General features: G+C 68.3%; 50 protein-coding genes and 1 riboswitch (1 of these 51 running past the window's edge). Of the genes, 24 read left to right on the top strand and 26 right to left on the bottom strand.

The window, feature by feature from the left end:
* The 6 genes from yidC to ACH4TV_RS15755 all read left to right on the top strand — a co-directional run.
* Positions 1–679: the 3' portion of a membrane protein insertase YidC gene (gene yidC, locus ACH4TV_RS15780; RefSeq protein ID WP_398398273.1), read on the top strand. 605 nt of this gene lie to the left of the window's left edge; 679 of the gene's 1284 nt are visible here — the last part of the coding sequence; the start codon falls outside the window, past its left edge; its stop codon occupies positions 677–679.
* Positions 680–694: 15 nt separating this feature from the next.
* Positions 695–1210, top strand: coding sequence for a protein jag (locus ACH4TV_RS15775; RefSeq protein WP_398398271.1), 516 nt, complete (start codon positions 695–697; stop codon positions 1208–1210).
* Between the two features lie 115 nt (positions 1211–1325).
* A complete protein-coding gene (gene rsmG / locus ACH4TV_RS15770; protein ID WP_398398269.1) occupies positions 1326–2042 on the top strand; it encodes a 16S rRNA (guanine(527)-N(7))-methyltransferase RsmG in 717 nt (238 codons plus the stop codon).
* Positions 2043–2403: 361 nt separating this feature from the next.
* Positions 2404–3477, top strand: a complete 1074-nt coding sequence (locus tag ACH4TV_RS15765) for a ParA family protein (protein WP_398398821.1) — start codon at positions 2404–2406, stop codon at positions 3475–3477.
* Positions 3474–4571: a ParB/RepB/Spo0J family partition protein gene (locus ACH4TV_RS15760; RefSeq protein ID WP_398398267.1), complete on the top strand. Its 1098-nt coding sequence runs from the start codon at positions 3474–3476 to the stop codon at positions 4569–4571. The genes ACH4TV_RS15765 and ACH4TV_RS15760 overlap by 4 nt, the downstream gene beginning before the upstream one ends.
* A 328-nt stretch (positions 4572–4899) precedes the next feature.
* Positions 4900–5517, top strand: coding sequence for a GNAT family N-acetyltransferase (locus tag ACH4TV_RS15755; RefSeq protein WP_398398265.1), 618 nt, complete (start codon positions 4900–4902; stop codon positions 5515–5517).
* Positions 5518–5594: 77 nt separating this feature from the next.
* Here ACH4TV_RS15755 and trxA read toward each other — a convergent pair whose 3' ends face one another.
* The 7 genes from trxA to ACH4TV_RS15720 all read right to left on the bottom strand — a co-directional run bounded on the left by trxA (position 5595) and on the right by ACH4TV_RS15720 (position 15266).
* Positions 5595–5924: a thioredoxin gene (gene trxA / locus ACH4TV_RS15750; protein ID WP_398398263.1), complete on the bottom strand. Its 330-nt coding sequence runs from the start codon at positions 5922–5924 to the stop codon at positions 5595–5597.
* A 42-nt stretch (positions 5925–5966) separates the two neighbouring features.
* On the bottom strand, positions 5967–6938 hold the full coding sequence (gene trxB / locus ACH4TV_RS15745) for a thioredoxin-disulfide reductase (RefSeq protein WP_398398261.1): 972 nt from the start codon (positions 6936–6938) through the stop codon (positions 5967–5969).
* Positions 6939–7116: 178 nt separating this feature from the next.
* A complete protein-coding gene (locus tag ACH4TV_RS15740) occupies positions 7117–7995 on the bottom strand; it encodes a hypothetical protein (RefSeq protein ID WP_398398259.1) in 879 nt (292 codons plus the stop codon).
* Positions 7992–8702 (bottom strand): RNA polymerase sigma factor SigM, encoded by a 711-nt coding sequence (sigM, locus tag ACH4TV_RS15735; protein WP_398398257.1) that lies wholly within the window; start codon positions 8700–8702, stop codon positions 7992–7994. Before sigM ends, ACH4TV_RS15740 begins: the two co-directional genes overlap by 4 nt.
* Positions 8703–8727: 25 nt before the next feature.
* A complete protein-coding gene (locus tag ACH4TV_RS15730; RefSeq protein WP_398398255.1) occupies positions 8728–10446 on the bottom strand; it encodes a protein kinase family protein in 1719 nt (572 codons plus the stop codon).
* Positions 10447–10564: 118 nt separating this feature from the next.
* On the bottom strand, positions 10565–12847 hold the full coding sequence (gene murJ / locus ACH4TV_RS15725; protein WP_398398253.1) for a murein biosynthesis integral membrane protein MurJ: 2283 nt from the start codon (positions 12845–12847) through the stop codon (positions 10565–10567).
* A gap of 46 nt (positions 12848–12893) precedes the next feature.
* Entirely contained in the window at positions 12894–15266 is a 2373-nt protein-coding gene (locus ACH4TV_RS15720; protein ID WP_398398251.1) for a DUF6049 family protein, read from the bottom strand.
* Positions 15267–15484: 218 nt separating this feature from the next.
* Between ACH4TV_RS15720 and ACH4TV_RS15715 the strand changes: the two genes are divergently transcribed.
* Positions 15485–16933 (top strand): CCA tRNA nucleotidyltransferase, encoded by a 1449-nt coding sequence (locus tag ACH4TV_RS15715; RefSeq protein WP_398398249.1) that lies wholly within the window; start codon positions 15485–15487, stop codon positions 16931–16933.
* Between the two features lie 131 nt (positions 16934–17064).
* Here the strand turns inward: ACH4TV_RS15715 and ACH4TV_RS15710 are convergent, their stop codons facing one another.
* The 4 genes from ACH4TV_RS15710 to ACH4TV_RS15695 all read right to left on the bottom strand — a co-directional run bounded on the left by ACH4TV_RS15710 (position 17065) and on the right by ACH4TV_RS15695 (position 20809).
* Positions 17065–17514, bottom strand: a complete 450-nt coding sequence (locus ACH4TV_RS15710) for a hypothetical protein (protein ID WP_398398247.1) — start codon at positions 17512–17514, stop codon at positions 17065–17067.
* 115 nt (positions 17515–17629) lie between these two features.
* Positions 17630–18892: an MFS transporter gene (locus ACH4TV_RS15705; protein ID WP_398398245.1), complete on the bottom strand. Its 1263-nt coding sequence runs from the start codon at positions 18890–18892 to the stop codon at positions 17630–17632.
* A 104-nt stretch (positions 18893–18996) separates the two neighbouring features.
* Positions 18997–20079 (bottom strand): inositol-3-phosphate synthase, encoded by a 1083-nt coding sequence (locus tag ACH4TV_RS15700; protein WP_398398244.1) that lies wholly within the window; start codon positions 20077–20079, stop codon positions 18997–18999.
* A 43-nt stretch (positions 20080–20122) separates the two neighbouring features.
* Positions 20123–20809, bottom strand: a complete 687-nt coding sequence (locus tag ACH4TV_RS15695; protein WP_398398242.1) for a PadR family transcriptional regulator — start codon at positions 20807–20809, stop codon at positions 20123–20125.
* 384 nt (positions 20810–21193) lie between these two features.
* Here ACH4TV_RS15695 and ACH4TV_RS15690 point away from each other — a divergent pair, with 384 nt between their 5' ends.
* Positions 21194–23929, top strand: a complete 2736-nt coding sequence (locus tag ACH4TV_RS15690) for a transglycosylase domain-containing protein (protein ID WP_398398240.1) — start codon at positions 21194–21196, stop codon at positions 23927–23929.
* Between the two features lie 152 nt (positions 23930–24081).
* Complete coding sequence (locus tag ACH4TV_RS15685; protein WP_398398237.1) at positions 24082–25590, top strand: glycosyltransferase family 87 protein; 1509 nt, start codon at positions 24082–24084, stop codon at positions 25588–25590.
* 83 nt (positions 25591–25673) lie between these two features.
* Here the strand turns inward: ACH4TV_RS15685 and ACH4TV_RS15680 are convergent, their stop codons facing one another.
* From ACH4TV_RS15680 to ACH4TV_RS15670, 3 genes are all read right to left on the bottom strand, one after another.
* Positions 25674–26705 carry an alanine racemase gene (locus ACH4TV_RS15680; protein ID WP_398398235.1) on the bottom strand — a complete coding sequence of 344 codons (1032 nt, stop codon included), beginning with the start codon at positions 26703–26705 and terminating at the stop codon, positions 25674–25676.
* A gap of 66 nt (positions 26706–26771) precedes the next feature.
* Positions 26772–27893 carry a peptidoglycan bridge formation glycyltransferase FemX gene (gene femX / locus ACH4TV_RS15675; RefSeq protein ID WP_398398233.1) on the bottom strand — a complete coding sequence of 374 codons (1122 nt, stop codon included), beginning with the start codon at positions 27891–27893 and terminating at the stop codon, positions 26772–26774.
* Positions 27894–28045: 152 nt separating this feature from the next.
* The gene (locus tag ACH4TV_RS15670) at positions 28046–28360 is read right to left on the bottom strand and encodes a hypothetical protein (protein ID WP_369029120.1); all 315 of its coding nucleotides are present in this window, start codon (positions 28358–28360) and stop codon (positions 28046–28048) included.
* Positions 28361–28625: 265 nt separating this feature from the next.
* Between ACH4TV_RS15670 and rpsF the strand changes: the two genes are divergently transcribed.
* The 4 genes from rpsF (at position 28626) to rplI (ending at position 30373) form a co-directional block, all read left to right on the top strand.
* Positions 28626–28916, top strand: a complete 291-nt coding sequence (gene rpsF, locus ACH4TV_RS15665) for a 30S ribosomal protein S6 (protein WP_006381649.1) — start codon at positions 28626–28628, stop codon at positions 28914–28916.
* Positions 28917–28996: 80 nt separating this feature from the next.
* Positions 28997–29614 (top strand): single-stranded DNA-binding protein, encoded by a 618-nt coding sequence (locus ACH4TV_RS15660; RefSeq protein ID WP_398398231.1) that lies wholly within the window; start codon positions 28997–28999, stop codon positions 29612–29614.
* A 57-nt stretch (positions 29615–29671) separates the two neighbouring features.
* The gene (gene rpsR, locus ACH4TV_RS15655) at positions 29672–29908 is read left to right on the top strand and encodes a 30S ribosomal protein S18 (RefSeq protein WP_006381652.1); all 237 of its coding nucleotides are present in this window, start codon (positions 29672–29674) and stop codon (positions 29906–29908) included.
* An 18-nt stretch (positions 29909–29926) separates the two neighbouring features.
* Positions 29927–30373, top strand: a complete 447-nt coding sequence (gene rplI, locus ACH4TV_RS15650; protein WP_398398229.1) for a 50S ribosomal protein L9 — start codon at positions 29927–29929, stop codon at positions 30371–30373.
* A 237-nt stretch (positions 30374–30610) separates the two neighbouring features.
* Here the strand turns inward: rplI and ACH4TV_RS15645 are convergent, their stop codons facing one another.
* On the bottom strand, positions 30611–31948 hold the full coding sequence (locus tag ACH4TV_RS15645) for an MATE family efflux transporter (protein ID WP_398398227.1): 1338 nt from the start codon (positions 31946–31948) through the stop codon (positions 30611–30613).
* Positions 31949–32407: 459 nt separating this feature from the next.
* Here ACH4TV_RS15645 and dnaB point away from each other — a divergent pair, with 459 nt between their 5' ends.
* On the top strand, positions 32408–33883 hold the full coding sequence (dnaB, locus tag ACH4TV_RS15640; RefSeq protein ID WP_398398225.1) for a replicative DNA helicase: 1476 nt from the start codon (positions 32408–32410) through the stop codon (positions 33881–33883).
* Positions 33884–33969: 86 nt separating this feature from the next.
* A complete protein-coding gene (locus ACH4TV_RS15635; protein ID WP_398398223.1) occupies positions 33970–35355 on the top strand; it encodes a serine hydrolase domain-containing protein in 1386 nt (461 codons plus the stop codon).
* A 106-nt stretch (positions 35356–35461) separates the two neighbouring features.
* Here the strand turns inward: ACH4TV_RS15635 and ACH4TV_RS15630 are convergent, their stop codons facing one another.
* A complete protein-coding gene (locus ACH4TV_RS15630; protein ID WP_398398222.1) occupies positions 35462–35914 on the bottom strand; it encodes a GNAT family N-acetyltransferase in 453 nt (150 codons plus the stop codon).
* Positions 35915–36149: 235 nt separating this feature from the next.
* Entirely contained in the window at positions 36150–37016 is an 867-nt protein-coding gene (locus tag ACH4TV_RS15625) for a GNAT family N-acetyltransferase (RefSeq protein WP_398398220.1), read from the bottom strand.
* Between the two features lie 162 nt (positions 37017–37178).
* On the opposite strand from ACH4TV_RS15625, the gene ACH4TV_RS15620 reads away from it, so the two are divergent.
* Both ACH4TV_RS15620 and ACH4TV_RS15615 read left to right on the top strand, forming a co-directional pair.
* Positions 37179–37811 carry an HAD family hydrolase gene (locus tag ACH4TV_RS15620; protein ID WP_398398218.1) on the top strand — a complete coding sequence of 211 codons (633 nt, stop codon included), beginning with the start codon at positions 37179–37181 and terminating at the stop codon, positions 37809–37811.
* 412 nt (positions 37812–38223) lie between these two features.
* Positions 38224–39870: a globin domain-containing protein gene (locus tag ACH4TV_RS15615; protein ID WP_398398216.1), complete on the top strand. Its 1647-nt coding sequence runs from the start codon at positions 38224–38226 to the stop codon at positions 39868–39870.
* A gap of 16 nt (positions 39871–39886) precedes the next feature.
* On the opposite strand, the gene ACH4TV_RS15610 is transcribed toward ACH4TV_RS15615, so the two are convergent.
* The 5 genes from ACH4TV_RS15610 to ACH4TV_RS15590 all read right to left on the bottom strand — a co-directional run bounded on the left by ACH4TV_RS15610 (position 39887) and on the right by ACH4TV_RS15590 (position 43722).
* On the bottom strand, positions 39887–40369 hold the full coding sequence (locus ACH4TV_RS15610) for an NUDIX domain-containing protein (RefSeq protein WP_398398215.1): 483 nt from the start codon (positions 40367–40369) through the stop codon (positions 39887–39889).
* A 168-nt stretch (positions 40370–40537) separates the two neighbouring features.
* On the bottom strand, positions 40538–41443 hold the full coding sequence (locus ACH4TV_RS15605; protein WP_398398212.1) for a LysR family transcriptional regulator: 906 nt from the start codon (positions 41441–41443) through the stop codon (positions 40538–40540).
* Positions 41444–41671: 228 nt separating this feature from the next.
* Complete coding sequence (locus ACH4TV_RS15600; RefSeq protein ID WP_398398210.1) at positions 41672–42841, bottom strand: cystathionine gamma-lyase; 1170 nt, start codon at positions 42839–42841, stop codon at positions 41672–41674.
* A complete protein-coding gene (locus ACH4TV_RS15595; protein ID WP_398398208.1) occupies positions 42838–43335 on the bottom strand; it encodes a low molecular weight protein-tyrosine-phosphatase in 498 nt (165 codons plus the stop codon). Before ACH4TV_RS15595 ends, ACH4TV_RS15600 begins: the two co-directional genes overlap by 4 nt.
* Before the next feature lie 9 nt (positions 43336–43344).
* The gene (locus tag ACH4TV_RS15590; protein ID WP_398398206.1) at positions 43345–43722 is read right to left on the bottom strand and encodes a phage holin family protein; all 378 of its coding nucleotides are present in this window, start codon (positions 43720–43722) and stop codon (positions 43345–43347) included.
* A gap of 48 nt (positions 43723–43770) precedes the next feature.
* Between ACH4TV_RS15590 and ACH4TV_RS15585 the strand changes: the two genes are divergently transcribed.
* From ACH4TV_RS15585 to ACH4TV_RS15570, 4 genes are all read left to right on the top strand, one after another.
* A complete protein-coding gene (locus tag ACH4TV_RS15585) occupies positions 43771–44088 on the top strand; it encodes a cupin domain-containing protein (RefSeq protein WP_398398204.1) in 318 nt (105 codons plus the stop codon).
* A gap of 172 nt (positions 44089–44260) precedes the next feature.
* Positions 44261–44473, top strand: a complete 213-nt coding sequence (locus ACH4TV_RS15580) for a DUF5326 family protein (protein WP_398398202.1) — start codon at positions 44261–44263, stop codon at positions 44471–44473.
* Between the two features lie 234 nt (positions 44474–44707).
* A complete protein-coding gene (locus tag ACH4TV_RS15575; RefSeq protein WP_398398819.1) occupies positions 44708–45634 on the top strand; it encodes an IclR family transcriptional regulator C-terminal domain-containing protein in 927 nt (308 codons plus the stop codon).
* Positions 45635–45733: 99 nt separating this feature from the next.
* Complete coding sequence (locus tag ACH4TV_RS15570) at positions 45734–46171, top strand: SsgA family sporulation/cell division regulator (protein WP_398398201.1); 438 nt, start codon at positions 45734–45736, stop codon at positions 46169–46171.
* Positions 46172–46283: 112 nt separating this feature from the next.
* On the opposite strand, the gene ACH4TV_RS15565 is transcribed toward ACH4TV_RS15570, so the two are convergent.
* Positions 46284–48005: a YibE/F family protein gene (locus ACH4TV_RS15565; protein ID WP_398398817.1), complete on the bottom strand. Its 1722-nt coding sequence runs from the start codon at positions 48003–48005 to the stop codon at positions 46284–46286.
* Positions 48006–48313: 308 nt separating this feature from the next.
* Positions 48314–48500: riboswitch (TPP riboswitch) on the top strand.
* Here ACH4TV_RS15565 and thiC point away from each other — a divergent pair.
* Together thiC and ACH4TV_RS15555 are read left to right on the top strand one after the other, a co-directional pair.
* On the top strand, positions 48493–50295 hold the full coding sequence (thiC, locus tag ACH4TV_RS15560) for a phosphomethylpyrimidine synthase ThiC (RefSeq protein ID WP_398398199.1): 1803 nt from the start codon (positions 48493–48495) through the stop codon (positions 50293–50295). (Overlaps the previous riboswitch by 8 nt.)
* Before the next feature lie 209 nt (positions 50296–50504).
* The gene (locus tag ACH4TV_RS15555; protein ID WP_398398198.1) at positions 50505–51608 is read left to right on the top strand and encodes a hypothetical protein; all 1104 of its coding nucleotides are present in this window, start codon (positions 50505–50507) and stop codon (positions 51606–51608) included.
* A 59-nt stretch (positions 51609–51667) separates the two neighbouring features.
* Here ACH4TV_RS15555 and ACH4TV_RS15550 read toward each other — a convergent pair whose 3' ends face one another.
* The 3 genes from ACH4TV_RS15550 to ACH4TV_RS15540 all read right to left on the bottom strand — a co-directional run bounded on the left by ACH4TV_RS15550 (position 51668) and on the right by ACH4TV_RS15540 (position 55337).
* Positions 51668–52543: a hypothetical protein gene (locus tag ACH4TV_RS15550; protein ID WP_398398196.1), complete on the bottom strand. Its 876-nt coding sequence runs from the start codon at positions 52541–52543 to the stop codon at positions 51668–51670.
* 205 nt (positions 52544–52748) lie between these two features.
* The gene (locus ACH4TV_RS15545) at positions 52749–53849 is read right to left on the bottom strand and encodes a metallophosphoesterase (RefSeq protein WP_398398194.1); all 1101 of its coding nucleotides are present in this window, start codon (positions 53847–53849) and stop codon (positions 52749–52751) included.
* 375 nt (positions 53850–54224) lie between these two features.
* Positions 54225–55337 carry a LacI family DNA-binding transcriptional regulator gene (locus ACH4TV_RS15540; protein WP_398398193.1) on the bottom strand — a complete coding sequence of 371 codons (1113 nt, stop codon included), beginning with the start codon at positions 55335–55337 and terminating at the stop codon, positions 54225–54227.
* A gap of 472 nt (positions 55338–55809) precedes the next feature.
* Here ACH4TV_RS15540 and hisC point away from each other — a divergent pair, with 472 nt between their 5' ends.
* A complete protein-coding gene (gene hisC, locus ACH4TV_RS15535; protein ID WP_398398191.1) occupies positions 55810–56889 on the top strand; it encodes a histidinol-phosphate transaminase in 1080 nt (359 codons plus the stop codon).
* The last annotated feature ends 133 nt before the right edge of the window (positions 56890–57022 follow it).

Below are 57022 nucleotides of genomic sequence, written 5' to 3'. Positions count from 1 at the left end.
CGACACCACGGTGAAGACGCCGTTCATGCAGCAGCAGAAGATGCTGATGTACGTCTTCCCGATCATGTTCGCCGTGTTCGGCATCAACTTCCCGGTCGGTGTCCTCGTCTACTGGCTGACCACCAACGTGTGGACCATGGGCCAGCAGATGTACGTCATCCGCAACAACCCGACCCCGGGCAGCACGGCTCAGGCCGCCTACCTGGAGCGCCTGCACAAGCACGTCACGCACCACGGCAAGACCCGCAGCCGCGGTGAGCGCGCCATCGTGAAGGCCATCGTCGCCAAGGGCCGTGACCGCAACGAGTTCGAGCGCAAGTTCATCAACGGTCTGAACAAGGCGGGTCTGGCGGCCCAGCCCGACGGCACGGTGACGAAGGGCGTGAACCCGGAAGTCGCCGAGACCGAGGACGGTACGCCAGGCACCGGCGCCGCCAAGCGCCAGCAGCCCAAGCGTCAGAGCAAGTCCCAGCGTCAGGGCGGTGCGAAGCCCGCAGGCGGTTCCGAGCCGGAGACCCCCACGACGTCGCTGACCAAGTCCGACGAGCCCGAGGACGCCAAGCCGGCGGGAGGAGCCGCCAAGCAGGCCGCCTCCAAGCCCGGTTCCGGTGCCCGCAGCAAGGCACAGTCCGGACAGCGCAAGGGTCCGCAGCGCCCCAAGTCCCCGTCCAAGAAGTAAGAAGGAGTCCATCCCGTGACGGAAGGCACCACCACCTCCGCCGCAGCCGAGGGTGTCGACACCCTGTCCCGCCTGGAGCAGGAGGGCGAGATCGCGGCGGACTACCTCGAGGGTCTGCTGGACATCGCCGACCTCGACGGCGACATCGACATGGACGTCGAGGCCGACCGCGCCGCTGTCTCGATCATCAGCGACGCGGGCGGTCGCGACCTGCAGAAGCTGGTCGGCCGGGACGGCGAGGTGCTGGAGGCTCTCCAGGAGCTCACCCGTCTGGCCGTGCACCGGGAGACCGGTGACCGCAGCCGGCTGATGCTCGACATCGCGGGCTACCGCGCCAGGAAGCGTGAGGAGCTCTCGGAGCTGGGCGCCAAGGCCGCGGCCGAGGTCAAGAGCTCCGGCGAGCCCGTCAAGATGAACCCGATGACCCCGTTCGAGCGCAAGGTCGTGCACGACGCGGTGAAGGCCGCCGGCCTGCGCAGCGAGTCCGAGGGCGAGGAGCCCCAGCGCTTCGTCGTCGTCCTTCCTGCCTGATCGGTACGTACGTCCCTCCGGCCCCGTCTGTTGCGCAGACGGGGCCGACCTTTGTCAGCCTGTAGTTCCTGATCAGCGCCCAGTGCGCTTATGCGGTACGGAAGGACGGTCCCCCGTGACGGAGGCAGCGGAGCTCCCCCCGGCGCCCGAGCAGGCGCGCGAGGTGTTCGGCGATCGCTTCGCGGACGCGGTCCGATACGCGCAGCTGCTCGCGGAGGCGGGTGTGCAGCGCGGTCTGATCGGACCGCGTGAGGTGCCCCGCCTGTGGGAGCGGCACCTGCTGAACTGTGCGGTGCTCTCCGAGGTCGTGCCCGAGAACGTGACCGTGTGCGATGTCGGCTCGGGCGCCGGCCTCCCCGGCATTCCGTTGGCGCTGGTCCGGGAGGATCTGAAGATCACGCTGCTTGAACCCCTGCTGCGGCGGACCACCTTCCTCACCGAAGTCGTGGAGCTGCTGGGCCTGGACCATGTCACGGTCGTCCGAGGCCGGGCCGAGGAAGTCATGGGGACGCTGCATCCGGTTCATGTGGTGACGGCGCGTGCCGTGGCCCCGCTGGACCGGCTGGCCACCTGGGGCATTCCTCTGCTGCGTCCGTACGGGGAGATGCTCGCGCTCAAGGGGGAGGCCGCCGAGGAGGAGCTGAAGGCCTCGGCCACCGCGCTGAGCAAACTCGGGGCGGTCCAGACGTCCATCCTCCATGTGGGCGAAGGCGTGGTGGATCCGTTGTCCACTGTCGTCCGGGTCGAGGTCGGGGAGAGTCCCGGTGGAGTGCGGTTCGCGGCGAAGCGGGCCAAGGCCGCGCGCACGGGGCGGACGCGGCGCCGACGCTGAGCTTGGAGAGTTGGCGGCTGTCTCAGGACGGCTGAATGCTGGGGAACTCCCGGCTCCCGCAGGACGGAGCCGGGAGTTTTTCGTCACGTTCGTTGATCCGTCCTGACGACGAGCCGTACTCCACACAAGCAGTCAAACCTATACATCTCGGAGTGTCGCGCCTCCGTTGTCCTCGCGGCTGGGCATCTTGTTTCACGTGAAACGTCGCTCACTGCTGCACGGCATCATCAGCCGCGGCCGGGCCGCGGCCGCCCCCCGCGACCGAAAGCCTCCTCGTTCACTCGGAGAGGTAACGGAGTTGTCCACAGAGGTGGATTTCTCCACAGAACAGCAGGCCTCACTGGTTCACGACCCCGAAGGCATGGCAGGCTCTGTTCATTGCGAGCCTGAAGTCGAGGAGAGTGAATCCTTGCGGTCCAACGCCAACATCGCGGGACCGATGACCGATCCGGTCCCCGGTCCCCGTACCGAGTCGATCGGGGCGGATGTTTCACGTGAAACACCGCCCCCGATGGACGACACTCCCATCGGTCGTGCTGCCCAATTGGCGGTGGAGGCTCTGGGGCGGGCCGGCGAAGGCCTGCCACGGCCGGAGCAGACCCGCGTCATGGTGGTCGCCAACCAGAAGGGCGGAGTGGGGAAGACGACGACAACCGTCAACCTTGCCGCCTCGCTGGCCCTGCACGGGGCCCGCGTTCTGGTCGTGGACCTCGACCCTCAGGGCAACGCTTCCACGGCACTGGGGATCGACCATCACGCCGATGTTCCTTCCATCTATGACGTGTTGATCGACAGCAGGCCACTCTCGGAAGTCGTTCAGCCGGTCCCCGATGTCGAGGGCCTCTTCTGCGCACCCGCCACGATCGATCTCGCCGGTGCGGAGATCGAGCTGGTGTCCCTGGTAGCACGAGAGAGCCGGCTTGAGCGAGCGATCCAGGCGTACGAGCAGCCCCTGGACTACATCCTCATCGACTGCCCGCCCTCGCTCGGTCTGCTGACGGTCAACGCACTGGTCGCCGGTGCCGAGGTCCTCATCCCGATCCAGTGCGAGTACTACGCGCTGGAAGGTCTGGGTCAGCTGCTGCGGAACGTCGATCTGGTACGGGCCCATCTGAACCCCGACCTTCATGTCACGACGATCCTGCTCACCATGTACGACGGCCGGACGCGCCTCGCGTCCCAGGTCGCGGACGAGGTGCGCAACCACTTCGGCGACGAGGTGTTGCGGACGAGCATTCCGCGCTCGGTCCGTATTTCCGAGGCGCCGAGCTACGGACAGACGGTGCTCACCTACGATCCAGGATCGAGCGGTGCCCTGTCCTACCTTGAGGCGGCCCGGGAAATCGCGCTGAAGGGTGTCGGCGTCAGCTATGACGCGCAGCACGTCCACATCGGCGCACAGAGCGAACAGAGCATCGTGGAGGGGATCCAGTGAGCGAGCGACGGAGGGGGTTGGGCCGTGGTCTCGGCGCACTGATCCCAGCTGCACCGACCGGAGACAGGCCGACGCCACCGGCGATGGGGGGTGCCTCCACCTCACCGGCGGCGGTACCCGTACTCACCGCCGAACGCGGAGTGGCTGCGGCGAGGGTGGCCACGCTGCCGCCTGTTTCACGTGAAACAGAGGATGCGCTCTCGAACGAGTTCGGGGAGGTCCCGGCGCCTCCTATCGGTGCCCACTTCGCCGAGCTCCCCATCGACTTCATCACGCCGAACCCGCGACAGCCGCGTGATGTGTTCGACGAGGACGCGCTGGCGGAGCTGGTCACCTCCATCAAGGAGGTCGGTCTCCTCCAGCCGGTCGTCGTGCGACAGGTGGGTCCCACCAGCTACGAGCTCATCATGGGCGAGCGGCGCTGGCGGGCCTGCCGGGAAGCGGGCCTTGAGGCGATCCCGGCGATCGTGCGGGCCACGGAGGACGAGAAGCTCCTCCTGGACGCGCTGCTGGAGAACCTTCACAGGGCTCAACTGAACCCGCTGGAAGAGGCAGCCGCCTACGACCAGTTGCTCAAGGACTTCCACTGCACGCACGATCAGCTGGCGGACCGGATCGGCCGTTCCCGCCCGCAGGTCTCCAACACCCTGCGCCTGCTGAAGCTCTCGCCGGCGGTCCAGCGCCGAGTCGCCGCCGGAGTTCTCTCCGCCGGACATGCCCGGGCGCTTCTCTCCGTCGACGACTCGGAGGAGCAGGACCGGCTGGCCCATCGGATCGTGGCCGAGGGGCTCTCGGTGCGGGCCGTCGAGGAGATCGTGACCCTCATGGGCTCGCGGCCCAAGGCGGCCGCACGGGCCAAGGGGCCACGGGCCGGTGCCCTGGTGTCTCCGGCGCTGACTGATCTCGCCGGCCGTCTCTCGGACCGCTTCGAGACGCGGGTGAAGGTCGACCTGGGACAGAAGAAGGGCAAGATCACCGTCGAGTTCGCCTCGATGGAGGACCTGGAGCGCATCCTCAGCAGCCTGGCCCCGGGTGAGGGGCCGGTTCTCCAGAAGAGCCTCCTGGACGACGACTCCGAGGAATCGGAGGACTGAGCCCTCGGCCGGCCGGGCGGTTTCCGCTCGACCGGCGGCCAGAGCGGGTCGTGTCCGGTGGGTACCGGAACCCGGCCCGCTCTTTGCTTTCAGGCGGTATCGATGCAATGACTTGGTGGATACGATGCGTTCGGGTATGGCACATCCACCTGGCAGCACCTCTGAGTGGGGAGGCGGGGGCCATGCGAACGGTGAGCCGCACCGGACTGGTGAGCGCAGGCCTGGGACTGGGCGCCGTCGGCGGTTTCGTCGGCAGTCTGCTCAGGGAACGGAGTGCTCTGACAGCCGCCCGCGACGCTGCGGGTGAAGGAAGCGAGGAACAGCCTCCATGGGGCGTCGGCTCGTACCGCTCACGTTGGACAACCTTCAGGACCTTCCCCAGCGCTGCCGCGCGTGTGTCTTCTGGGAACTGGACCCCGTCAGCGGGGAAGCCGCGGTAAAGGCGGGCACACCCGCCCTGGAGAAGGAAGCGTGGATCTCGGCCGTCCTGCTCGACTGGGGTTCCTGCGGCCGTGTCGTCTACGTCGACGACAATCCGGTGGGGTTCGTGCTCTACGCGCCTCCCGCCTACGTTCCCCGGTCCACGGCGTTTCCTACGAGCCCGGTCTCACCGGACGCGGTGCAGCTGATGACCGCCTTCATCATGCCGGGCTACCAGGGGCAGGGGCTGGGGCGTGTGATGGTCCAGACGGTTGCCAAGGATCTTCTGCGCCGGGGCTTCAGGGCGATCGAGGCCTTCGGAGACGCCCGTTGGAAGGAGGCGGTCTGCGTTCTGCCCGCCGACCATCTGCTGGCTGTGGGCTTCAAGACGGTGCGCTTCCATCCCACGCATCCTCGGTTGAGGCTGGAGCTGCGGACGACGCTCTCCTGGAAGGAAGACGTGGAGATGGCGCTGGACCGGCTGCTGGGAGCCGTACAGAAGGAACCGGTGCTTCGGCCGCTCTAGAGACTGAAACACGAGTGGGCCGACCCTTTCGGGTCGGCCCACTCGTGTTTCACGTGAAACATCGACTGCTGCATCGACTATGAGATGAAGTCCTCAAGGTCACGCACGATCGCGGCCTTCGGCTTTGCGCCGACGATGGTCTTGGCGACCTCGCCACCCTGGTACACGTTCAGAGTCGGGATGGACATCACACCGTACTTGGCGGCGATACCCGGGTTTTCGTCGATGTTGAGCTTGACGACCTCGATCTTGTCGCCGTACTCGGCGGCGATCGCCTCGAGCGACGGCGCGATCTGGCGGCACGGTCCGCACCAGGCGGCCCAGAAGTCCACCAGGACGGGCTTGTCGTTCTTGAGGACGTCCTCGTCGAAGGAGTCTTCGGTCACGTTCTTCAGGGTGCCGGCCACAGAGGGCTCCTTAACTCGATGCTGCGGTGGGGCGGATGGGGGTCAGACAGCGGTCTTCTCGGGCTCGGCCTGCTGCTCGCTGTCCGCCAGGTCGGCGAGGAATCGCTCGGCGTCCAGCGCGGAGGAGCAGCCGGTGCCGGCCGCGGTGATCGCCTGGCGGTAGGTGTGGTCGACCACGTCACCGGCGCCGAAGACACCGCTCAGGTTCGTCCGGGTCGAGGGCGCGTCGACCTTCAGGTAGCCCTCTTCGTCGAGGTCCAGCTGCCCCTTGAAGAGCTCGGTGCGCGGGTCGTGGCCGATCGCGATGAACAGGCCCGTCACGGCCAGGTCCGACAGCTCGCCGGTCTTGAGGTTGCGCAGCTTCAGGCCGGAGAGCTTCGGGTCGCCCTGGATCTCGGCGATCTCGCTGTCCCAGACGAAGCGGATCTTCGGGTCAGCGAAGGCGCGCTCCTGCATCGCCTTGGACGCGCGCAGGGTGTCCCGGCGGTGGACGATCGTCACCGACTTGGCGAAGCGGGAGAGGAAGGTCGCCTCCTCCATCGCGGTGTCGCCGCCGCCGATCACGGCGATGTCCTGGTCCTTGAAGAAGAAGCCGTCGCATGTCGCACACCAGGAGACGCCGCGGCCGGACAGGGCGTCCTCGTTCGGCAGGCCGAGCTTGCGGTGCTGCGAGCCGGTGGCGACGATGATGGCCTTCGCCCGGTGCACGGTGCCGGCGGTGTCGGTGACGGTCTTGATGTCACCCGCCAGGTCGACGGCGACGATGTCGTCCGGAACGAGCTCGGCGCCGAAACGCTCGGACTGGGCACGCATGTTGTCCATGAGCTCGGGGCCCATGATGCCGTCCTGGAAGCCGGGGAAGTTCTCCACCTCGGTGGTGGTCATGAGCGCACCGCCGGCGGTGACGGCGCCCTCGAAGACCAACGGCTTCAGCGACGCGCGTGCGGTATAGAGCGCTGCCGTGTAGCCGGCAGGCCCGGAGCCGATGATGATCACGTTACGGACGTCGCTCACGGCGTGTTTCCTCGTTTCTGGACGGCTTCGTACGACCGGTGGGAGCCTCTCTCAGAACTCTCACCCCACCCAACGGATCCTACGGGGCGCGCATTCCCGCTGTGTCCGGGCACACAGGGGCGCCACTCGGTACGGGATACCGGGGAGGGGGCGGAGGGAGGAGCTGAAGCGTCCGCACTCAGGGATGCGCGTAGGACTGCTTCAGCAGAACCTTCGGCTGCACCGAAGGGCGAGTCACACAAGCCGAGTCGACGACGTAGGCGGTGACGCGGGTCTTGTCGCCCGCGGCGGGCAGCACCACGAGATACGCGTCCGTGCCGTCGTAGGTGCCTTCGTCGACACCGAGGATGGTGGGGTTACCGCGACCGATGCCCTCCATGATGCAGTCAGGGGCCGTGAGTACCCGCTTGATGCGGGGATCGCCAGTGGCCTGCATCTCGCTCTTCTTGCCGCCCTGACTCTTGAGGAGCTTAGTGACCTGGTTCTCGACCTTCTGCCCGGAGAACGTGCTTGCAGCCTCGGGCTGATTGTTGTCATCGCCCAGTGATGACAACAGCAGAGAGCCGAGGCCCAGGGCGGCAGCCGTGAAAACCGTACTCAGAACGATGGTCCGGCGCCGCCCGCGTCGCGCGTTGCCCTTGCGCCCCGGCCCGGTCGTCGCGTGAGCGTGACCGGTGGGACGATCCGTGGACCGGTCGGCGGGAGGCGATGTTTCACGTGAAACATGCGCGGCCTCGGTCTCGCCGGACACTGCACCGGCCACGCCCACCGACACAGGAGTGGTCACGGCATCAGGGGCTGCGGCATGCAGTGGAGCCTCAGCGGCGAGCGCGGCGTCGATCCGGGCGGCGATGTCGTCGGGCATGCGCGCCGGACCCGGCACCGAGCCGAGCAGGCCTTGGATCTCCTCCAGCGAGGCGTACACCTCGGCGCAGAGAACACACGCGTCCAGATGCCGTCGTACGTCGGTGGTCCGGGACGGTGTGAGCAGGCCCTCGGTGAGGTCGGAGATCTCCGTGACGTCCGGGTGCCCGGCCGTGTCGGTCGTGGATGTCACGCTCGCCCACCTCCGCCCTTCACAGCAGCTGAATCGCTTGGCCCTGCATCCGTTGGTCCCGCTGCGGGTGGGACGGATGTCCCCTCCGCCCGGTTCCGTCCGTCACCCGATTCCTTGCCGTGACCGGATTTTTCCGGCCGCAGATGGGTGAGCAGCGGCAGCAGTCTGGCTCTGCCCCGGGCGCAGCGGCTCTTCACCGTCCCGGTGGGTACGTCGAGGACACGGGCGGCCTCCGCGACCGGGTAGCCCTGCATGTCCACCAGGACGAGGGCGGCGCGCTGGTCGGGAGGGAGGGTGCCGAGCGCCTCGATGAGCTGGCGGTGCAGATCGTTGCGCTCGGCCGGCGCCGAGGCCGACTCGTGCGGTTCGAGCAGCTGCTCCAGCCGTTCGGTGTCGTCGACCGGTGACGTCTTGCGGGAGGCGGCCTTGCGGGCGCGGTCGAGGCAGGCGTTCACGGTGATGCGGTGCAGCCAGGTCGTGACGGCCGAATGGCCCCGGAAGGTGTGGGCAGCCCGGTAGGCGGAGACGAGGGCGTCCTGGACGGCGTCAGCGGCCTCCTCGCGGTCCCCCAGCGTCCGCAGGGCCACCGCCCAGAGCCGGTCGCGGTGACGCCGCACGAGCTCACCGAAGGCGTCGGGGTCACCGTCGACATGGCGGGCGAGGAGATCCTGATCGCTCACTCCGTCGAACGCGGCGCCTTCCGCCATGGAACCCCTTCCCCTCAGTGATGCGTCAGCCGCTGAACTTCAGGTCTGTTATGGCCTGCTTGTAGCCCGAGTCGCTGAAGGAATCACCAGCCGCGTACGGAAGGGCGGTGAACCAGACCAGCACGTACTGGCTCTTCACTGGCTTGGCGACAGCCACCTTCGCGGTGGTGCCGGTCGTCGTCACCGTACCGAGCTTCGTCATCGAGGTCAGAGGGACGGACGAACTCGGTGAATCCGTCGCGTACAGAGTGACCGTCGTGTGATCCCCGTCGAAGAGGAGCCCTATCGAAGCGGCCGAGACCTCTTGGGCCGAGCCGAAGTCGTAGACGATGCCCACTCCGGGCTTGTACGCCGGGTTCATGTCCGGACCGTCTTTGTAGCTCGCGGTCCGCCAGTACGTCGAGCTGCTGTTGTCGTATGTCTTGCCGACGTCGGCCGGGTGCTGGGCGCTGCCCTTGGCGACATACTCCTCGGCACCCTGGATCTTCAGCGTCGTGACCGGCTTGGCTGTCGCGCCGCCCTTTTCGTTCTCGTCCGGTGTCTGCGTCTGGTTGGTGTCGTCGGAGCCGCCCTGGTCGAGGAGCGCGTCCGCCAACTGCCAGCTTCCCAGGCCCAGTGCGGCGATCAGGAGCGCTGACACGGCCCACTTCAACGCCTTGCCGGTACGGCTCTGCAGCGGAGGCGGTGGGGTCGGCAGGGGCTGCGTGAGGCCCGGGCGGGGCGCCTGGCGGCCGTACGAGCCCTGCTGGTAGGTCGTGCGCTGGTAGTCGGGCGGGGCCGTGAACACCGGCTCCGGCGGGCGGATGCGGGGCATCTCACCGATCGCCTTGACGAGTTCCTCGGGTGTCGTGCACGCGGACTCGTGCCGCGAGGCGGTGGCGCCGTCGTTGGCGAGCGCGCGCATGGCGAGCTCCGACAGACCGCGGTGGACTCCGGCCCGGACCTGGTCGGGCGCGATGAGACCGACGCCCTTGGGTAGCCCGGACAGGCCGTACGCGTCGTTCTCGTACGGCCAGCGCTGAGTGAGCGCCGCGTACAGCAGGGCGCCGATCGCCTCCGTGTCGGTGCGCTGCGGGGTGTCGGAAGTGATGCCGCGCAGCGCGGCGTTGACCGCGAGGCCGCGCACGCGCCACTGGCCGGACGAACTCCGCAGGATGGTCCCCGGGGTCAGGCGCAGATGCGCGAGGCCCTCACGGTGGGCGGCCGCCATGGCGGAGGCGATCTGGCTGACCATCTGGTAGGCGTCGTGCGCCTCCAGCGGGCCTGCGGCCAGAAGCGCCGTCAGCTCCGTGGCGTCGGGCAGCCACTCGTGGACCACGTACACGAGATCGTTCTCCTCGACGGCGTCGAGGACCTGCACGAAGCGTGGGTCGCCGAGCAACGCCGAGGAGCGGGCCGCGGCCAGCACGGAACGCGCTCTTGAATGGTCCGCGGGCAGGATGTGCACTCCGACGGCGCGACGCAGTTTCTCGTCGACCGCGCGCCAGCTGCTGAATCCGTCCAGACGGGTGACGCACTCCTCCAGGCGGTAGCGCCTGGCGAGTTTGTGGCCGCTGTGCAGTTCGGGCGGTGAGGCCTTTTCGGGACTCTCGGTCCCGCCGCTCCCCTGTGCCTCGTCGTTCTCCGTGTCCCGCTCCCGGTTCTGGGCCACGCCGTCGGCCGTGGACTCGTCCGCCTGCGCGGTCAGCGGCTCGTCGCCGCTGTTGTCTGCCACGTCGACGGCAGCCGTGCTCCGTTCCGCCACCGTCGCTCCTGCCTCCCCATTCGTTGCGAGCTCTCCGACGCCAAACCCAATTGTGCCCACAGTCCGCCCCTCTGCACGACACGCGGTGGCGGACGATGGTTGTGCGCCTGCCCCCGACTCACCGCCCCAGTCGCCCGCGCACCATACCCACCAGCGAGTTGAGTTCCTCGATGCGCATACGGCGGGCGGCGACGTAGAAGACGACGAGGAGGACGGCACCGCCGCCGAGCAGGGCGGCGAACGAGCCGCCGACGCCCTGGCCCAGTGTGCGGCCGATGCCGTAGCAGGCAGCGCCGCTGAGCAGCGCGGCCGGTACCGAGGCGATGCTCAGCCGGGCGTACGTCCGCAGCACGCGGGTGCCGTCGAGGTCGCCGTCCAGCCGCTTACGCAGCCGGTTCCAGGCGACGCCGACTCCGATCGCGTACGCGAGGCCGTACGAGGCAGCCATGCCGACCACGGCCCAGCGGGCCGGGAGCAGGAAAAAGCAGAGGGCGGAGGCCGTCGCGTTGACGGCGGCCACGATCACCGTGTTGTAGAAGGGGGTGCGGGTGTCCTCGTACGCGTAGAAGGCGCGCAGGACGACGTACTGCACGGAGTACGGGATCAGGCCGAGGGCGAAGGCCATCAGCATGAAGCCCATGTTGGTGGCTTCGGTGATGCCCGAGGAACCGAAGATCAGGGTGCACATCGGGATGCCGAGGGCGACGAAGCCGAAGGCGATGGGCACGATCGCGACGGCGGTGGTGCGCAGGCCCTGGGAAATGTCGTCGCGGACCGCGCCGCCGTCGCCCTCGTGGGCCGAGCGCGCCAGTCGCGGTAGCAGGGCCGCCATCAGGGAGACCGTGATGATGGCCTGCGGCAGGCCCCAGACGAGCTGGGCGTTGGCGTAGGCCGCGAAGCCGGTGCCCTTGACCGTGGGGTTCTCGCCGGCGGCGGCGGTGGCCAGCTGGGTGACGACGAGCGCGCCCGCCTGGTTGGCGAGGACGAACAGGATCGTCCACTTGGCGAGCATCGCCGCCTTGCCGAGGCCGTGGCCCTTCCAGTCGAAGCGCAGCCGCATCCTGAAGCCGGTCTCGCGCAGATACGGGATCATCGCGAGGGCTTGGACAACGAGGCCGAGCAGCACGCCGATGCCGAGGAGCCGCTGGCCCTCCGGCGGGATGGTGGTGACCTCCATGCCGGAGTCCGCCGCGCTGCCGTATACCCAGATGAACATGCCGAGGGTGATGATGATGACGACGTTGTTCAGGACCGGCGTCCACATCATCGCGCCGAACTTCCCGCGCGCGTTGAGGATCTGTCCCATCACGACATGGATGCCCATGAAGAAGATGGTGGGCAGGAAGTAGCGGGTGAAGGTGACGGCTGTCTCGTTGGCCGCCGGATTGTAGGCGATCTCCACAGAGAGGGCGCGGACCAGCAGGGGCGCGGCGAACACCGCGAGTGCGGTGAGTGCGGCGAGGGCCACCATGACGAGAGTCAGCAGACGGTTTGCGAACGCCTCGCCGCCGTCGTCGTCATCCTTCATGGCGCGGACGAGCTGTGGCACGAAGACGGAGTTGAGGCCGCCGCCCACGGTCAGGATGTAGATCATCGTGGGCAGTTGGTAGGCGACCTGGAACGAGTCGCCCAGCATGCCGAGGCCGAGGGCCGACACGATCAGCGCCGACCGGATGAAGCCGGTGAGGCGGGAGACCATCGTGCCCGCCGCCATGACGGCGCTCGACTTCAGCAGGCCCGCGGCACGACCGCCCTTCTTGGGAGCCGCCGGTGCCGCAGCGGGGGCGGGTGCCGCCGTCGGGGTGAGCTGCATCGTGGCGTCGGACGCCGGGACCTGGGCCCACGGCTCGGGGCCGTTGCCCGGGGCGGGCGAGGGGGACGGGCCGGGGACCGCGGGGGGCCCCACCGGCGGCTGTCCGCTGCCCTGTTGCTGGTCCCGGAACAGATGCGCGAAGGCGTCCGGCTCGTGCCGTTGTTCGCCGGCCTGGCTGACCAGGGCGTCGACGCCCACGTACTGGGTGGTGCGGGGGTCGTCGCCGTACGGCAGGTACTGGGTGGCCGCGTCCGGTTCGGGGGCCGGGGTCTGGGCCCACACCTGAGGGTCGGGAGCGTACGGCGACTGGGCGGGCTGTCCGTAGAGCGGGGGCTGCGGCTGGTAGGTGCCGGCCGGCGGCGGGGGATGCGCGGCGCGGTCGTAGAGCGCCTCGGCCACCGGGTCCTGGGCGGAGAGGTCCTGGGCCCGGTAGGGGTCCTGGGTGTAGGCGTCCTGGGTGTAGGCGTCCTGGAGGTACATGTCCGCAGGGGGCTGCGCCGGCACCTGGCCGTGCTCGGGCGGCGGGCCCTCGGGGTAGCCCGAGCTGCCCGCGTCCTGGCCGCGGTCACCGTCGTACGGCGCGTTCATGGATACCCCACCTCATCGTTTGCCGGCCCACCGGCCACGACATCGCTCAACGGTCCACTCTCTCACCCGTCCCGGACGGGTCGGCGCTTTCCGGTGCGGTGTTCGGCGTCGGGTCACTCGGCTGCTCCGGGGCGTCTGCCCGCAACGCTGTGTCCGACTCCCCCTGGGGACGGCTCTCGGAGTCGGCGTGGCTCTCGTCGGCTCCGTCGCCCTCCGTGGCCCCGTCCTCGTGCCCGTCACCGGACTCCTCGGCGCGCCGGGCGGCGGCGCGCTTGCGCTGGGTGTACATGCGCAGGCCGGCGAGCACGAGCAGCAGGAAGCCGCCGCCGATGACCAGCATCACCGTGGGCGTGATCTCGGTGGCCCGCACGTCGAAGGAGATGGGGGGGCCGTACGGCTGGCCACCCTTCGTGTACAGCTGGGCGATCACAGCCACCGGGCCGTTGGCGTTGGACGACGTGGTGAACTTCACCGACTGGCTGTGCCCGCCGGAGACTGCGACGTCCTGCTCCTGATAGTCCTTGCCGCCGACCTTGAGCCGGGTCGGGTTGGTCGATGTGACCCGCAGTACGAGGTTGTCGACGGGCTGCACGAGGTTGTTCTGGACCGTCACCGGGATCGTGGCGCTGCGGCCGGAGAGCTTCGTCTCGGACTTCTTGATCAGGTTGACCTGTTGGGTCAGTTCTTCGAGGTAGGAGTCCACACTGCTGCGGAAACTGTCCGCCGCGCCGGACCGGCCGCGCCAGGACGTGGCCATCTCACGATTGATGGCCCGCCCGAAGGGGGTCTCCACACGGGTCTTGTCAGTGAGGATGATCTTGAAGTTGCCGAGCTTGTCCTGCGTGGTCGCGATCTTCGTGAAGGCCGACTGCGGCAGCTGCTGCCGGCGCAGCGTGGCGGAGTACGACGACGCCGAGGGCACCTTGGTGGAGGCGCCCGGGTCCGGCTTGGTGCCGGCGGTCGCGGTGAGTTCCTGGGACTGGGACCAGTTCCCGTTCTGGAGGGCGGTGACTGCCTCCGCCATCGTCTGGGCCTGGCTCGCGGACGGCATGCGCTGCGGGGCGACGACCGTGGTGCGCTGCTTGTCAGTCTGGAGCGTGGCCGTGAGGCTCTGGGCGAGGAACTTCTGTACCGCGAGCGTGGAGCCGTCGGCGTTCGTCATGTCGCCCTGGAAGGCCGTGGACATCCGCATGTCCGCGACCACCGCCGTGGTGCCGCCGCCGATGGGGCGGGCCGCCGAGGGCGTGTATGGCAGATCGCCGGTCTCTTTCAGGCTGTCGCTGCGCGCGATCACCTTGTCGGCGCCCGCCGAGGTGGCGATCTTGACGATCGACGGGTCGACGGCTCCGTTCACCGGCCAGGCGAAGTCGGTGCTGGGGGTGACGTGGAGGATCGTCTCCACGGTGCTGGCGGCGACATCCGTGGCGCTCTTGAGGTGGCTCAGGGTGCCGGTGACGTTCTTGCCGTTGTGCGCGATGGAGGCGAGGTCGGGGTCGGCGAAGGGGAGGGCGACGACCTCCTTGCCCTCGACCGCGTCCTGGAGTTCGGCGAGCCACTGCTTGGCGACCGTCTGACCGGCGCCGGGCGTACTGGTGCCGCCGGCACCCTGCACACCGTAGCTGCCGATCATCGCGTCGACGGAGGCCAGCAGGTCGGGATCGATCACCCAGGTGACGTCGAGGTCCTTGCCCAGGGACAGCATCTGCTGCAGGCGTCCGCCCGGGGAGATCTCCGTGGCGAGGTCGTCGTTGAGGAAGACGGGGGTCTGCTGTTCGCCGGGGCCCGTCTCCGCCGTCATGTGGACCGTGGAGATCAGCGGCCACAGATACGTCGTCCGCGTCCTCGTGTCCGCCTCCTCCGGCTGCCACGGCAGGAACGTCCGCTGGATTCCGAGCACCTGCTCGTACGGTTCCGCTGAGGTCTCGCCGGACAGTGAGACGCCGATCTGGTAGACGCCGTCCTGGCCGAGGCCCAGCTTGTCGACCGGCACGGAGATGGTGAACGGCTGGGCGACACCCGGCGTGAGCTTCGAGAACTCCTCGACGTACTTGCCGCCGATCTCCGTCCCGTCGGCGCCCGGTACGTAGTCGGTGCGCGCGGCGATGTCGTCGATCCCCGAGCGGGTGGTCAGCAGCTGTCCCACGCGCAGATCCACGTGGGCGTCCGTGACCGCCCGCTTGCCCTTGTTGGTCACCGTGCCGGACAGGGTCAGCGTGTCCCCGTCCGTGGGGGCGCTGGGGGTGAGCGAGTCGACGGAGACGACCACCGGGTCCGACCCGGCGGCATACGCCGGCTGTCCGGCGGGGAGCTGCATCAGACCGGCCAGCAGGGGCGCCCCCGTGAGCAGCACTCCGGCCCGCCGGAACCACCGGCGCGCGGGAGAGAGAGTCAGCCCCGGGAAGTCTGCCGCCTCGGCCACGCGTTCGCCCGTCCCTCGTCGTCAGTGGTCGTCGGAAGTGCGTCCACGCATGGTAACGATGCGCGCTGAGGGGAAGTGCCGCGCACTGGTCCACAAGATCGTGAAACACCGGCGGACTGTCCTCTATGTGCGTGTATTGATGGAGGAGTCCCCGGTGGAGTGCGTAAACGTTTTATGGAGGCGCGCGCCGTGGCCCGGGCCACGTACCCTTTTCTGTTGTGCCGAACGCCAACGAAGACAATGCCAGTGCCCCGACCCCGACCCAGGTGCAGCACCCCGCGGTGAGTGACCTGCAGTGGGTGGCCCCGGTCGCCGACGACCTCGCCCGCCGTTTCCAGGAGGCCGGGTTCTCGCTCGCCCTGGTCGGCGGCTCCGTCCGGGACGCGCTGCTGGGCCGGCTCGGCAACGACCTGGACTTCACGACAGACGCCCGCCCCGAGGACGTACTGAAGATCGTCCGGCCCTGGGCGGACGCCGTGTGGGAGGTCGGGATCGCCTTCGGCACGGTCGGGGCGCAGAAGGACGGCTACCAGGTTGAGGTGACGACCTATCGGTCGGAGGCGTACGACCGGACCTCGCGCAAGCCTGAGGTGTCGTACGGCGACTCCATCGAGGAGGACCTCGTCCGGCGTGACTTCACGGTGAACGCCATGGCCGTGGCGCTGCCGGAGAGGAAGTTCATCGACCCGCACGGCGGACGTGAGCACCTTGCCGAGAGGGTGCTTCGCACGCCGGGTACGCCCGAGGAGTCCTTCTCGGACGATCCGCTGCGGATGATGAGGGCCGCGCGGTTCGCCGCCCAGCTCGACTTCGAGGTGGCTCCTGAGGTCGTCACGGCGATGACCGAGATGGCCGGGCGCATCGAGATCGTCTCGGCCGAACGGGTACGGGACGAACTGAACAAGCTGGTCCTGTCCGCGCACCCGCGCAAGGGCCTGACGCTGCTGGTGGACACCGGCCTCGCCGATCACGTACTGCCCGAGCTGCCTGCCCTGCGTCTGGAGCGTGACGAGCACCACCGGCACAAGGACGTCTACGAGCACACGCTGATCGTCCTGGAGCAGGCGATGGAGCTGGAGCAGGACGGACGGGACCTCGTTCTGCGCCTCGCCGCGCTGCTGCACGACATCGGCAAGCCGCGTACGCGCCGCTTCGAGGAGGACGGGCGGGTCTCGTTCCACCACCACGAGGTGGTCGGGGCGAAGATGACCAAGAAGCGTATGACGGCGCTCAAGTACTCCAACGAGCTGGTGAAGGACGTCTCACGTCTGGTGGAACTCCACCTGCGCTTCCACGGCTACGGCACCGGAGAGTGGACGGACTCGGCGGTCCGCCGCTATGTCCGGGACTCGGGTCCGCTCCTCGGCCGTCTCCACCAGCTGACCCGTTCGGACTGCACGACGCGGAACAAGCGGAGGGCGACGGCCCTCTCACGGGCGTACGACGGCCTGGAGGAGCGCATCGCCCAGCTTCAGGAGCAGGAGGAGCTGGACGCGATCCGTCCCGACCTCGACGGGAACCAGATCATGGAGATCCTGGGCGTCGGACCCGGGCCGGGGATCGGGCAGGCGTACAAGTTCCTGCTGGAACTGCGGCTGGAGAACGGGCCGATGGAGCAGGAGTCGGCGGCGGCGGCGCTCAAGGAATGGTGGGCCGAGCAGAGCTGAGCTGTTCACGTCTGGGGAATGTTTCACGTGAAACGGGCTCATGTTTCACGTGAAACATGAGCCCGGAACGCGCTGAGGGCGGTGTTTCACGTGAAACACCGCCCTCAGCGCGTTGGTGTACCGAGCCTCGCTCAGACTTCCTTGAGGCAGAGCACGACGTCGTGGCTGCTGCCCTGCTGGTAGTAGGAGATCGTCGCTTCCGTGACGGCCTCGCACTTGTCGGCGTCGCTGGTGTTGTCAAACTTCTGGACGACCTTGTACTGGGCGTCGCTGGAGGTGCAGTCGACCTCGTTGAGGTCGGCACTCGTGTCTGAACCGTCGTTGTGCATGCAGGCGCCCACGGACGTTGTCTCGGCGTCACTCTGGTTGAAGTACCACTTGCCCAGGCCGATGGCTATCGCGATGGCGATGAACACGCCGAAGCGCAGCAACTTCTTACCGAAGCGCTTGGCCGGCGCGGGCGGCGGAACTGGAGCTCCCTGGAACGGGGCGCCACCCTGGTGCGGCGGGTACGGCTGCTGGGGAGCCCCCGGCTGGACGGGTACAGGCGCGGTCGGGTCCTGTGGCGGCGGAGTGGTCATTCGGGAGTCCCCCTTGGCTATGGGTGCGCTTGGTGTGAAGTAAGACGCACGTAAGTTATCGGGACCCACTGACAACTCTGTACCTCAGAGGGTCTCTGTGGCCTTCATGTGACACTTACCGGCGCTCAAAGCGGGCCATAGTCGCAGCAATTGCCCCGTAGATAACGGCGATTGTGACCAGGAGGGCCACCGAGCGGCCGTCGGATGGCAGCATCAGGGCCGCAACCCCAGCCGCGCCGACGAAGGCGACGTTGAACAGAACGTCGTAGACGGAGAAGATCCGGCCGCGGAACCCGTCGTCGACCGATGACTGGACGATCGTGTCCGTGGCGATCTTCGAGCCCTGGGTGACGAGGCCCAGGACGAACGCCGCGATCAGCATGGGGACTTCGGCGAACGCCAGGCCGAGGCCGGGCACCAGGATCGCCGCCGTCCCGGCGCAGACCACGATCCAGCCGCCGGCACCGAGTCGTCCGGCCGCCGCCGGGGTCATCACGGCCGCGACGAAGAAACCCGCGCCGGAGATGCCCACGGCGAGCCCCAGCAGGGCCAGCCCGTCGTCGGAGCCGTCCGACCAGGCGTACCGGCAGAGCATCAGCACCATGACCGTCAGGGCGCCGTAGCAGAACCGCATCAGCGTCATCGCGGCCAGCGACCAGGCCGCCTCCCGGCGCCCCGGCTCGGCGAGGTGCCGTACGCCCGCGGCCAGGCCACGTGCGGTGCCGGTGAGCGCGGCTCCCAGCCGGGGCTGCACCAACTCGGGGTCGGGGCCGAGCAGGTCCCGGCCCAGGCGCAGGGAGGCGAGCGAGGCGCAGAGGTACAGGGCGGCGCCCAGGAGGACCACCGCGGCGTCGGAGTCGGAGGCCGCCAGGCGTACGACGAAGGCGAGTCCTCCGCCGGCCGTGGCGGCAAGCGTGCCGGCTGTCGGGGAGAGCGAGTTGGCGATGACCAGTCGGTCGTCGTCGACCACGCGCGGCAGGGACGCCGAGAGCCCGGCCAGGACGAAACGGTTGACGGCGGTGACGCACAGCGCGGAGGCGTAGAAGAGCCAGTCGGGGACGTGGCTCAGCATCAGGACGGCGGTCACGCATGCCAGCAGGGCGCGCAGCAGGTTGCCGTACAGGAAGACCTGGCGGCGTCGCCAGCGGTCCAGCAGGACGCCCGCGAAGGGGCCGACCAGGGAGTACGGAAGGAGCAGGACCGCCATCGCGGAGGCGATCGCGGTCGGCGAGGTCTGTTTCTCCGGTGAGAAGACGACGTACGTGGCGAGCGCGACCTGGTAGACACCGTCGGCGCCCTGGGAGAGCAGCCGCACGGCGAGCAGTCGCCGGAAGTTCCTCAGGCGCAGGAGTACGCGCAGGTCACGCACGACAGCCATGGGGCACAGCCTCACATACGAGGAGGGTCCCCGGGCGGATGACCCGGGGACCCTCGACGGGCAGGAGCGACAAGCCTGTCAGGGCTTGATCAGCGCTGGACTCCTCAGCGCTCGACCTCGCCCTTGATGAACTTCTCGACGTTTTCCCGCGCCTCGTCGTCGAAGTACTGGACCGGCGGGGACTTCATGAAGTAGCTCGACGCGGAGAGGATCGGGCCGCCGATGCCGCGGTCCTTGGCGATCTTCGCGGCGCGCACGGCGTCGATGATGACGCCGGCGGAGTTCGGGGAGTCCCAGACCTCCAGCTTGTACTCCAGGTTCAGCGGGACGTCACCGAACGCGCGGCCCTCCAGGCGGACGTACGCCCACTTGCGGTCGTCCAGCCAGGCCACGTAGTCGGACGGGCCGATGTGGACGTTGTCGGCGCCGAGTTCGCGGTCGCGGATCTGGGAGGTGACGGCCTGCGTCTTGGAGATCTTCTTGGACTCCAGACGCTCGCGCTCCAGCATGTTCTTGAAGTCCATGTTGCCGCCGACGTTCAGCTGCATCGTGCGGTCCAGGACCACACCCCGGTCCTCGAACAGCTTCGCCATCACGCGGTGCGTGATCGTGGCGCCGACCTGCGACTTGATGTCGTCGCCGACGATCGGGACGCCCGCCTCGGTGAACTTGTCCGCCCACTCCTTCGTACCGGCGATGAAGACCGGGAGGGCGTTGACGAAGGCGACCTTGGCGTCGATGGCGCACTGGGCGTAGAACTTCGCCGCGGCCTCGGAACCGACGGGCAGGTAGCAGACGAGGACGTCGACCTGCTTGTCCTTGAGGACCTGGACGATGTCGACCGGGTCCTGGTCGGACTCCTCGATGGTCTCGCGGTAGTACTTGCCGAGGCCGTCGAGGGTGTGGCCGCGCTGGACGCTCACCCCCGTGGTGGGGACGTCGCAGATCTTGATGGTGTTGTTCTCGGAGGCGCCGATGGCGTCCGCGAGGTCGAGACCGACCTTCTTCGCGTCGACATCGAACGCGGCGACGAACTCCACGTCACTGACGTGGTACTCCCCGAACTTCACGTGCATGAGGCCCGGGACCCTGGACGCCGGATCGGCGTCCTTGTAGTACTCGACTCCCTGTACCAGCGACGCGGCGCAGTTGCCCACGCCGACGACGGCTACGCGAACCGAACCCATTCCGGTTGCTCCCTGTGTGTACGAGTGAGGACCGAGACGGCCCTCACGTGGCGGTGTCGTCGGACGGACCGGTCCGGGAGTCGTCCTCCCGGGACCGGGGCAGGCCGCCCGGCGCTCCAGATGTGGTGTCCTGCGAGTCGGGTTCCCCGGAAACGGCACCCTTGAGGTCCCGACCGGCCCGCTCGCTCTCGATGAGCTCGTTCAGCCAGCGCACTTCGCGCTCCACGGACTCCATTCCGTGGCGCTGGAGCTCAAGGGTGTAGTCGTCGAGGCGCTCTCGCGTACGCGCCAGAGAGATGCGCATCTTCTCCAGACGCTCCTCCAGCCGGCTGCGGCGGCCCTCGAGCACGCGCATGCGTACATCGCGGGACGTCTGCCCGAAGAAGGCGAATCGAGCGGCGAAGTGCTCGTCCTCGTACGCGTCCGGGCCCGTCTGCGAGAGCAGCTCCTCGAAGTGCTCCTTACCTTCCGCCGTCAACCGATAGACGATCTTGGCGCGGCGCCCCGTGAGTGGAGCGGCGAGCGCGTCCTCGGACGCACCCCCGGACTCCTCGATCAACCAGCCGCTCGCGACCAGCGTCTTGAGGCAGGGGTACAGCGTGCCGTAGCTGAAGGCGCGGAACACACCCAGTGACGTATTGAGTCGTTTGCGCAGCTCATAGCCGTGCATCGGGGACTCGCGGAGCAGGCCGAGGACGGCGAACTCAAGGATTCCGGAACGCCGGCTCATCGTCGCCTCCTCTCTCCCGCGGTCGGGCCGTGACGGTCTTGGGCACTCATTATGCCGAGCTGATGTATCGACTCGATACATCCAGACGATAGAACGAGCCTGTGGATGCGACAAGAGGGAAGGTCGTGAACGGGATCACATCACCGATTCGCAGGAAGCAAGTTGCCTGATTTGGGGTGAACTTCGGGACTAGGCAGGTTTTGACGGTGCGTAGTCTGTGGGCCATGCAGTCCACCGGGAACCGAGTGACGTTTGGGGACGTCGTCGTGCTTGGTGCGGTACGGGTGAATGCGAACACGGCCGCATCCGTACTTTGGGGGGACCGGAAACCAGCCGCCGTTTCCAGGCGCGCACGGGTGCGCCTGCCCAAGGAGTAATCGTTCGATGAGCGAGCACCGTCGCAAACCGCCGCAGCCGCAGGGAGGCGGACGTGCCGAGGGCCGACGCGGCCAGTCCGGCTCGTCCTCCGGCCGCCGTGCGGCACCGCGAGGCGCCACCGAGTCTCCTTCCGACTCCTATGGATCGGGTTCCTACGGGTCGGGTCCCTATGGAGCGGAAGGTGAAGAGCGCCTGTCCGGAGGCCGCGCCGAAGCCCGGCGCGCCTCGCAGAGAAGTACTGGTGGACGCCGCAGAGCGGCCGAGGGCGGCGGACGCCGCGGCGGTCCCGGCGGCCCGAACGGGCCCGGGCGCGGCAGAGGCCGCGCGGGCGGCCCTCCCCCCAAGAAGCGACTCATCGACTATCCGCGCGCGGGCAAGTACGGAGCGGCGCGCTGGATGCCGTCATGGCGGCAGGTGACGGGCCTGTTCATCGGCTTCGTGGGCAGCCTGGTGGCGGTGGCCGGCATCGGCTACGCCCTGGTGGGCGTGCCGAATGTCGCCGAGGCTGCCAAGGCCCAGAACAACGTCTACTACTGGGCCGACGGCAGCGAGATGGTCGCGACCGGTGGTGAGGCCAATCGTCAGATCATCGGCTACGAGCAGATTCCCGCGTCGATGCGGTACGCCGTGATGTCGGCCGAGAACAAGACGTTCGAGACCGACAGCGGCATCGACCCGATGGGTATCGGCCGTGCCCTGTTCAACATGGCCAAGGGCGGTCAGACACAGGGTGGTTCGACGATCACTCAGCAGTATGTGAAGAACGCCCGCCTGGACGATCAGTCGCAGACACTCACGCGGAAGTTCAAGGAGCTGTTCATCTCCATCAAGGTCGGCACCAACGTCGACAAGAAGGAGATCATGGCCGGTTACCTGAACACCGCCTTCTACGGCCGGGACTCCTACGGTCTGCAGGCAGCTGCCCGCGCGTACTTCAACAAGAACGCCAAGGATCTGGACCCCAGCGAGTGCGCCTTCCTGGCCGCGGTGCTGAAGGGTGCCACGTACTACGACCCCGCAGGCAACGTGGCCGTCGACCCCGTGAACGCCACCAAGGATGCCAACACCCAGCGGGCCGTGAAGCGGTGGAGGTACATCCTCGACGAGGAGGTCAAGGACGGGCGCATGACCGCGGCCGAGCGCGCCAAGTACACGGCCTTCCCGAAGATCCAGAACCCGCGTTCCAACACCGCGCTGGGCGGTCAGGTCGGCTACCTCGTCGACCTCGCCAAGGGCTACCTGATCAACAACACCGACAAGACCGGGATCACCGCCAGCCAGTTGCAGCAGGGCGGGTACTCGATCCAGACGACCTTCGACAAGAAGAAGGTCCAGGCGCTGGAGAAGGCGGTCACGAAGGTCCAGAAGGCGAACATCGACGAGGCCAAGCGTCCGGACACCGACAAGTACGTCCAGTTCGGTGGAGCCTCCGTCGACCCGGCAACGGGCGCGATCAAGGCCATCTACGGCGGTGTGGATGCGACCAAGCACTTCACCAACAACGCCGACACGACGGGTGCCCAGGTGGGCTCGACGTTCAAGACGTTCGTACTCGCCGCCGCGATGAAGTGGGGCGTACGAGATCCGGAGCTGGGGGCGACGCAGGCACAGGACGAGCGGACCCAGACCTCCCCGGAGAGCATCTACAGCGGCAAGAACAAGCTGAAGATCGAGAACTACGACGGCACGATCTGGAAGGACAAGGACGACAAGGAGTGGCTGCAGCGCAACGACGGCGACGAGTCGTACAACGCGCCCAGCTTCCGGATCGATCTGCGTGAGGCGATGCGGGTCTCGTCCAACTCCGCGTATGTCCAGCTCGGTATGGATGTGGGCCTGGACAAGGTCAGGGAGTCCGCCACCGACGCGGGCATCCTTGACAGCAGCCTGGCCAGTGCCGACTTCCCGTCGTTCTCGATCGGTACGTCGTCGCCGAGCGCGATCCGCATGGCCGGCGCCTATGCGACCTTTGCGGCCAGCGGCAAGCAGAACACCCCGTACTCGGTCGAGAAGGTCAGCAACAAGGACGGCACGGTCTTCGAGCACGAGAAGATCGCCACCTCCAAGCAGGCGTTCACCGAGCAGGTCGCCGACAACGTCACCGACGTCCTCAAGACCGTGGTCGACGACGGAACGGGTACAGCGGCTCAGCTGACCGGCCGTGAGGTTGCCGGCAAGACCGGTACCACCGACGGCAACAAGTCGGCCTGGTTCGTCGGCTACACCCCGCAGCTGTCCACCGCGATCAGCATGTTCCGGATGGACGACGACGAGACCAAGAAGAACCGCGAGTTCCTGGAGATGTACGGCACGGGTGGCCAGGAGAAGATCCACGGCGCCTCGTTCCCGGCCGAGATCTGGCACGACTACATGGAACAGGCGCTCAAGGGCGCGCCGGTGAAGGACTTCCCGACTCCCGAGCCCTACGGCGAGATCGTCGACGAGGACCCGCTGCCGAGTCCGACTCCCTCTGACACCGAGACCGAGGAAGCGACGCCGACGCCGACACCGACGCCGACACGCAGCGAGATTGAGATCGAGCCGTCGCCATCGCCCTCACCGACTGAGTCGTCCTGCGGCCCCTTCGAAGTCAACTGCGAAGACACCGGGGGAAGCGAGACGGGCGGCACGGACGAAGGCACTACCGATGGCGGAGTGACGTCCAGTCCAACGCCCACGGAGAGCAACGAAACCAGTAACGGCAACGCGAACGGCAACGGCAGCGGAGGCATCTTCGGCTGACCGGACGCGTAGCCGCGCAGCACCCGGCGCGTGTGTTTCACGTGAAACACCGATCCGATTCACGTTGTTTCACGTGAAACATGGGGCCGTCGCACCGATCAGGTGCGGCGGCCCTCGGCGTATTCCTAGGCGCGTACGGCAGGATGAGGCCCATGTCGAGTGCAGAGACGACGCGAGCGAGCGTGCGCGAGCCGGATCCAGTACGGCCGACCAAGGACGACGAGATCGCCGTGGCCGGCAGTGAGCTGATCGGCGGCCCTATCGGACGGCGTGCCCTGCTGGGGACGTCCTGGTGGACTCCGGTACGGGTGGTCGCGCTCGTGGCGATCGGCATGTTCGCCCTCGGCCTGGTCCAGAAGGCGCCCTGCTACGACGGCGGCTGGTTCTTCGGCGCCAGTACGCAGTACACGCATGCCTGCTACTCCGACATTCCGCACCTCTACCAGGGCCGCGGATTCGCCGACGGACTCGTGCCGTACTTCGACAAGTTCGACGGCGACATGCAGTACCTCGAATACCCGGTGCTGACCGGCGTGTTCATGGAGGTGGCCGCCTGGCTCACGCCCGGCAGCGGCAGTATCCAGCACCAGGAGCAGTGGTACTGGTTCGTCAACGCCGGAATGCTGATGGTGTGCGCGGCGATCATCGCCGTATGCGTGTCGCGTACGCACGCACGGCGCCCCTGGGACGGTCTGCTGGTCGCTCTGGCGCCCGCCGTCGCACTGACCGCCACCATCAACTGGGACCTGCTGGCGGTCGCTCTGACGGCCGCGGCGATGCTGATGTGGTCCCGGGGCCGGTCGCTCGCCTTCGGTGTCCTGCTGGGGCTCGCCACGGCCGCCAAGCTCTATCCCTTCCTGCTGCTGGGGCCGTTGTTCGTGCTGTGCTGGCGCGCGGGCATGTGGCGGCCGTTCGGCAAGGCACTGGGAGGCGCGGCCCTCGCCTGGCTCGCCGTGAACCTTCCGGTGATGGTCTTCGCATTCGAGGGCTGGTCGAAGTTCTACACGTTCAGCCAGGAACGGGGCGTCGACTTCGGCTCCTTCTGGCTGATCCTCGCCCAGCGCTCGGACAACCCGCTCACCACCGACACCGTCAACACCTTCGCGACGCTCCTGATGCTGGTCTCGGCCGCCGGCATCGCGGCGCTCACGCTGACCGCGCCGCGCCGTCCGCGCTTCGCCCAGCTCGCCTTTCTGATCGTCGCGGCCTTCATCCTCACCAACAAGGTCTACTCACCGCAGTACGTCCTGTGGCTGGTCCCGCTCGCCGTACTGGCCCGCCCGAAGTGGCGGGACTTCCTGATCTGGCAGGCGTGCGAAGTCGCGTACTTCCTGGGGATCTGGATGTACCTCGCCTACACGACCAGCGGCGACGCCCACAAGGGTCTGCCCACCGAGGGCTACCAATTCGTCATCGCCGCGCACCTGGTGGGCACGCTGTATCTGTGCGCCGTGATCGTCCGGGACATCCTCATGCCGGAGCGGGACGTGGTGCGCCGGGCCGGTGACGACGACCCGTCCGGCGGCGTGCTCAACGGCGCCGAGGACGTCTTCGTGCTCGGCCCCGCCGCCCGTCCGCCGCGGCACGCCGCGCCCTTCGACGGACCGCAGGTGGAATGGGGCAGCCAGCGGGTGCGGGAGGACGACGACCGTTCGCTCTGAGCGAACACCACGCGCAGGGAGACAGGTGAAAGGCCGTACACGGACTCCGTGTACGGCCTTTCACATGACCTTCGGCTGTGCGGTCAGCGGTCGACCATACGGTCGAACTGCGTGGTGGTGTGCCGCAGATGGGCCACCAGCTCCTCGCCGACCTTCGGCTCCGGGGCGTCCGAGGGAACGAAGAGGATCGAGACCTGCATGTGCGGCGGCTCGGCGAACCAGCGCTGCTTGCCGCCCCAGACGAACGGAGCGAGGTTCCGGTTGACCGTGGCGAGGCCGGCGCGGGCCACGCCCTTGGCGCGTGGCATGACGCCGTGCAGCGCCTTGGGGGCCTCCAGACCCACCCCGTGCGACGTACCGCCCGCGACGACCACCAGATAGCCGTCCGAGGCCGCCTTCTGCTGCCGGTAGCCGAAGCGGTCGCCCTTGGCCACGTGGGTGACGTCCAGGACGGCGCCGCGGTACTCCGTGGCCTCGTGGTCCCCCAGCCACAGCCGCGTCCCGATACGGGCGCGGAAGCGGGTCTGCGGGAACTGCTGCTGCAACCGCGCGAGGTCCTCGGCCTTGAGATGGCTGACGAACATGGTGTGCAGCGGCAGCCGGGCCGCGCGCAGCCGGTCCATCCAGCCGATGACCTCCTCGACGGCGTCCGAGCCGTCGGTGCGGTCCAGCGGCAGGTGGATCGCGAAGCCTTCGAGGCGTACGTCCTCTATGGCGGCGTGCAGCAGGGGCAGCTCCTGCTCGGTCACGCCGTGGCGCTTCATGGAGGACATGACCTCGATGACGACACGGGCGCCGACGAGGCCGTGCACCCCGTCCACCGACGACACCGAGCGGATCACACGGTCGGGCAGCGGTACGGGCTCCTCGCCCCGTCTGAAGGGCGTCAGCACCAGCAGATCACCGCCGAACCAGTCCTTGGTCCGGGCGGCCTCGTACGTCGTGCCGACGGCCAGGATGTCCGAGCCCAGCCGTGTGGCCTCCTCCGCCAGCCGCTCGTGCCCGAAGCCGTAGCCATTGCCCTTGCAGACCGGGACGAGCCCCGGGAACTGCTCGGACACGTGCTTGTGGTGCGCACGCCAGCGCGCGGTGTCGACGTAGAGCGTGAGCGCCATGGCCGGGACCTGGAACCTTTCTCGTGGCTGCGGTGTATCAGAGGTACGAACGGAAATTCCGGGACATCAGCGGCGCGACATGTAGATGTCGAGCGCCTTGTGGAGCAGCTTGTTGAGCGGGAAGTCCCACTCACCGAGGTATTCGGCAGCCTGCCCACCCGTGCCGACCTTGAACTGGATCAGCCCGAAGAGGTGGTCCGTCTCGTCCAGCGAGTCGGAGATGCCCCGCAGGTCATAGACCGTGGCGCCCAGTGCGTAGGCGTCGCGCAGCATCCGCCACTGCATGGCGTTCGACGGGCGGACCTCGCGGCCGATGTTGTCCGAGGCGCCGTAGGAGTACCAGACGTGCCCGCCGACGATCAGCATCGTCGCCGCCGACAGGTTCACCCCGTTGTGGCGGGCGAAGTACAGCCTCATGCGGTTGGGGTCCTCGGTGTTGAGAGCCGTCCACATGCGCTGGAAGTACGACAGCGGGCGGGGCCGGAAGTGGTCGCGCACCGCGGTGATCTCGTACAGCCGCTGCCACTCCTCCAGGTCCTGGTAACCGCCCTGGACGACCTCGACCTCGGCCTTCTCAGCCTTCTTGATGTTGCGGCGCCACAACTGGTTGAAGTTCTTGAGGACCTCTTCCAGCGAGCGGTTCGCGAGCGGCACCTGGTAGACGTACCGGGGCTGCACGTCGCCGAAGCCGGCCCCGCCGTCCTCGCCCTGCTGCCAGCCCATGCGACGCAGCTTGTCCGCGACCTCGAAGGCACGCGGCTCGATGAAGTCGGCCTCGATGTCACGCAGCCGCTTCACGTCCGGGCTCTGGATGCCCGCCTTGATGGAGGTGGCCTCCCAGCGCCGGATGATCACCGGCGGGCCCATCTTCACGGAGAAGGCACCCTGCTGCTTGAGGTGCGCCAGCATCGGCTGGATCCAGTCGTCGAGATTCGGCGCGAACCAGTTGATGACCGGGCCCTCGGGCAGATACGCGAGATACCGCTTGATCTTGGGCAGCTGGCGGTACAGCACAAGACCGGCGCCGACGATGTCGCCCGTCCGGTCGTCGAACCATCCGAGGCTCTCTGAGCGCCACTCGGCCTTGACATCGGCCCAGGCCGGAACCTGCATGTGGCTCGCCGACGGCAGGCTCTGGATGTACGCCAGATGCTGCTCTCGGCTGATCGTCCTCAGGGTCAGGCTCATTCGTGGGTGCTCCTCGGGCTGGTGTGTCCCCATGGGTACAGGGGCTCCGGCTCTCGCGCCGAAGCCTACTGCGCCCTGCGAGCGCCTCGTCTGGCCGTACGGCACCTGTGCCCCGGCCCTGCGTCGGCCGGGGCACCAGGGAACGGTCCGCGTCAGCCGATCACGCCGCCGAAGAGGCCACCGTGCGCCATACCGAGGAAGAAGCCGATCGCTGCGGCACCGAGGCCCAGGATCAGCCCGAAGCGTTCACGGGTCGTCTCCGAGACGAACTGTCCGTACGCGCCGGTGAGGATCCCCACCAAGCCGGTCCAGGAGCTGAGCAGATGCAGGCTGTGGAACATCGCCGTGACGAAAGCCGTCACCCCGAGCACCAGTGTCACAGCGAGGAGACTGTCCTGGAGCGGATGGGGCTTGCCGTCGGTGGCGAAGAGAGATCCGGCGGTGTTGGGTCGCAATGCCTGTGCCATGTGGCACCTCCTGCGGAAGGCGGCGCATCGTAGCGCCATACACACCCGATGTGTACAGATTGACGGTCACGGGGGCCTGCTTTCAACCGGAAGCCGCTGTGCGGGTAGTCTGTACCGTCTGCACCGGTGTCTGCCCAGGCCACGGCAAGGAATTCCTTTCAGGACCTCCGATTGTCAGTGGCTGCCGATACCGTTGCGAACGCATCAACAACCCTCCTGCCACGGAACGACCGTGGCCGCTGAGTCCAAAGGAGGTGGGTTCCACATGCGTCACTACGAAGTGATGGTCATCCTCGACCCCGAGCTGGAGGAGCGCGCTGTCGCTCCCCTGATCGAGAACTTCCTCTCCGTCGTCCGTGAGGGCAACGGAAAGGTCGAGAAGGTCGACACCTGGGGCCGTCGTCGTCTCTCGTACGAGATCAAGAAGAAGCCCGAGGGCATCTACTCGGTCATCGATCTGCAGGCCGAGCCTGCGATCGTCAAGGAGCTCGACCGCCAGATGAACCTGAACGAGTCGGTCCTCCGGACCAAGGTCCTCCGCCCCGAGACCCACTGAGCCTCCCGCTCAGCTGAGCTCGGGATTTCGAGTAGCAGCACCAAAAGCAGCCAGCAGCAAACCCGCCGAGAGGTTCCCCTATGGCAGGCGAGACCGTCATCACGGTCGTCGGCAATCTTGTCGACGACCCCGAGCTGCGCTTCACCCCCTCCGGTGCGGCGGTCGCGAAGTTCCGTGTCGCGTCGACCCCCCGCACGTTCGACCGTCAGACGAACGAGTGGAAGGACGGCGAGAGCCTGTTCTTGACCTGCTCGGTCTGGCGTCAGGCGGCGGAGAACGTCGCAGAGTCGCTCCAGCGAGGCATGCGCGTCATCGTGCAGGGCCGGCTGAAGCAGCGGTCCTACGAGACCACCCAGGGCGAGAAGCGCACGGTCTACGAGCTGGACGTCGAGGAAGTCGGCGCCAGCCTGCGCAGTGCCACGGCCAAGGTCACCAAGACCGCCGGCCGAGGTGGCCAGGGTGGTTACAGCGGTGGCGGCGGTGGTGGCGGTGGCGGCCAGCAGGGCGGCAGCTGGGGTGGAAACTCCGGCGGCGCTCCGCAGGGCGGCGGCGCTCCGGCCGAAGATCCCTGGGCGACCGGCACTCCCGCCGGTGGCAGCCAGGGCGGCGGCGGTGCCGGTGGCGGTGGCGGCTGGGGTGGAAACTCCGGCGGCTCCAGCAGCTCCGGCGGCGGCTACTCGGACGAGCCCCCCTTCTAGGCCCTCGGGCCGAGGGTGGGTCGTACCCATACTTCTTGATCACACAGGAGATACACCATGGCGAAGCCGCCTGTGCGCAAGCCGAAGAAGAAGGTCTGCGCTTTCTGCAAGGACAAGGTCCAGTACGTGGACTACAAGGACACGAACATGCTGCGGAAGTTCATTTCCGACCGCGGCAAGATCCGTGCCCGCCGGGTGACCGGCAACTGCACGCAGCACCAGCGTGACGTCGCCACGGCTGTCAAGAACAGCCGTGAGATGGCGCTGCTGCCCTACACGTCCACCGCGCGATAAGGGAAGGGTGACCGACTAATGAAGATCATCCTCACCCACGAGGTCTCCGGCCTCGGTGCCGCGGGCGACGTCGTCGACGTCAAGGACGGCTACGCTCGCAACTACCTGATCCCGCGGAACTTTGCGATCCGCTGGACCAAGGGTGGCGAGAAGGACGTCGAGCAGATTCGTCGCGCTCGCAAGATCCACGAGATCCAGACCATCGAGCAGGCCAACGACATCAAGGCCCGCCTCGAAGGCGTCCGGGTCCGTCTGGCTGTCCGCTCCGGCGACGCCGGTCGTCTCTTCGGTTCCGTCACCCCGGCCGACATCGCCTCGGCGATCAAGGCTTCCGGTGGCCCCGAGGTCGACAAGCGCCGCATCGAGCTGGGCGCGCCGATCAAGACGCTGGGCGCTCACGAGACGTCCGTTCGTCTGCACCCCGAGGTTGCCGCCAAGGTCAGCATCGAGGTTGTCGCTGCCTGAGCGATTCGTTCGCTGAAGCAGTAGCTGTGGGGCCGCATCCTTCGGGGTGCGGCCCTTCTGCGTAAGCGGATGGGTGAGCGCGTGGCGCAGGGGCGCGCGGGCCTCGGGCCGCTCGGGGGCTCAGCACGCCTGTGTTTCACGTGAAACGGCAGGAATCGGGTCGATGTTTCACGTGAAACAGAGAGAGCGGAGCAGGAAGCAGGGCGTGGTTCGGGGCTTGCGGCTCTCTCGGCGCTTTCAGCGAGTGGCGCCTGTGACCATCCACCGGCCCGAACGCGCTCGCAGCCACAAAGTCACCATGCGGACGGTCATCATGAGAGTCATCGCTCCCCAGAGGGCGGTGAGGCCGCCGCCGAAGGCCGGTACGAGCAGGGCCACCGGTGTGAACACGGCCAGAGTCACCAGCATCGCCGCGGCCAGATAGCGGCCGTCGCCCGCGCCCATCAGTACGCCGTCGAGGACGAAGACGATTCCGCAGATCGGTTGCGACAGCGCCACCATGAGCAGGGCCGGCAACGCGATGTCCTTGACCACGGAGTCACTGGTGAACAGGGGCAGGAACAGCGGACGGCTGACGATCACCAGTAGCCCGAGCACGACTCCGGTGGCGATACCCCACTCCACCATGCGGCGACACGCTTCGCGGGCACCCCGGACGTCGTTCGCGCCGAGGTAGCGCCCGATGATGGCCTGCCCTGCGATGGCGATCGCGTCGAGTGCGAAAGCGAGCAGACTCCACAGGGACAGGATGATCTGGTGTGCGGCGACGTCCGCGTCACCGAGCCGCGCGGCGACGGCCGTGGCGATCATCAGGATCGCCCGCAGGGAGAGGGTACGCACGAGGAGCGGTGCGCCCGCCTGTGCGGAGGCCCGTATCCCGGTAGCGTCGGGGCGCAGCGAGGCGCCGTGCTTGCGTGCGCCGCGAACGACCACCGTCAAGTAGGCCGCCGCCATGCCCCACTGGGCGATGACGGTGCCCCAGGCGGAACCGGCGATACCCAGGTCCGCGCCGTAGACGAGGCCGGCGTTCAGGGCGGCGTTGGCGACGAAACCCGCAATGGCGACGTACAGCGGGGTTCTGGTGTCCTGGAGGCCGCGCAGAACACCGGTGGAGGCGAGGACGACGAGCATGGCCGGAATGCCGAACGCCGAGATCCGCAGATAGGTGGCCGCGTACGGGGCCGTGATGTCCGAGGCGCCGAAAAGGTCCACGAGTGCGGGTGCCGCGGGCGGGACGATGGCGATGACCGCGGCTCCGAGCAGCAGGGCGAGCCAGATGCCGTCGATGCCCTGGCGGATGGCGGCCTGGAGATCACCCGCGCCGACTCGCCGGGCGACGGCGGCCGTGGTGGCGTACGCGAGGAAGACGAAGATGCTGACGGCGGTGGTGAGGAGGACAGAGGCGATGGCGAGTCCGGCCAGTTGAGCCGTGCCGAGGTGGCCGATGATCGCGCTGTCGACCATGACGAAGAGGGGCTCGGCGACGAGTGCGCCGAAGGCGGGGACGGCCAGTGCGACGATCTCGCGGTCGTGCCGGCGCCGGGTCGCCCTGGGGTCAGCGGGAGCCTGTGTCATGACCACCAATCTAATCTTCCACAGGTAAGAGATGCAATCGGCCTGTGACTATTACCTCCTCGCTTTGGGCACGTGCTGCCGCGTGCCGCTCGCGGAGATCTTGGCCTGATGGGGAAAGTTTTTCTTCTGCACAGCCGGTGGATGGGGAAAGCGCAGGTCAGTGGCTGTTTTATGAAAGCCGCGAAAGCTTGTTCACAGGGCTGTCCACCGGGTCGTGCACAGGTTTTGCGGAGTTCTCCACAGCATCCGGGCCGTCGTCCACATGGCCTGTGGATAACCAGATTGGCTGACGGTGCCGACAGGCCTACGGTGGTGCGGCGCCCACTCCGTCCGCAGGCCTCGGAAACGTCACAAAACCGACGCGCCAGAACCGGAGTTGGGCGTCTTATTTGTCAGTGCCGTGCCGTAGAAAAGAGTGGCACGGTGAGGTCCGCTCAGCGGACGGGAGGAGGTGGCTCGGTGAGTATTTCCGAGCCCTTGGACGATCCATGGGCCGACAGCGGTCCCAGTGATCGTCTGCCCCCCTCCCGACAGCGTCGCGACGGAGGCCGGGGTCGCGACGAACAGCACGACCGCGGCCGGGAGAACGGTGCGTGGGAGAGCGAGGGCACCTCCTTCGAGCGAGTACCGCCGCAGGATCTCGATGCCGAGCAGTCCGTCCTCGGCGGCATGCTCCTGTCCAAGGAAGCGATCGCCGACGTCGTCGAGGTCCTCAAGGGCCATGACTTCTACCGCCCCGCGCACGAGATCGTCTACGGGGCGATCCTCGATCTCTACGCGAAGGGCGAGCCGGCCGACCCCATCACGGTCGCGGCCGAGCTCACCAGACGCGGCGAGATCACCAAGGTCGGCGGCGCACCGTATCTGCATGCGCTGGTGCAGACGGTGCCGACGGCGGCGAACGCCGAGTACTACGCAGAGATCGTGCACGAGCGCGCGGTCCTGCGGCGCCTGGTCGAGGCCGGAACCCGCATCACGCAGATGGGATACGCGGCCGACGGGGACGTCGACGAGATCGTCAACAGCGCCCAGGCCGAGATCTACGCGGTCACCGAGCAACGCACCACCGAGGACTATCTGCCGCTCGGCGACATCATGGAGGGCGCTCTCGACGAGATCGAGGCGATCGGCTCGCGTTCGGGGGAGATGACCGGTGTGCCGACCGGGTTCACCGACCTCGACCAGCTCACCAACGGTCTGCACCCCGGCCAGATGATCATCATCGCGGCCCGTCCCGCCATGGGTAAGTCGACGCTGGCGCTGGACTTCGCCCGGGCCTGCTCGATCAAGCACAACATGCCGAGTGTGATCTTCTCCCTCGAAATGGGCCGCAACGAGATCGCGATGCGTCTGCTGTCCGCCGAGGCGCGCGTGGCTCTGCACCACATGCGCTCCGGCACGCTGACCGACGACGACTGGACCCGGCTCGCTCGCCGCATGCCGGACGTCTCGGCTGCGCCGCTGTACATCGACGACTCCCCGAACCTGTCGATGATGGAGATCCGTGCCAAGTGCCGCCGCCTCAAGCAGCGCGCCGACCTGAAGCTCGTGATCATCGACTACCTCCAGCTGATGCAGTCCGGCGGCAAGCGGTCCGAGAGCCGCCAGCAGGAAGTCTCTGACATGTCACGAAACCTGAAGCTCCTCGCCAAGGAGCTGGAGCTGCCGGTGATCGCGCTCTCGCAGCTGAACCGTGGCCCCGAGCAGCGCACGGACAAGAAGCCCATGGTCTCCGACCTGCGTGAATCCGGCTCTATCGAGCAGGACGCGGACATGGTGATCCTGCTGCACCGAGAGGACGCGTACGAGAAGGAGTCCCCGCGCGCGGGCGAGGCGGACATCATCGTGGGCAAGCACCGAAACGGCCCGACGGCGACGATCACTGTCGCCTTCCAGGGACACTACTCACGGTTCGTGGACATGGCGCAGACGTGAGGCGAGGGAGCCCGTGACGACGGGCCGAGCCTCCGCCGCGGGAAATGCGTTCGACGCGACGCGACCCCGACCGATGAACTTGCCGCATGACAACACCTCAGGACGAACTCCTTCCCGGTACGCAGCGGGCGTTGCTGCATCGGATCGCTGTTGCCCAGAGTGAAGGGCGGGCACCGTCGTTGGTTGCGGCGGTTGTGCGGGGCGGGGAGACCGTGTGGAACGGGGCACGCACCTCGGTGGACGGGCATGCGCCCGATGCCAACGTGCAGTACCGGATCGGTTCGATCACCAAGACCTTTACGGCCGTGCTGGTGATGCGACTGCGTGACGAGGGGCTTCTCGACCTCGTCGATCCGCTGGAGAAGCACCTGCCGGGAACCGGTGCGGGGGAGGTCACGGTCGCCGAACTGCTCGCGCACACCGGTGGGTTGGCGGCCGAGGCGCCCGCTCCCTGGTGGGAGCGGACACCCGGATCCCTGCGGCCCGAGCTGGCCGACGTACTCGGGGATCGGCCGTTCCTGCACCCCGTGGGGCGGCGCCACCACTATTCGAACCCTGGCTACAGCCTCCTCGGCGCGATGGTCGAGGAGTTGCGCGGCGCCCCGTGGGAGGACGTGCTGCGGCGGGAGGTGCTCGAACCTCTGGGGCTGGAGCGGACCAGCGGACAGCCGCAGGCACCTCAGGCGGGCGGCTGGGCCGTGCATCCCTGGGCCGATGTGATGCTGCCGGAGCCGACCGAGGACCTCGGGCGGATGGCGCCGGCCGGTCAGCTCTGGTCCACCACAGGGGACTTGGCGCGCTTCGCCGCCTTCCTGACCAAGGGGGACGACCGGGTGCTGAGCGCCGCATCCGTTCTGGAGATGCGTACGCCCGCTGCTCCGGCCGAGTCGGAGGACGTGGCCGCAGGCTCGGCGTACGGACTCGGGATGCAGGTCCAGTGCCGGGACGGCCGGATGCTGGTGGGGCATGGCGGATCGCTGCCAGGCTTCCTGGCGAGTCTCACGATCAGCGTGGCGGACGACCTCGCGGCCGTCGTTCTGGCCAACTGCACCTCGGGCCCGCCGGTGGCCGCGGTCGCCGCCGATCTCGTGAGGATCGTCGCGGAGGCCGAACCGCGGATTCCTGAGCCGTGGCGTCCGTTGCCCGAAGTCGACAGGTCCGTACTGGAGTTGGCGGGGCAGTGGTACTGGGGGACCGCCCCCTATGTCCTGCGACTGTTGGCCGATGGGGACGTCTCGCTGGGGCCCTTGTCCGGTATCGGCCGCCGTTCGCGTTTCAGGGCGAACGCCGGCGGCACCTGGACGGGGCTCGACGGCTACTTCGCCGGAGAGCCTCTGCGGGTCGTACGGCGGCCGGACGGGACGGTGGACCACCTGGACCTCGGGTCGTTCGTCTTCGTGCGTCAGCCGTACGAGGAGGGGGCTTCTGTGCCGGGCGGGGTGGACCCGGAGGGGTGGCGCGGCATCAGCTAGGCGACGCTTGCCGGGAAGCGTCATGTTTCACGTGAAACATGACGCTCTTGGTGTGAAACGGTGGCCGGCGGGGCCTGACGCCTTCGACCGCAGGCCCCGGCGGTGTTCAGAGCTGGAGCTTGAAGCCCACGTGTGAAGGCGTGAAACCGAGCCGCTCGTAGAAACGGTGGGCGTCCGTGCGAGTGGCGTCCGAGGTCAGCTGAACCAACTGGCAGTTCTCGTGACGAGACGTGTCGATCGCCCACTCGATGAGCTGCGTGCCCAGGCCGCTGCCGCGTTCGTCGGAGTGGACGCGCACGCCTTCGATGATGGAGCGGGTCGCCCCCTTGCGGGACAACCCGGGAATGATGGTGAGCTGGAGCGTGCCGACCACCTGGCCTTCGCGGACCGCGACGACCAGGTGTTGGTTCGGGTCGGAGGACAGACGGTTCAGTGCGGTCAGGTACGGGGTCAGGTCGTCCGGCGATTCGCGCTGCGCGCCCAGCGGATCATCGGCGAGCATGCCGACGATCGCGGGAACGTCCGCCGCCGTCGCGGGCCGTATATCGAGATCTCCCATGGCCACAGCCTATGTCCGCAGGTTCACCGACTCCACGGACCGGACCAAGGGACGGACTCACCGGCGTCGGTAAGCCCGTCCCCGGGAGGCCCAAGGCAGAAGGCGCGCATCTGTGCCACGGACTGGCCGTCTTCAGGAACATCCAAGTCCTGCTCACCATGGCGACGACCGTCCTCACAGCCGCCTCCAGGCCCCGCCTACACGCCCGCCGACGTGTGCGGCTTGTTGCGGATACTCAGCCCGCCGCCACCGTCAGCGGTGCGAAACGCCGTGTCCAGTCACCCGGCAATTCGGAGATGCCGTACGTCATCACCGAGTTGAAGGCCACGGGTGCCAGCCCGCGCTCCTTCACCCACGTCAGCAGTTCCTCGTGCTGTACGTCGATGTCCGTACGCAGCGGGCGGTCGGTGTGGGCGGCGAGTGAGGCGAGGAGGGCCTTCGCCGTCTCCGTGTCGTGGGCGATGAGAGGGCCGACCACATGGGTGTCCATGTTGGGCCAGGCCGCCGCGTAGCCGATGATCCGGCCGTCTTTCTCGGCGATTCGTAGCCGGTCGGCGAAAGCGGGCAGCCGGGTGATGATGTGGGTGCGGTCGGCGCCGAACACGTCCTCGTCGAGCCGGATGATCCCGGCGAGATCCTCGGCCGTGGCCGGGCGCGTGCCGACCCTGGGCTCCGGCCCGTGCGGTGTGAAGCGCCCGTGCACCATCTCGGCCCTGCCGGTGACCTTGAAGCCGAGTTCCTCGTAGAGCGGACGGCCGTACGGGGTCGCGTGCAGTGTCAGTGGCGTGGTGCCCATCGCGGCGACGATGTGCCGCATCAGCCGTCGCCCGACACCCTGGCGGGCATGCCGCTCGGCGACCAGCACCATGCCGATGGCACCCAACTCGGGGTTTCCGTACGGTCCGTACTCGGTGACGACGCATGCGGCGACCAGTCCGCCGCCGGGGTCGTCGATGCCGTAGCCCTTCGCGGCCGTGAGCAGGAGACTCCACTTGTGCTCCTCGCGGGGCCAGCCCCGGTCTTCGGACAGGTCGGCGCAGGCGGTGAGGTCGCGGCGCGTCAGACGGCGGATGGGCAGATCAGCGAGGGAAGGAGTCGGCACGCAGGTCAGGCTGTCCGACCAGTGCACTCGGCGTCCACCTGTTTGTGGTCGGACGCACGGCCTTTTGGCCATGTCGTGCCGGTCCGTGCAGCGCATGGACAGATGTTTCACGTGAAACGGTGAGCATCGGTCATAGGGCGACAGGCCCTAGCCTCGGCACACATGACGCGACTGCATCTCTTCGACCTCGACGGAACGCTGCTTCGCGGTTCGGCCGCGACGGTGGAGATATCCCGGCAGTTGGGGCTCGACCGCGAAATAGCCGAACTGGAGCGGGACTTCGTGGCGCGGCGTACAGAGCCGGCCGAGTACGCCCGGCGTGTGCACCTCCTCTGGGCGGAGCTGACCGAGGCGCATGTCGACGCTGCCTTCAGGGGAGCGCCCTGGCTGAGCCGGATCAGGGAGACCTGGGCCGAGATCAGGGACCGAGGGGAGTACTGCGCCGTCGTCTCGCTGTCGCCCTCGTTCTTCGTCGAGCGGCTGACAGGGTGGGGTGCCCATGCGGCGCACGGTTCGCGCTTCCCCGTGGTGCCGTTCACGGAGCCGTTGGATCCGACCGGGATCCTGAACTCCGCGGCCAAAGTGGAGATAGCGGACCGGCTCTGTGGACAGTTCGGGCTGACCCGGGCCGACTGTGTCGCGTACGGCGATTCACTCTCCGACGCGGAGCTCTTCGGGGTCGTACCGGTCTCCGTCGCGGTCAACGCGGACCGTCATCTGGCGGGCCTGGCGACCCACACCTACGTGGGCCGGGACTTGTGGGATGCCTATGAATTGGTGCGCGGCGCCCGGTAATTGACGGAATTGATGGTTCGCCCCCTGCGTGTTCGCGGTGAGGGCGGGCGGGAGTTGTGCGCGCGGCGGCGGCCGGTATCGTCGACTCCGGTTCTTGTACGCGTCGGGGTGCGTATCCCGCGCACGCGGCAAGAGCAGGGCAATGCAGCCTAACGGGATGGAGAGATCGAAAACCCGTATTTCCGGTTACACATGGAGGCGTTCGTCCACAGTGGGACGCTGCGGTGAGAGCGCTGCGGCCAATGTCACACTCTGGCCTTACTTGTCCGTACGGAGCGGTAGTCCGGGTTGAATGTGGCCGCATCGGTCGGGGGCCGAACGGGGAAAGCAAGCCGTCAGCGGGGGAACGTGGGCACATTCCGAACGAGGAAGTGCTCAGACCGACTGAAAGATGTTCGAGGCGAGGCACACCATGGACGCTCCGACCACCACGTCCGCCGACAATGGCACTTCCGGCGGCAGCGGCGGGGGCGGCTGGTTCAAGCCGCGCAAGCAGCCCGAGGTGCCTCCCGGCGGTGAACAGGAAGCGACCGAGGGCAGTCGGCTGGCCGCGCTGCGTCCTGTCGGCCGGCCCATGACGAGCGGTGCCACGGGCTCCTCACCGAACGACAGCGCCCGTCCTGCTGAGGCTGGTCCCACGCCGGAGCAGGAGCGAATACCCGCGCCGCCGACCTCCGTGCCCCCGACGGCCCCTGTGACGTCCGCGCCCCGGGCCGCCGCGTCTCCGCCACTCGCACCCCTGCCTCCCCTGCCGCTCGCCCCCGCGTCGCCGCTGCCCGCGCCCTTCACTCCTGCGCCTCCGGTCACCGAGTCCGCGCCTTCCCCGTTCGCGCCGGGCCCTCAGGTTTCCGATACGGCAGCTTCCCCGCCTCCCGCAGCGCCGGCCCGTCCGGAGTCGGCCCTCGATCAGCCGTCCGCCCTGACCTCCGCCCCTCTCCGGGAGGCATCCTCGGATGCGGTGCTCATCCGGCGGACCATGGACGAGATCGGGACTGTCGCCGACAAGGTCACCTCGTACTTCTACGCGCTCCTCTTCGTTCGTCATCCCGAACTGCGCTCACTGTTCCCGGCCGCGATGGACACCCAGCGGGACCGGCTGCTCAAGGCACTGCTCACCGCCGCCGAGCACATCGACAACACCGAGGTCCTCGTCGCATATCTGCAGAACCTCGGCCGCGGCCACCGTAAATACGACACCCGGCCCGAGCACTACCCGGCCGTCGGCGAGTGCCTCATCGGCTCGCTGAGCCGGTACGCCGCCGCGATCTGGGACCAGGAGACAGAAGCGGCCTGGGTGCGGGTGTACACGACGATGTCGCAGGTGATGATCGACGCGGCTGCCGTGGACGAACTGCGCGCGCCGGCCTGGTGGTACGGGGAGGTCGTCTCGCACGATCTCAGGACCCCGGACATCGCCGTCATCACCGTCCGGCCCAACCAGCCGTACCCGTTCCGCGCCGGGCAGTACACGAGCCTGGAGACGCCCTGGTGGCCCCGCATCTGGCGGCACTACTCCTTCGCCTCCGCGCCTCGCTCCGACGGTCTGCTGTCGTTCCACGTGAAGGCGGTCCCCGCGGGCTGGGTCTCCAACGCGCTGGTGCACCGCGCCCGGCCCGGCGACGTTGTCCGGCTCGGCCCGCCTGCCGGCACGATGACCGTTGACCACACCACCGACAGCGGCCTGCTCTGTCTGGGCGGTGGCACCGGCATCGCACCCATCAAGGCACTGGTCGAGGACGTCGCCGAACACGGCGACCGGCGGCGAGTCGAGGTGTTCTACGGCGCCCGCACCGATCTCGACCTGTACGACATCGACACCATGCTGCGGCTCCAGCAGAGCCACCCCTGGCTCGCGGTACGCGCGGTCATCGACCAGCAGGCGCATCTCCAGCTCCCCGACGCCGTACGGGAGTACGGGCCCTGGTACGAGTACGACGCCTATCTGTCGGGCCCGCCCGGGATGATCCGCAGCGGTGTGGACGCGCTGCGGCACGCCGGATTCCCCACGGAGCGGATCCGCCACGACTCGGTGGAGGAACTGGTCGTCACGGGGAACTGATCGGGCCTGCGCACTGTCAGCCCAGGTCGGGCGCGTGCATGGCCCGTACGCCCTCGATGTTCCCGTCCAGGAAGTGGCGCAACGACAGCGGTACGAGATGGACAGAGGCGATGCCGACCCGGGTGAAGGGGATACGGACGATCTCGTACTCACCGGAGGGCTCGTCGATTTCGGGGCCGTGCCGCAGTGAGAGGTTCATGGACTCCAGACGGCAGACGAAGAAGTGCTGGACTTTCACGCCGGTCGTGCCGATGTCCGAGCCGATGTGCTCGACGGTGTCCACGAAACAGGGCACCACGTCGGTGACCTTGGCGCCGAGTTCTTCATGTACTTCACGGTGCAGGGCGTCGACGACGGTCGTGTCGTCCGGTTCGACCCCGCCGCCCGGAGTGAGCCAGTAGGGATCGACACCTGGCTTGGTGCGCTTGATGAGGATCAGGTCGTCGCCATCGAGCAGGATGGCGCGTGCGGTGCGCTTGACCACGGGTCGGACGGTCATGGGAGAAATGTGGCCCGGCTGGTTCCACGTGAAACATGTCAGCTCTACGCGAAGTACTCCGAGTGCTCTCCGTGAGGCGAAGATGACGGACCCGCGAGAGGCGAAATGCCTGTTTCACGTGAAACATCGCAGGGGCCCATGAGGGGAAAGAAGCGAGGCCCGAGGGGTTCAGCTCCAGTCGGTAGCCGCGCGCTGGAGCCACTCGTGTGCCCGTGCGATGTGCGGCATCGCCAGTGTGCCGGTGCGGACCACCAGGAAGTACGTTCGTAGCGGGGGCACCGCCGGATCGAGCAGCGTGACCACCTCACCGCGCTCCAGGGCGGCCGCGCACAGATAGCGGGGCAGCACCGCGAGGCCCGCGCCCGCAGCCGCACACGCGAGGACAGCACGCAGGTCGGGCACAATGACCGTGCCCGAGGCGGCCGGGCGGGAGTCGAAGACGGAGGCCCAGTAGCGGGCTACCAGGGGCAGCGACTCGTGGACCTCCACCACGGGGAGGTTCTCCAGGTCGGACGCTCCGAGACGGCGCGGCTTCCCGCAGCCGTTGTGGGCGGCCCAGCGCGGAGCGGCGACCAGGACGTGTTCCTCGTCGCAGAGCGCAGTCGCCGTGAGCAGGGAACCGCGCGGACGGGCCGTACTGATGGCCAGATCGTGATGCCCGGCGGACAGCCCCTCCAGGGTTTCCTCGGCGTTGCCGAAAGAGACGCGCAGCGCGAGGCTCTGGCCGTCGTCACCGGTCAGCTCCGTGAGTGCGGGAACCGCGCGTTCCGCGGTGAACTCCGGTGGCCCTGCGAGATGCAGCGTGCGTACGGAAGAGTCCTCGTCGAGCCCGGTCTCGGCGATCTCCACCAGGGCGTCGAGATGCGGCGCGGCCTTGTGCGCGAGCTCGTCGCCGATGGTCGTGGGGGTCACGCCACGGGCCTGGCGCAGGAACAGAGGGCGCCCCAGCTGCCGTTCCAGGGTGCGGATCTGAGAGGTGACGGCAGGCTGCGAGAGGCCGAGCAGGGCGGCGGCACGGGTGAAGGAGCCGGCCCGGTGGACGGTCACGAAGGTGCGCAGCAACGTCAGATCCACGGCGCGCCCGCCTCCTCCTCTGCCCTGGTCCCGGCCCCCCGGCCGCGCCCAACTATAAATAAGTCGATAGGCCTCTGTCGCTACGGTGATTGGACACTGACAGAGAGTCAACTAGCCTTGCTCGCGCGGTTCCTCGCGCGCGGAACCGGGGCGGTCCGAGCCACGAGGGGGGAGGCTCGGACCGTCTGTTGTGCGTAGCGGGCCCCTCGTAAGCCCCGCGCCGAGCGGTCAGTCTGTCGACTCGTCCAGCGCGCGCAGCACATCAGCCACCAGGTCACCCGGATCCTCGGCACCGACCGAGAAGCGGATGAAGCCCTCCGGCACCGCGTCCCCGCCCCACCGGCCGCGCCGTTCGGCCGTGGACCGCACGCCGCCGAAGCTCGTCGCGTCGTCCACGAGCCGCAGTGCGCCGAGAAAACGGTCGGCACGCGCGCGCGTGGGCAGCGCGAAGGAAACCACACACCCATAGCGCCGCATCTGCTGCGAAGCGATCTTGTGCGAGGGATCCTCCGGCAGCCCCGGATAGCGCAGCCCGGTCACCCCGGGCCGCCCGCGCAGGGCCTCGGCGAGAGCCAGGGCGGTGGTGTCCTGCCGGTCGACGCGCAACGGGAGCGTGGCGATCGACCGGTGCGCGAGCCAGGCCTCCATGGGACCGGGAATCGCCCCGACGACCTTGCGCCACCTTCGTACGACCGCCATCGCGGAAGCGTCCGTACCGCTGACATATCCGAGCAGGACGTCTCCGTGGCCGGTGAGCTGTTTGGTGCCGCTGGCCACCGAGAAGTCGGCGCCGAGCTCCAGCGGGCGCTGACCGAGCGGTGTCGCCAGGGTGTTGTCGACGGCCACCAGACAGCCACGCGCGTGTGCCGCCTCGGCGAGTCGTCGTACGTCGCACACGTCGAGCCCGGGGTTCGACGGGGTCTCGATCCACAGCAGGCGCGCGCCGTCGAGGACGTCGAGCTGGGCGTCGCCGCCGGTCGGAGCGGTGCGCACCTCGATGCCGTACTCCTCCAGCTGGGCCCGCACGAGGTGCAGCGCCTGGTAACCGTCGCCGGGCAGGACGACCGTGTCCCCGGTGCGCAGCTGGGAGAAGAGCACCGACGAGACGGCGGCCATGCCGGAGGCGAAGACGAGCGTCTCGACGCCGTCCTGCTCCGGCGCCTCCAGCTCGCCGATGGCACGCTCCAGGAGTGTCCAGGTCGGGTTCTCGTCGCGGCCGTAGGTGTACGGGCCGGTGGGGTCACCCGGCAGGTGGTAGTGGGCCGCGAACACGGGTCCGGGGAGGGCCGGTTCGTACGTGACCGGCTCGGGCAGCCCCGCCCGTACCGCGCGTGTGCCGTCACCCATGCTCGAGGTCACACGCCCACCCAAACTCTTGTTCGCAGCCGAATCACTCATGCCGCCCGTCCCTCCACTTCCACCCGCACCGCGGCGAGCAGGCCCGCGCTCGCCGCCTCCACCATCTCAAGGCACTCCTCGAAGCCGTCCATACCCCCGTAGTACGGGTCCGGGACGTCGAGATCAGTGTTCGAGTTCGAGGAGGGATCGAACGAGCGCAGCAGCCGCACCTTCGCCGCGTCCTCCGGAGTGGGCGCGAGGCGGCGCAGGGCCTTCAGATGACCGGCGTCGAGGGCGATGACGAGGTCGAGGTGGGCGAACCACGCGGCCCGGAACCGCCGGGCCGCGTGGCCGCTGTCGTAACCGCCCGCCTCCAGCACGGAGACCGTGCGCGGGTCGGCGCCGTCGCCCTCGTGCCAGCCGTCCGTGCCGGCGCTGTCGACCTCGACCAGGCCGGCCAGTCCGGCCTCCGCCACGCGCGTGCGGAAGACGGACTCGGCCATCGGGGAGCGGCAGATATTGCCGGTGCAGACGAAACAGACGCGGTAGGACATCGGGCGTCCTCAGTCCTCGTCGGGCAGGACGACGTGCAGCGCCCAGGAGACGATCGAAATGATCAGGCCGCCCAGGACGGCCGTCCAGAAGCCCTCGACGTGGAAGCTCAGGTCGAACTTGTCGGCCAGCCACGAGGTGAGCAGCAGCATCAGGGCGTTGACCACCAAGGTGATCAGGCCGAGCGTGAGGAGGAACAGCGGGAAGGTGAGCACCTTCACGATGGGCTTGACCAGGAAGTTCACCAGGCCGAACAGGAGCGCGACGACTATCAGTGTGCCGATCTTCTTGCCCGTGCTGTCACCGGTCAGGGTGATCTTGTCGAGCACCCACACGGCCACGCCGAGAGCGCCCGCGTTGGCGATCGTCTTGACTACGAAATTCTTCATGTGTCTGATCGTGGCAGAAGAGATCGGTTACGAGCGTGGGCGAGGGCGATGAAGGCATTCCGGTTGGATGAACTGGAGGCGGAACGTGCCGCCAACGACGGCGCCTACCTGCAGTTCCTGCACGAACGGAACATGTCGGTCGGCCTGTACGCGCTGGACGCGGGCGAGCAGGATCCGCAGCAGCCCCACCGTCAGGACGAGGTGTACTTCGTGGTGAGCGGGCGTGCCGCGATCACGGTCGGTATGGAGACGACCCAGGTGGCGCGCGGCAGCGTCGTGTACGTGCCGGCCGGTGTGGCCCACAAGTTCCACCACATCAGTGAAGATCTGCGGGTCATGGTGGTCTTCTCTCCACCCGAGAGCTGAGGCGCCGCCTCGGGGTTCCCTAGGGGATCGATCAGGGGAGGACAAGGGGTGCGAGGCCCCCGCCGGGCCTGCTCCCGGCCCTAGCATCGAAGGCGGAACATCGAATGTCCCGGCACGAGCGAAGGGCACAGGCCCCGGCGGATGCGACGGGCGGAGAAGTGAGGAAAAGGCGATGCGAGAGATCTTCGCGGGAATGCCGTGGTGGGTGAAGTGGGTCGCGGTGCCGGTCATCGCCCTCGTCGTGTTCGGCGGGCTGATAGCCACGGTCGTGGGCTTCGTCATCGGCCTGCTCTTCAAGGCGCTGGTCTTCGTCGCCCTGGTCGGTGGACTGATCTACGTCGTACGGAAGTTCATGTCGACTTCGTCGTCGCGCAGCGACTGGTGAGCGCGGCGGGGTGATCGGCGTACGGGGCCGGTAGGTGGGGCGGTGCGGGCGCCGGTAACAGGAATCGCCGGTTCCCTCGGGCGGGGGAAGTTTCCCGTACGGGCCGTCTGAGTGCGGTGACAGGCGGTTAGAGTCCGGAATTCGACGCGGGGACCGCCCCCGTGGACGGCGTTTCCCCTCCTCCCGTGTTCCTCCGCACGGGCAGCCCCCTCGCCTTCGAGAGTGACCCTCGACATGGTCGACACCGCATCCGCGGAACCACAGGCTCCACCCGTACAGCGACGGCCCGAGCAGCGGACCGCGCCTTCCCCGGGGACTCGCGTCCGGCCCGACGAGAGACCCTCGTCAGCACCCCTGCCCGAGCGCGTATCGGCACCTGGCCCCGTGGTCGTACCGCCTGCTGAACCGCACGCCACGGCGACCCTCATCGGCTCCGTACAGCGTGCGATGCATCTGCTGGAGTCCGTTGCCGCGCACGAGCACGGCGCCCCGGCCAAACAGCTGGCCCGCGAGACCGGCCTCGCGCTCCCGACCGCCTACCACCTGCTGCGCACGCTCGTCTTCGAGGGCTATCTGCGGCGCGAGAAGGGGCTGTTCTTCCTCGGTGAGGCTGCCGAGCGCCTGGGCAGCAGCGGAGCGAGGCAGAAGCGCCGCAGCACGGTGGTGGACGCCCTCGCGCACTGGCGGGACGTGATCGGCGTACCCGTGTACTACGCGGTGTACCGCGAGGGTGAGATCGAGGTCATGTGCGTCTCCGACACCCCCGACAACCCGGCGGTCGAGGAGTGGGCGGCCTTCCGCGAGACCGGACACGCGCATGCCGTCGGACAGTGTCTGCTCTCGCAGTTGGACGAGCAGGGTCGTCGGGACCATCTCGACCGCCACCCCGTACAGGCGGTTACGCCCTACACGGTGCGTGACGACCACGCGTTGCTGCGGCGTCTCGACCGGATGCGGCGAATGGAACTGGTCGTGGAACGGCAGGAGTACGCGCTGGGGACGGTCTGTGCGGCGATTCCGATCACCGTCGGCTCAACGGCCGGAACTTTGGCCATTTCTCTTCCTTCCCACCAAGCCGATCGACTGCTAAGAGCGGCACAGCAGCTGCAGGCAGAGGTCGGAAGACTGCTGGGGTCGCTCGCGATCTCTATCAGTATCTGAAAACTCACTCCTTGTGATCTGCCGTGTACTTTCAGCAAGATGCCAGCAGTATCAGAGCGATGATTCCAGGCCAGTCCACGGCAAGTGACGGGGTAGGCGATGCGCGAGTCGGTCCAGGCAGAAGTCATGATGAGCTTTCTTGTCTCGGAGGAGCTCTCCTTCCGTATTCCGGTGGAGTTGCGCTACGAGACCTGTGATCCCTATGCCGTCCGGCTGACCTTCCATCTGCCCGGCGACGCCCCTGTGACCTGGGCCTTCGGGCGCGAGCTGCTGATCGACGGCGTGGGGCGGCCATGCGGGGACGGAGATGTGCGAATCTCACCCGCCGACACCGATGTGCTGGGCGAGGTACTGATCCGGCTTCAGGTCGGCGGCGACCAGGCGCTGTTCCGCTCCGGTGCGGCGCCGCTGGTGGCGTTCCTCGACCGCACGGACAAGCTGGTGCCGCTGGGGCAGGAGCGTGCCCTCGCCGATTTCGACGCCCATCTCGACGAGGCGCTGGTCCGCATCCTGGCGGAGGAGCAGAGCGCGGGCTGAGCAGATCCGCGCCGGAGCGCGGCGGTGGTGTAACGCTTCTCCTCCTCGACCGGAGGAGAAGCGCCACACCGTACTGCGGCGGAGTCGCCGAGCCGGTCTGGCCCAGCTGCCGTCAGTGCTTGCGGCGTCGGCCCTTCCCACCCCGGGCCGGTACCGGCTGGGCCCCTGCCCCTGTCTCCGCCGCGACCGTCCCTGTTCCGGACCCGGTTCCTGCTGCCGGTCCCGCCTTTGAGGTCAGTGGTGCCGAGCCCGGGCGGTCGGCCGAGACCATCAGGGCCGCCAGGGCCGTGGTCACCGGGACCGACGCGACCAGGCCGATCGAGCCCACCAGCGTCCGGACGATCTCCGCCGCGACGAGTTCGCTGTTGGCGACCGTACCGACGCTGCTCTGCGCGATCGAGAAGAGCAGCAGCAGCGGCAGGGCGGCGCCCGCGTAGGCGAGGACGAGAGTGTTGACGACGGATGCGATGTGGTCGCGACCGATACGGATGCCGGCGCGGTACAGGCCGCGCCAGCCCATCGTGGGATTGGCCTCGTGCAGCTCCCAGACCGCCGATGTCTGCGTCACCGTCACATCGTCGAGGACACCGAGCGAACCGATGATGACGCCCGCGAGCAGCAGACCGCTCATGTCGATGGACGGGTACAAGCCATGGATCAGACCGGTGTTGTCGTCCGTGTTGCCGGTCAGCGCGGCCCAGCCGATGAACAGTGAGCCGAGGACGCCGATCAGCACCAGCGAGATCAGGGTGCCGAGCACCGCCACCGACGTACGGGCCGACAGGCCATGGCACATGTAGAGCGCGATCAGCATGATGGCGCTCGCTCCGATCACTGCCACGACCAGCGGATTCGAGCCCTGGAGAATCGCCGGCAGGATGAAGAGGGTCAGCACCATGAAACTGGCGGCCAGCGCGACCAGCGCCATCACACCGCGCAGGCGTCCGACGGCCACGACGGCGAGCGCGAAGATGCCGGCGAGCAGGGCCAAGGGGAGCCTGCGGTTCACGTCGGTGACCGAGTACTGCAGGTCCCTCGGAGCGGAGGGCTCGTAGGCGACCACGACCTTCTGATCCTGGTGCAACTGCCGTGACTGGTCGGGCTGGACGATCTCCGTGAAGGTACGGCCCTTGTCGTCACCGGTGTCGACGCGGATCGTCGCCCTCTTGCAGTCGCCGGTCGCCTGCTGCTGCGCCGAGGAGCCCTCGGCGGTGGACGTGTCGCCGGTCGGGGTGCCCCCCGAGGCGTTGACGGACTTGCAGTCCACCGCGACGACCTTGGTGACCGTGGCCTCCTGGGTCTGCCGGTCGAAGCCGACGCCGGTGCGCTCGTGGCCCGGGGCGCCCCCGGGCCACAGCACCACGAGCCCGACCACGACCGCTGCGGCGAACGGGATCAGAATCGCCCCGATGATCTTCCGCAGATGGCGAGAGGCCGGGGCGGCCGGGCCATGGCTGTGACTGTGGCCGTGCGACTGACCGTGGCCGTCGTCGGATCCGTGGGCGTCATCGGGTCCGGGGCCGTGCCCGCCCCCCTGCCCGCCACCCGCTCCGGGTCCGCGTCCACCGCTGGAACCGCCGCCGGGTCCGCCGCTGTACCTGTCGCCCGGGCCGTTCCCGTGTCCATGGCCGGCGCCTTGCCCCGGGACGGATCCGTGGTCGTGCCCACCGCCACCGCCCGTGCCGGGACCAGGACCTGGTCCGTCACCGGATACGGGAAAGGGGTCGAACTGACCGGTTCCGGGCCCCTCGGCTCCGAACCCCGGGCCCTGGTCGCCCGGGCCCGTGCGGCCGCCCTGACCCGCACCCGCTCCGGGCCCGTAGCCGCGATCGATCCTCCGCCCGGGCCCGTACCCGGGACTGCCACTCGGTCCGGTCGCCCCGCCGGCCCCGCCTGTTCCTGCGCCGGGCCGGGACACGCCACCGAGGCCGCCGGGGCCATCGCCGGACCGGAGCCCGCGTTCCTGGCCGGTGCCGCCGCCGTTTCCGCTGTCCTGCCCGGAGCCGTGTCCGGCACCGCTTCGGCGCGGTGGCTCGGAGGGCGGGTACGGGGGTCCTTGCGTCGTGGTCACCGCCCGATCATCGCAAGAACGACAGGGGCCCTCTGTTCACCTCGCCCAAATTGGCGCTAGCGTGGAGGCACCTTTGCACACGCGGGAGCTCGGAGCACCGGGCTGAGAGGGCGCTGACCTCCGTCTTTGCCATGTTTCACGTGGAACACGTGAAACGAGTGATGTTTCACATGAAACATCGGCAGACGGATTCCGCTGCGTCGACCGCTGAACCTGTTACCGGGTAATGCCGGCGTAGGGAGTAGGTCTCATGACCATCAAGGACACACGCACGCCTGCCTCCAGCCAGGACGAACAGCCCCCTCAGGGCGAACAGTCCCAGGAGGCCGGGAAGTCCATCGGCTGGCACAAGGGGTACGTCGACGGCTCGCGCCCCGACCTGCGGGTGCCGGTCCGTCAGGTGCATCTCACGAACGGGAAGTCGGTCACCCTGTACGACACCTCGGGCCCGTACACCGATCCGCTGGTCGACACCGACGTCCGCAGGGGGCTGGCGCCGCTGCGCGAGAACTGGATCATCGCCCGCGGCGACACCGAGGAGTACGCGGGCCGGCCTCTCCGCCCGGAGGACGACGGGATCAAGCACACCTCGCCGCGCGGCGGGCTCAGGAACCTCGACGCGGTGTTCCCGGGACGGCCCCGGCAGCCGCGCCGGAGCCGGGACGGACAGGCGGTGACGCAACTCGCGTACGCCCGCCGCGGGGAGATCACGCCCGAGATGGAGTTCGTGGCCGTCCGGGAGAACGTCGACCCCGAGGTGGTCCGTGAGGAGATCGCCGCCGGGCGTGCGGTGCTGCCCGCCAACGTCAACCACCCGGAGATCGAGCCGATGATCATCGGCAAACGGTTCCTGGTGAAGGTCAACGCCAACATCGGCAACTCCGCGGTCACTTCCTCCATCGAGGAAGAGGTCGAGAAGATGACCTGGGCGACGCGCTGGGGCGCCGACACGGTCATGGACCTGTCCACCGGCCGCAACATCCACACCACCCGCGAATGGGTACTGCGCAACTCCCCCGTTCCCATCGGCACGGTGCCGCTCTACCAGGCGTTGGAGAAGGTGGACGGCAGGGCCGAGGAACTGACCTGGGACATCTACAAGGACACGGTCGTCGAGCAGGCCGAGCAGGGCGTGGACTACATGACGGTCCACGCGGGCGTCCGCCTGGCGTACGTACCGCTCACCGCGAACCGCAAGACCGGCATCGTCTCGCGCGGCGGCTCGATCATGGCGGCGTGGTGCCTGGCGCACCACAAGGAGTCGTTCCTGTACGAGAACTTCGAAGAACTGTGCGAAATCCTCGCCACGTACGACGTCACGTACTCGCTCGGCGACGGCCTGCGGCCCGGCTCGATCGCGGACGCCAACGACGAGGCACAGTTCGCCGAGTTGAGGACGCTCGGGGAACTCAACACGATCGCGAAGCGTTTCCATGTACAGACGATGATCGAAGGCCCGGGACATGTCCCGATGCACAAGATCAAGGAGAACATCGACCTACAGCAGGAGATCTGCGATGAAGCTCCGTTCTATACGCTCGGCCCGCTGACGACGGACGTCGCGCCTGCGTACGACCACATCACTTCCGGTATCGGTGCCGCGATGATCGCCTGGTGGGGCACGGCCATGCTCTGCTACGTCACGCCCAAGGAGCACCTGGGCCTGCCCAACCGTGACGACGTCAAGACCGGCGTCATCACCTACAAGATCGCCGCCCACGCAGCCGACCTCGCCAAGGGGCACCCAGGTGCGCAGGAATGGGATGACGCGCTCTCTGACGCCCGCTTCGAGTTCCGGTGGGAGGACCAGTTCAACCTGGCCCTCGACCCGGACACGGCCCGCCAGTTCCACGACGAGACCCTGCCTGCCGAGCCCGCCAAGACGGCCCACTTCTGCTCGATGTGCGGGCCGAAGTTCTGCTCGATGAAGATCTCGCAGGACATCCGACGCGAGCACGGCAGCACGCCGGTGGAGATCGAGCAGGGCATGGCGCAGAAGTCGAAGGAGTTCGCGGCGGCCGGCAACCGGGTGTATCTGCCGATCGCGGACTGAGGCGCCCTCCGGCGCCGGTCGATGACGGTGGCCGGTCCGTGGCGGTTCGCGTCTCCGAGGGGGAGCGGGTTCCGGGTCGTTCGCAGGGCGTCTCGGAGACGCGGGCGGTCACGGGTGGGCAGGGAGGATCGCGGAGGGTTCCGGTGCGAGCGGTAACGGAAGGGACAAGAACCCCCGTTCCTTGATCGTTCCTCTCTAACCTCCGTGCCATGGGCGGAATCGACGTGGGCAATGGCGTGGTGGGAGCCGTACTCGGCATCGTGTTCGCGACGCTGTTCCAACAGCCGTTGCAGGATGCCTGGTTCCGGCTGCGGAAACGGTGGGGCAGCGCGGTGCGGGGGCTGCGCAGGCGGGAGGAGAGCAGCCCGGCCTGGCGGTCGTTCTCCCTCGGGCCCCTGCACACCTCCGCCCTGATCGTCGAAGGGGACGGTGACGTGCCGATCGCCCCCGAGGACGTGCATGTGCATGTGCTCGACCAGGAGGTCACGCTCCCCGAGGACATGGCCGGCTGGCGGGACGAGATCGAGGTGGAGAGCGAGCGGCTGCGGGTGGAGGGCCGGACGCCCGTGTGGAACGGCCCGCGCTACGCGGTCGAGTCGCTCGGCATCTCCCGTACGGCCCTGGCCGAGCATCCGGAGGTCCACATACGTCTGAAGTCCACCGACTACTACACGTTCCTCGCCGCGCAGCAGCTCGACCGCCGTCTCCCGGACGGTACGACACCCCGTAGCCGCTATCTCGACCCGGACGATCCGCTCGCCGCACCGGCGTTCCTCCAGTGCAGCTTCGCGGTCAACGTCGCCGTGGTGACCGCTGACGAGCTGCTGGTCGTCACCCGTCGCAGCGAGCGGGTCAGGATGGCGCCGGGGGTGTGGAACTCGTCCGTCAACGAAGGGATGTCACGGCACATAGATTCCGCCGGCCGCAATGCGCCGGACCTCCACGCGGTGGCTCGCCGTGGGATGCGTGAGGAACTGTCGCTGGAGTCCCACGAGTACTCGCTCGTCCTGCTCGCCTTCGTGCTGGACGTGGAACGGCGCCACTGGAGCGCCCACTTCTACGCCCGCCTCAAGGAGCTCACCAGCGAGGGGCTCCGGGACCGGATGAGCCGGGGCGTCGCCGACCGCTGGGAACACCAGACGATCGACTACGTGCCGTTCCGCCCGGCAGAAGTCGCCAGGTTCCTGTTGCACGCGGACCGGATCCACCGGTGGGCGCCGCTCGCACCGGCTCTGTTCCACCTGGCCCTGGTCCACGTCCACGGCCGTACGCCGGTCGAACGCGCAGAGGCCCAGGTGGTCAGGCGGCTCTAGCCGCCCGTTCCACCTGAGTCCCATGTGCCGCCCCGCGTCCGTAACGGCGGGGCGGGGTGTCATTCCGGCGGGTGGTCGGGGCCTCCGAAGTCCGGGCTGCTGAAGTCCGGGCTGGTGTAGCTGGGGCGGTGGCCGGTTGAGGCGTTGTCGTCGGGGCTGCTGAAACCGGGCCGGTTGTAGCCGAGGTGAGGCATACGGCCGGTGGTGGGTTCCGGGGTCGGTTTGCGGCTGGCGGCCGACGAATCGGAGTGGGCGAGGGCCTCGCGGAGGAACGGCAGGATGCCGCGCTCCAGCAGGGCCTCGCGCCAGACTTCCCTGGCTTGGGCCACTTCCCCGGTCAGTTCGCCGTACGCCCCGGCCTCCTCCGCGTCCGGGCTGTTGCGCAGGGCGGTGAGCAGCAGGCCGACTGCGGCGACGAATATCGCTGCCGCGGTCACCGCACCGAACACCCATCCGGTGGTGAGCATGGTCTGGGCGAACGCCGGCTCGGGGTCGAGCATCTTGAGGATGTAGCCCACGAGCAGGAAGATCGCCGCTGCCGTGCCGGCGAGAACCGGAGCCAGGACCGCCACGACGGCGACGGCGCCCGCCCCGGTGGTCTCGACGGCGGTCTCACCCATGGTGGTCGCGAACCCCACCGCGCTCGTGCCCGGCTCGGTGGAACCGGATTCGCGGACGGACGACGGGGCGGACGGCGCCGGGTGGCGCATTTCGTCGCGGACCTTCACATAGTGCTGGTATTCGGCCGCCGCGGCGACCGTGATGAGCGCGGTGGCGTTGAGCGCCATGGTCCGCAGTTGTTCGGGGTTCAGCCGCTGACCGACGGCGGCCAGTTCCGGGCGGTGTGGGGCGGAGCGCAGCGCCTCATCGAGGATCCGCTCGTATTCCTGGCGGTCCTCGCTCAGCAGGTGCTGCGGAACGCTGTTCATGTGCATCCCCCGATGCTCCGTAGGGCTTGGGGCTCGGCATGCTGACGAGCCGTCGGGCAGAAACGGAGGGGAGCCTGCTACGGATAAGCCGATGGTAGAGCGGCGAAGGTGTGCGGTGACAGGGGGTTTGAAGAAAATGCCGTGTGACTGTCCCCCGTCGGGTGCTGTCCCTCGTCGCAGGACGCCTGCCCGGGGAGGGCTCGGATATCCCTCAGAGATCCAGCGGAAGTTCCTGGACCAGCAGTTTTCCGGCCATGGTCACGCCGCCGTCCATCGCGATGGCGAGTCCGTCGGCGTAGACATGCGGATGTTCGATGTTCGGACCGGAGTTGTCCTCGCCGTCGTCCTCGGCGCCGACATCGCCCACCAGATACGGGATGGGGCTGTGGCCGTGGACGATGCGGGTGCCGCCGTACATGTCGAGGAGGGAGCGAACGGCCTCGGCACCGCCCTCGTCGCGGAAGGAGAAGCGCTTGGTGAACTTGCGGAACAGATCCCACACCTCGTCCGCGTCGTTGCGCGTGATCGTCTCGCGGACGGTGTCGTTGACCGCCTCGATCGAGTCGCCGTAGTCGAGGTAGGCGGTGGTGTCCGAGTGCACGAGGAGGTGGCCGTCGACCTCCTCGATCGCGTCGAGGCGGGCCATCCACTGGAGATGGTGGTCCTGGAGCCGGTCCATGTCGGTCTTCTGGCCGCCGTTCAGCAGCCAGGCCGCCTGGAAGGTGGCCGTGCCCGCGCCCGAGTTGACGGGCGTGTCACCGAACCGCTTGGCGCCAAGGAGCAGCAGCTCGTGGTTGCCCATGAGGGCCTTGCAGTAGCCGCCGGCCGCGGCTGCCTCGGCGGACAGCCGCATGACCAGGTCGATGACGCCGATGCCGTCCGGGCCGCGATCGGTGAAGTCGCCGAGGAACCAGAGCCGGGCGGTGCCCGCGGACCAGTTGCTCTCGCTGTCGATCAGGCCCTGTTCCTGGAGTGCGCCCACCAGTTCGGCGAGGTAGCCGTGGACGTCCCCGACGACGAACAGAGGTCCCGGGCCGTCGGCGGCCGGGGCGGCGGGGTCGACGGTCACCTGAAGCGTGTCACCGCGGTTGATGACGGGCAGGTCCCGCTGCGTGGGCGTGTACCCGTCGGGGTACTCCTCCACGTCCGCCAGGGCCTCCGCGCCCGACGCGCCCGCCGAGGTCTCCCGAGCCTCCGGGACCTCGGTGCCGTGCGCGTACGGACCGGTCTCATGGACGTACGCGGGCACCCGGAAGTCGCGCAACGTCGCCGTGCGCGTCACCTCGGGTCCCTGACCGGCCCCCTGAGTCATCGACCCCTCCACCATCGCGCCGCATCTGCACCGCATCGGACTGCCTGGTCGCAGCGGCCCGCGGTGTCGTGGGCCCATCATAGGAATGCGGATCGCGCCATGTGATGACCCAGGGGTGGTGAATCGGCGAAGGGGCCCAGTTCACCGCGGCTTTCGCCCCGATTCGGAGGGGCTTTCCCGTACGGGACCCGCCCCGGACTCCCCTGATTCGTACGATCAACGCATCCACGCCAACACCCACACCCACCCGCGAACCGTTCCGACGCCGGTGCCCCGCATTCCTGAACCCTGAACGGGGTCGGGCTCCCGTTCCCCCTGCGGGGCCGACCCCTCGTACGGCCCCGCCCTCCGGGAACCCGCCCCGCGCAGGCCCGGTCACCCTTCCTCGGGCGATCGGGGAGGACTGACCGTCGTACGCGGCGGACGGCGCTGCGAGGACGTCCGCACGATCAGTTCCGTCGGTATCACCTGCTCGACCGGCAGGTCCGAATCGAGGTTCTCGATGGCGTCGATCAGGAGCTGGACCACCGCCGTGCCGATGCGGCGCGGTTTCAGCGAGAGCGTGGTGATCGGCGGCTCCGTGGTGGCGTACACGGTGGACTCGCTGCAGCAGACCAGCAGGAGGTCGTCGGGTACGCGCAGGCCGTAGCGGCGGGCCGCGGCCAGCAGGTCGGTGCCGTTCGGGTCGAAGAGGCCGTAGACGGCGTCCGGACGGTCCGGACGGGCCAGCAGCCGATCGGCGGCCAAGGCGCCCGCGCACGGGTCGTGGGCCGGGTAGGCCTCGTACACCGGGTCCTGGCCGACCCGCTCGCACCAGCGCAGATAGGCCGTGGTGGAGAGGTTGGTGTACGTGTCGGTCGAGGTGCCCGTAAGGAGGCCGATCCGGCGGGCGCCGGCGGCGGCCAGGTGGTCGAGGATGCCCAGGACGGCCGCCTCGTGGTCGTTGTCGACCCACGCGGTGACCGGCAGCGAGCCCGCCGGGCGGCCGTCGGAGACGACCGGCAGACCCTGCCGGACCAGTTCGGTGACCACCGGGTCCTGGTCGGACGGGTCAATGACGACCGTGCCGTCCAGGGCGACGTTGGACCACACGTCGTGGCGCGAGGTCGCGGGGAGGATGACCAGGGCGTAGCCCCGGGCGAGCGCGGCCGAGGTGGCGGCTCTCGCCATCTCCGCGAAGTACGCGAACTCGGTGAAGGTGAAAGGTTCATCCCCGTACGTCGTCACGGTCAGGCCGATCAGTCCTGACTTGCCGGTACGGAGGGTTCGGGCCGCGGCCGACGGGCGGTAGCCCAGCCGGTCGGCGACCTCACGGACATGGCGTCGGGTGGCGTCCGGGAGCCTGCCCTTCCCGTTGAGGGCGTCGGAGACGGTCGTGATCGAGACCCCGGCGGCGGCAGCCACGTCTCTGATGCCTGCCCGGCCCGGCCGACCGTTTCGTCGGGTTGTCTCCGCGCGGCTCACCTGTTGCTTCCCTGCTGCTGTCATGGCGAGCCGATAGTAGGGCTCATGCGGTGGGGTAGTGCGGACGCATATGCAGCCGTTGACAGGCACGTTTCTGCATGGTCAACAATCATCAACTGCCTCAGAAAGAAAGCCAGTTGAACGATATTACTGCCCTACGTGACTTGTCGGCGCGCATAGGCCTGCCAAGTGACCGATGTTTCGAAGAGGTCTCAACTCACCACTACGAGGGATGCGCGCCACGGCGTGAGCCACCGGCGCATGCTGATAAGCGTGACGCGCCCCCCAGTTGATGCAATTTTGTACGGTGTTGCGCGGGGTGCCTGTGAGGTTGCTGGGGTCGGCAGGGCCGGTGGGGCCGACCTCGCCGAGCGCGGCAGACGTGTCCGACCCGTACGCGGCGGCGGCGAATCCTCATAAGGTGAGAAGCATTGGAACCGGGTAACCGGCGGCGGGTGGCCGTGCTGAGCCGGTGGTGGTCACGAGGAGGACTGTGGTGAGCGAGACGAGCCCCAAGCTGCGCGCGGAGCTGGCGGGTATCCCCACCTACAAGCCGGGCAGGCCGGCCGCGGCCGACGGTCCGGTGGCCTACAAGCTGTCCTCGAACGAGAACCCCTACCCGCCGCTGCCCGGTGTGCTGGAGACCGTGACGGCGGCGGCCGGTGCCTTCAACCGCTACCCGGACATGGCCTGCACGGGGCTCATGAACGAGCTGGCCGAACGTTTCGCCGTGCCGGTCACGCACCTCGCCACCGGCACCGGTTCGGTCGGGGTCGCGCAGCAGCTGGTCCAGTCCACCAGTGGGCCCGGCGACGAAGTGATCTACGCCTGGCGGTCCTTCGAGGCCTATCCGATCATCACGCAGATCAGCGGTGCCACGTCGGTCAAGGTCCCGTTGACGCCGGGGGATGTGCACGACCTTGACGCGATGGCGGACGCGATCACCGACCGGACCCGGCTGATCTTCGTCTGCAACCCCAACAACCCGACGGGGACGGCCGTACGGCGGGCCGAGCTGGAGCGCTTCCTGGACCGGGTGCCCGGTGATGTGCTGGTGGTGATCGACGAGGCGTACAAGGAGTTCGTCCGCGATCTCGAGGTGCCGGACGGGGTCATGCTCTACCGCGACCGGCCGAACGTCTGTGTGCTGCGGACCTTCTCCAAGGCGTACGGGCTCGCCGGGCTCCGGGTCGGCTTCGCGATCGCGCACGAGCCGGTGGCCGCGGCGCTGCGCAAGACGGCGGTGCCGTTCGGGGTGAGCCAGCTCGCCCAGGACGCGGCGGTGGCCTCGCTGCGGGCCGAGGACGCGCTGCTCGGCCGGGTCGGTTCACTGGTGTCCGAGCGCACCCGCGTGGTCGACGGCCTGCGCGGCCAGGGCTGGACGGTGCCCGATACCCAGGCGAACTTCGTGTGGCTGCGGCTGGGGGAGCGCACGGTGGACTTCGCGGCGGTGTGCGAGCGCGCCGGGGTGGTCGTACGGCCGTTCCCGGGCGAGGGGGTTCGGGTGACGGTCGGGGAGACCGAGGCGAACGACATCTTCCTGAAGACGGCGGAGGGGTTCCGCAAGGAGCTCTAGCCCGGCCGGAGCCCTGCTCCGGCCCTCTCGGGCAGACCATGTGCGGCACGTCACTCACCATGGGTGACGTGCCGTTTTGTGTCCGCAGGCGGCTGGAACCGCGTGTTCCGGGCCGCCCGGGGCGGCTTATCGA

The organism is Streptomyces sp. NPDC020898, assembly GCF_044333925.1.
In the GTDB taxonomy this organism is placed as follows: domain Bacteria; phylum Actinomycetota; class Actinomycetes; order Streptomycetales; family Streptomycetaceae; genus Streptomyces.
Note: the sequence above shows the minus strand (reverse complement) of the source record. Positions and strands in the feature narration are given on the sequence as shown.

Excerpts from the sequence above, each read along its gene's own strand:
- ACH4TV_RS15615 (WP_398398216.1), top strand. The coding sequence starts at position 38,224 with ATGGACGCTCCGACCACCACGTCCGCCGACAATGGCACTTCCGGCGGC.
- ACH4TV_RS15550 (WP_398398196.1), bottom strand. The coding sequence starts at position 52,543 with ATGCACATGAACAGCGTTCCGCAGCACCTGCTGAGCGAGGACCGCCAG.
- sigM (WP_398398257.1), bottom strand. The coding sequence starts at position 8,702 with ATGGCGGAAGGCGCCGCGTTCGACGGAGTGAGCGATCAGGATCTCCTC.
- ACH4TV_RS15555 (WP_398398198.1), top strand. The coding sequence starts at position 50,505 with ATGGGCGGAATCGACGTGGGCAATGGCGTGGTGGGAGCCGTACTCGGC.
- ACH4TV_RS15700 (WP_398398244.1), bottom strand. The coding sequence starts at position 20,079 with ATGGGTTCGGTTCGCGTAGCCGTCGTCGGCGTGGGCAACTGCGCCGCG.
- ACH4TV_RS15595 (WP_398398208.1), bottom strand. The coding sequence starts at position 43,335 with ATGTCCTACCGCGTCTGTTTCGTCTGCACCGGCAATATCTGCCGCTCC.
- rpsR (WP_006381652.1), top strand. The coding sequence starts at position 29,672 with ATGGCGAAGCCGCCTGTGCGCAAGCCGAAGAAGAAGGTCTGCGCTTTC.
- ACH4TV_RS15645 (WP_398398227.1), bottom strand. The coding sequence starts at position 31,948 with ATGACACAGGCTCCCGCTGACCCCAGGGCGACCCGGCGCCGGCACGAC.
- ACH4TV_RS15620 (WP_398398218.1), top strand. The coding sequence starts at position 37,179 with ATGACGCGACTGCATCTCTTCGACCTCGACGGAACGCTGCTTCGCGGT.
- ACH4TV_RS15575 (WP_398398819.1), top strand. The coding sequence starts at position 44,708 with ATGGTCGACACCGCATCCGCGGAACCACAGGCTCCACCCGTACAGCGA.
- ACH4TV_RS15580 (WP_398398202.1), top strand. The coding sequence starts at position 44,261 with ATGCGAGAGATCTTCGCGGGAATGCCGTGGTGGGTGAAGTGGGTCGCG.
- ACH4TV_RS15705 (WP_398398245.1), bottom strand. The coding sequence starts at position 18,892 with ATGGCTGTCGTGCGTGACCTGCGCGTACTCCTGCGCCTGAGGAACTTC.
- ACH4TV_RS15540 (WP_398398193.1), bottom strand. The coding sequence starts at position 55,337 with ATGACAGCAGCAGGGAAGCAACAGGTGAGCCGCGCGGAGACAACCCGA.
- ACH4TV_RS15545 (WP_398398194.1), bottom strand. The coding sequence starts at position 53,849 with ATGACTCAGGGGGCCGGTCAGGGACCCGAGGTGACGCGCACGGCGACG.
- rpsF (WP_006381649.1), top strand. The coding sequence starts at position 28,626 with ATGCGTCACTACGAAGTGATGGTCATCCTCGACCCCGAGCTGGAGGAG.
- ACH4TV_RS15670 (WP_369029120.1), bottom strand. The coding sequence starts at position 28,360 with ATGGCACAGGCATTGCGACCCAACACCGCCGGATCTCTCTTCGCCACC.
- ACH4TV_RS15610 (WP_398398215.1), bottom strand. The coding sequence starts at position 40,369 with ATGACCGTCCGACCCGTGGTCAAGCGCACCGCACGCGCCATCCTGCTC.
- ACH4TV_RS15765 (WP_398398821.1), top strand. The coding sequence starts at position 2,404 with ATGGCAGGCTCTGTTCATTGCGAGCCTGAAGTCGAGGAGAGTGAATCC.
- ACH4TV_RS15755 (WP_398398265.1), top strand. The coding sequence starts at position 4,900 with ATGGGGCGTCGGCTCGTACCGCTCACGTTGGACAACCTTCAGGACCTT.
- ACH4TV_RS15570 (WP_398398201.1), top strand. The coding sequence starts at position 45,734 with ATGCGCGAGTCGGTCCAGGCAGAAGTCATGATGAGCTTTCTTGTCTCG.
- ACH4TV_RS15680 (WP_398398235.1), bottom strand. The coding sequence starts at position 26,705 with ATGGCGCTCACGCTCTACGTCGACACCGCGCGCTGGCGTGCGCACCAC.
- femX (WP_398398233.1), bottom strand. The coding sequence starts at position 27,893 with ATGAGCCTGACCCTGAGGACGATCAGCCGAGAGCAGCATCTGGCGTAC.
- ACH4TV_RS15585 (WP_398398204.1), top strand. The coding sequence starts at position 43,771 with ATGAAGGCATTCCGGTTGGATGAACTGGAGGCGGAACGTGCCGCCAAC.
- murJ (WP_398398253.1), bottom strand. The coding sequence starts at position 12,847 with ATGAACGCGCCGTACGACGGTGACCGCGGCCAGGACGCGGGCAGCTCG.
- ACH4TV_RS15600 (WP_398398210.1), bottom strand. The coding sequence starts at position 42,841 with ATGAGTGATTCGGCTGCGAACAAGAGTTTGGGTGGGCGTGTGACCTCG.
- ACH4TV_RS15695 (WP_398398242.1), bottom strand. The coding sequence starts at position 20,809 with ATGAGCCGGCGTTCCGGAATCCTTGAGTTCGCCGTCCTCGGCCTGCTC.
- thiC (WP_398398199.1), top strand. The coding sequence starts at position 48,493 with ATGACCATCAAGGACACACGCACGCCTGCCTCCAGCCAGGACGAACAG.
- ACH4TV_RS15685 (WP_398398237.1), top strand. The coding sequence starts at position 24,082 with ATGTCGAGTGCAGAGACGACGCGAGCGAGCGTGCGCGAGCCGGATCCA.
- ACH4TV_RS15630 (WP_398398222.1), bottom strand. The coding sequence starts at position 35,914 with ATGGGAGATCTCGATATACGGCCCGCGACGGCGGCGGACGTTCCCGCG.
- ACH4TV_RS15710 (WP_398398247.1), bottom strand. The coding sequence starts at position 17,514 with ATGACCACTCCGCCGCCACAGGACCCGACCGCGCCTGTACCCGTCCAG.
- ACH4TV_RS15690 (WP_398398240.1), top strand. The coding sequence starts at position 21,194 with ATGAGCGAGCACCGTCGCAAACCGCCGCAGCCGCAGGGAGGCGGACGT.
- ACH4TV_RS15590 (WP_398398206.1), bottom strand. The coding sequence starts at position 43,722 with ATGAAGAATTTCGTAGTCAAGACGATCGCCAACGCGGGCGCTCTCGGC.
- ACH4TV_RS15635 (WP_398398223.1), top strand. The coding sequence starts at position 33,970 with ATGACAACACCTCAGGACGAACTCCTTCCCGGTACGCAGCGGGCGTTG.
- ACH4TV_RS15660 (WP_398398231.1), top strand. The coding sequence starts at position 28,997 with ATGGCAGGCGAGACCGTCATCACGGTCGTCGGCAATCTTGTCGACGAC.
- rplI (WP_398398229.1), top strand. The coding sequence starts at position 29,927 with ATGAAGATCATCCTCACCCACGAGGTCTCCGGCCTCGGTGCCGCGGGC.